Annotated in this window: 48 protein-coding genes, 1 other RNA gene and 2 pseudogenes (1 of these 51 running past the window's edge); 30 read left to right on the top strand and 21 right to left on the bottom strand. The window is 73.9% G+C overall.

From position 1 onward, the window contains the following. On the bottom strand, window positions 1–222 hold the start of the coding sequence (locus ACZ7KF_RS10110; RefSeq protein ID WP_471071127.1) for a TetR family transcriptional regulator. Its footprint begins 399 nt before the window's first position; the window shows 222 of its 621 coding nt (coding positions 1–222); its start codon is at window positions 220–222; its stop codon lies off the left edge, out of view. A gap of 220 nt (window positions 223–442) precedes the next feature. Here ACZ7KF_RS10110 and ACZ7KF_RS10105 point away from each other — a divergent pair, with 220 nt between their 5' ends. The 3 genes from ACZ7KF_RS10105 to ACZ7KF_RS10095 are packed head-to-tail and all read left to right on the top strand — an operon-like array spanning window position 443 to window position 3,680. Further along, entirely contained in the window at window positions 443–1,873 is a 1,431-nt protein-coding gene (locus ACZ7KF_RS10105) for a glycosyltransferase family 4 protein (RefSeq protein ID WP_471071124.1), read from the top strand. Further along, a complete protein-coding gene (locus ACZ7KF_RS10100; RefSeq protein WP_471071121.1) occupies window positions 1,867–2,613 on the top strand; it encodes a class I SAM-dependent methyltransferase in 747 nt (248 codons plus the stop codon). Before ACZ7KF_RS10105 ends, ACZ7KF_RS10100 begins: the two co-directional genes overlap by 7 nt. Next, entirely contained in the window at window positions 2,610–3,680 is a 1,071-nt protein-coding gene (locus ACZ7KF_RS10095; RefSeq protein ID WP_471071118.1) for a prenyltransferase/squalene oxidase repeat-containing protein, read from the top strand. Before ACZ7KF_RS10100 ends, ACZ7KF_RS10095 begins: the two co-directional genes overlap by 4 nt. 67 nt (window positions 3,681–3,747) lie before the next feature. On the opposite strand, the gene ACZ7KF_RS10090 is transcribed toward ACZ7KF_RS10095, so the two are convergent. Then, window positions 3,748–4,038, bottom strand: coding sequence for a hypothetical protein (locus tag ACZ7KF_RS10090; RefSeq protein WP_471071115.1), 291 nt, complete (start codon window positions 4,036–4,038; stop codon window positions 3,748–3,750). 140 nt (window positions 4,039–4,178) lie between these two features. On the opposite strand from ACZ7KF_RS10090, the gene ACZ7KF_RS10085 reads away from it, so the two are divergent. Continuing rightward, complete coding sequence (locus ACZ7KF_RS10085) at window positions 4,179–4,754, top strand: hypothetical protein (RefSeq protein WP_471071113.1); 576 nt, start codon at window positions 4,179–4,181, stop codon at window positions 4,752–4,754. Between the two features lie 77 nt (window positions 4,755–4,831). Here ACZ7KF_RS10085 and ACZ7KF_RS10080 read toward each other — a convergent pair whose 3' ends face one another. From ACZ7KF_RS10080 to ACZ7KF_RS10060, 5 genes are all read right to left on the bottom strand, one after another. Then, window positions 4,832–5,842, bottom strand: coding sequence for an LLM class F420-dependent oxidoreductase (locus ACZ7KF_RS10080; protein ID WP_471071110.1), 1,011 nt, complete (start codon window positions 5,840–5,842; stop codon window positions 4,832–4,834). 104 nt (window positions 5,843–5,946) lie between these two features. Next, window positions 5,947–6,810: a DUF5336 domain-containing protein gene (locus ACZ7KF_RS10075; RefSeq protein WP_471071107.1), complete on the bottom strand. Its 864-nt coding sequence runs from the start codon at window positions 6,808–6,810 to the stop codon at window positions 5,947–5,949. An 82-nt stretch (window positions 6,811–6,892) separates the two neighbouring features. Beyond that, window positions 6,893–7,861 carry an N-acetylmuramoyl-L-alanine amidase gene (locus ACZ7KF_RS10070; protein ID WP_471071104.1) on the bottom strand — a complete coding sequence of 323 codons (969 nt, stop codon included), beginning with the start codon at window positions 7,859–7,861 and terminating at the stop codon, window positions 6,893–6,895. A 22-nt stretch (window positions 7,862–7,883) separates the two neighbouring features. Beyond that, the gene (locus ACZ7KF_RS10065) at window positions 7,884–8,537 is read right to left on the bottom strand and encodes a class I SAM-dependent methyltransferase (RefSeq protein WP_471071101.1); all 654 of its coding nucleotides are present in this window, start codon (window positions 8,535–8,537) and stop codon (window positions 7,884–7,886) included. A gap of 274 nt (window positions 8,538–8,811) precedes the next feature. Beyond that, entirely contained in the window at window positions 8,812–10,554 is a 1,743-nt protein-coding gene (locus ACZ7KF_RS10060; protein WP_471071098.1) for an MFS transporter, read from the bottom strand. A gap of 163 nt (window positions 10,555–10,717) precedes the next feature. Between ACZ7KF_RS10060 and ACZ7KF_RS10055 the strand changes: the two genes are divergently transcribed. From ACZ7KF_RS10055 to ACZ7KF_RS10045, 3 genes are all read left to right on the top strand, one after another. After that, window positions 10,718–11,905: a thiolase C-terminal domain-containing protein gene (locus ACZ7KF_RS10055; protein WP_471071094.1), complete on the top strand. Its 1,188-nt coding sequence runs from the start codon at window positions 10,718–10,720 to the stop codon at window positions 11,903–11,905. Between the two features lie 107 nt (window positions 11,906–12,012). Next, window positions 12,013–12,552, top strand: a complete 540-nt coding sequence (locus ACZ7KF_RS10050) for a SigE family RNA polymerase sigma factor (RefSeq protein WP_471071091.1) — start codon at window positions 12,013–12,015, stop codon at window positions 12,550–12,552. Then, complete coding sequence (locus ACZ7KF_RS10045; RefSeq protein ID WP_471071089.1) at window positions 12,549–13,373, top strand: hypothetical protein; 825 nt, start codon at window positions 12,549–12,551, stop codon at window positions 13,371–13,373. The genes ACZ7KF_RS10050 and ACZ7KF_RS10045 overlap by 4 nt, the downstream gene beginning before the upstream one ends. Before the next feature lie 22 nt (window positions 13,374–13,395). On the opposite strand, the gene ACZ7KF_RS10040 is transcribed toward ACZ7KF_RS10045, so the two are convergent. Continuing rightward, window positions 13,396–14,037: a response regulator gene (locus ACZ7KF_RS10040; protein ID WP_471071086.1), complete on the bottom strand. Its 642-nt coding sequence runs from the start codon at window positions 14,035–14,037 to the stop codon at window positions 13,396–13,398. Window positions 14,038–14,349: 312 nt separating this feature from the next. Here ACZ7KF_RS10040 and ACZ7KF_RS10035 point away from each other — a divergent pair, with 312 nt between their 5' ends. Further along, window positions 14,350–15,894, top strand: coding sequence for an alpha-L-arabinofuranosidase B (locus ACZ7KF_RS10035; protein ID WP_471071084.1), 1,545 nt, complete (start codon window positions 14,350–14,352; stop codon window positions 15,892–15,894). A 57-nt stretch (window positions 15,895–15,951) separates the two neighbouring features. Here the strand turns inward: ACZ7KF_RS10035 and ACZ7KF_RS10030 are convergent, their stop codons facing one another. Then, the gene (locus ACZ7KF_RS10030; RefSeq protein WP_471071081.1) at window positions 15,952–17,244 is read right to left on the bottom strand and encodes a sensor histidine kinase; all 1,293 of its coding nucleotides are present in this window, start codon (window positions 17,242–17,244) and stop codon (window positions 15,952–15,954) included. Between the two features lie 307 nt (window positions 17,245–17,551). On the opposite strand from ACZ7KF_RS10030, the gene ACZ7KF_RS10025 reads away from it, so the two are divergent. From ACZ7KF_RS10025 to ACZ7KF_RS10015, 3 genes are read left to right on the top strand one after another with little or no spacing between them, the layout of a single operon-like run. Next, window positions 17,552–18,427, top strand: a complete 876-nt coding sequence (locus ACZ7KF_RS10025) for a MaoC/PaaZ C-terminal domain-containing protein (protein WP_471071078.1) — start codon at window positions 17,552–17,554, stop codon at window positions 18,425–18,427. Between the two features lie 26 nt (window positions 18,428–18,453). Further along, window positions 18,454–19,530 (top strand): Zn-dependent alcohol dehydrogenase, encoded by a 1,077-nt coding sequence (locus ACZ7KF_RS10020; protein ID WP_471071075.1) that lies wholly within the window; start codon window positions 18,454–18,456, stop codon window positions 19,528–19,530. A gap of 20 nt (window positions 19,531–19,550) precedes the next feature. Then, the gene (locus ACZ7KF_RS10015) at window positions 19,551–20,489 is read left to right on the top strand and encodes a 3-oxoacyl-ACP reductase (RefSeq protein ID WP_471071072.1); all 939 of its coding nucleotides are present in this window, start codon (window positions 19,551–19,553) and stop codon (window positions 20,487–20,489) included. A 57-nt stretch (window positions 20,490–20,546) separates the two neighbouring features. On the opposite strand, the gene ACZ7KF_RS10010 is transcribed toward ACZ7KF_RS10015, so the two are convergent. Further along, window positions 20,547–20,705, bottom strand: a complete 159-nt coding sequence (locus tag ACZ7KF_RS10010) for a hypothetical protein (protein WP_471071069.1) — start codon at window positions 20,703–20,705, stop codon at window positions 20,547–20,549. 96 nt (window positions 20,706–20,801) lie between these two features. Then, window positions 20,802–22,019, bottom strand: a complete 1,218-nt coding sequence (locus tag ACZ7KF_RS10005) for a hypothetical protein (protein ID WP_471071067.1) — start codon at window positions 22,017–22,019, stop codon at window positions 20,802–20,804. A 186-nt stretch (window positions 22,020–22,205) separates the two neighbouring features. Between ACZ7KF_RS10005 and ACZ7KF_RS10000 the strand changes: the two genes are divergently transcribed. The 3 genes from ACZ7KF_RS10000 to ACZ7KF_RS09990 are packed head-to-tail and all read left to right on the top strand — an operon-like array spanning window position 22,206 to window position 25,180. Next, window positions 22,206–23,042 (top strand): Nif3-like dinuclear metal center hexameric protein, encoded by an 837-nt coding sequence (locus ACZ7KF_RS10000; RefSeq protein ID WP_471071064.1) that lies wholly within the window; start codon window positions 22,206–22,208, stop codon window positions 23,040–23,042. Window positions 23,043–23,059: 17 nt separating this feature from the next. Next, entirely contained in the window at window positions 23,060–23,803 is a 744-nt protein-coding gene (locus tag ACZ7KF_RS09995; protein WP_471072204.1) for a zinc ribbon domain-containing protein, read from the top strand. 27 nt (window positions 23,804–23,830) lie between these two features. Continuing rightward, window positions 23,831–25,180, top strand: coding sequence for a bifunctional RNase H/acid phosphatase (locus ACZ7KF_RS09990; RefSeq protein WP_471071061.1), 1,350 nt, complete (start codon window positions 23,831–23,833; stop codon window positions 25,178–25,180). Here the strand turns inward: ACZ7KF_RS09990 and eda are convergent. After that, the gene (eda, locus tag ACZ7KF_RS09985) at window positions 25,152–25,814 is read right to left on the bottom strand and encodes a bifunctional 4-hydroxy-2-oxoglutarate aldolase/2-dehydro-3-deoxy-phosphogluconate aldolase (protein WP_471071059.1); all 663 of its coding nucleotides are present in this window, start codon (window positions 25,812–25,814) and stop codon (window positions 25,152–25,154) included. The genes ACZ7KF_RS09990 and eda overlap by 29 nt on opposite strands. A 72-nt stretch (window positions 25,815–25,886) precedes the next feature. Further along, complete coding sequence (gene yaaA / locus ACZ7KF_RS09980) at window positions 25,887–26,669, bottom strand: peroxide stress protein YaaA (RefSeq protein WP_471072201.1); 783 nt, start codon at window positions 26,667–26,669, stop codon at window positions 25,887–25,889. A 74-nt stretch (window positions 26,670–26,743) separates the two neighbouring features. Here yaaA and ACZ7KF_RS09975 point away from each other — a divergent pair, with 74 nt between their 5' ends. After that, window positions 26,744–28,177 (top strand): RNB domain-containing ribonuclease, encoded by a 1,434-nt coding sequence (locus ACZ7KF_RS09975; protein ID WP_471071056.1) that lies wholly within the window; start codon window positions 26,744–26,746, stop codon window positions 28,175–28,177. Here ACZ7KF_RS09975 and ACZ7KF_RS09970 read toward each other — a convergent pair. The 3 genes from ACZ7KF_RS09970 to ACZ7KF_RS09960 are packed head-to-tail and all read right to left on the bottom strand — an operon-like array spanning window position 28,164 to window position 31,051. Beyond that, the gene (locus tag ACZ7KF_RS09970; protein ID WP_471071053.1) at window positions 28,164–28,730 is read right to left on the bottom strand and encodes a hypothetical protein; all 567 of its coding nucleotides are present in this window, start codon (window positions 28,728–28,730) and stop codon (window positions 28,164–28,166) included. The two genes, ACZ7KF_RS09975 and ACZ7KF_RS09970, sit on opposite strands and share 14 nt — an antisense overlap. Then, window positions 28,727–29,473, bottom strand: a complete 747-nt coding sequence (locus tag ACZ7KF_RS09965; protein ID WP_471071050.1) for a MerR family transcriptional regulator — start codon at window positions 29,471–29,473, stop codon at window positions 28,727–28,729. The genes ACZ7KF_RS09970 and ACZ7KF_RS09965 overlap by 4 nt, the downstream gene beginning before the upstream one ends. A gap of 33 nt (window positions 29,474–29,506) precedes the next feature. Continuing rightward, window positions 29,507–31,051 (bottom strand): FAD-dependent monooxygenase, encoded by a 1,545-nt coding sequence (locus tag ACZ7KF_RS09960; protein ID WP_471071047.1) that lies wholly within the window; start codon window positions 31,049–31,051, stop codon window positions 29,507–29,509. A 47-nt stretch (window positions 31,052–31,098) separates the two neighbouring features. On the opposite strand from ACZ7KF_RS09960, the gene ACZ7KF_RS09955 reads away from it, so the two are divergent. From ACZ7KF_RS09955 to rnpB, 6 genes and pseudogenes are all read left to right on the top strand, one after another. Then, window positions 31,099–31,779, top strand: coding sequence for a TetR/AcrR family transcriptional regulator (locus ACZ7KF_RS09955; RefSeq protein ID WP_471071044.1), 681 nt, complete (start codon window positions 31,099–31,101; stop codon window positions 31,777–31,779). A 312-nt stretch (window positions 31,780–32,091) separates the two neighbouring features. Beyond that, the gene (locus ACZ7KF_RS09950) at window positions 32,092–32,505 is read left to right on the top strand and encodes a DUF4260 family protein (protein ID WP_471071041.1); all 414 of its coding nucleotides are present in this window, start codon (window positions 32,092–32,094) and stop codon (window positions 32,503–32,505) included. After that, complete coding sequence (locus ACZ7KF_RS09945) at window positions 32,498–33,019, top strand: TetR/AcrR family transcriptional regulator (protein WP_471071038.1); 522 nt, start codon at window positions 32,498–32,500, stop codon at window positions 33,017–33,019. Before ACZ7KF_RS09950 ends, ACZ7KF_RS09945 begins: the two co-directional genes overlap by 8 nt. A 26-nt stretch (window positions 33,020–33,045) precedes the next feature. Next, on the top strand, window positions 33,046–33,894 hold the full coding sequence (locus ACZ7KF_RS09940; RefSeq protein WP_471071035.1) for an AraC family transcriptional regulator: 849 nt from the start codon (window positions 33,046–33,048) through the stop codon (window positions 33,892–33,894). Continuing rightward, window positions 33,891–34,718, top strand: a pseudogene (locus ACZ7KF_RS09935) (DMT family transporter); the annotation flags it as partial. The gene ACZ7KF_RS09940 and the pseudogene ACZ7KF_RS09935, both read left to right, overlap by 4 nt. A gap of 67 nt (window positions 34,719–34,785) precedes the next feature. Continuing rightward, window positions 34,786–35,187, top strand: an RNA gene (rnpB, locus tag ACZ7KF_RS09930) — RNase P RNA component class A. A gap of 172 nt (window positions 35,188–35,359) precedes the next feature. Here the strand turns inward: rnpB and ACZ7KF_RS09925 are convergent. From ACZ7KF_RS09925 to ACZ7KF_RS09910, 4 genes are all read right to left on the bottom strand, one after another. Then, on the bottom strand, window positions 35,360–35,650 hold the full coding sequence (locus tag ACZ7KF_RS09925; protein ID WP_471071032.1) for a DUF6087 family protein: 291 nt from the start codon (window positions 35,648–35,650) through the stop codon (window positions 35,360–35,362). Window positions 35,651–35,667: 17 nt separating this feature from the next. Further along, window positions 35,668–35,823, bottom strand: coding sequence for a hypothetical protein (locus ACZ7KF_RS09920; protein WP_471071030.1), 156 nt, complete (start codon window positions 35,821–35,823; stop codon window positions 35,668–35,670). Between the two features lie 317 nt (window positions 35,824–36,140). Continuing rightward, window positions 36,141–37,616 (bottom strand): MFS transporter, encoded by a 1,476-nt coding sequence (locus ACZ7KF_RS09915; RefSeq protein ID WP_471071027.1) that lies wholly within the window; start codon window positions 37,614–37,616, stop codon window positions 36,141–36,143. 7 nt (window positions 37,617–37,623) lie between these two features. Next, a complete protein-coding gene (locus ACZ7KF_RS09910; RefSeq protein WP_471071024.1) occupies window positions 37,624–38,898 on the bottom strand; it encodes a helix-turn-helix transcriptional regulator in 1,275 nt (424 codons plus the stop codon). 262 nt (window positions 38,899–39,160) lie between these two features. Here ACZ7KF_RS09910 and ACZ7KF_RS09905 point away from each other — a divergent pair, with 262 nt between their 5' ends. From ACZ7KF_RS09905 to ACZ7KF_RS09865, 9 genes are read left to right on the top strand one after another with little or no spacing between them, the layout of a single operon-like run. Then, the gene (locus ACZ7KF_RS09905) at window positions 39,161–46,570 is read left to right on the top strand and encodes an amino acid adenylation domain-containing protein (RefSeq protein ID WP_471071021.1); all 7,410 of its coding nucleotides are present in this window, start codon (window positions 39,161–39,163) and stop codon (window positions 46,568–46,570) included. Between the two features lie 5 nt (window positions 46,571–46,575). Next, complete coding sequence (locus ACZ7KF_RS09900) at window positions 46,576–48,279, top strand: thioester reductase domain-containing protein (RefSeq protein ID WP_471071018.1); 1,704 nt, start codon at window positions 46,576–46,578, stop codon at window positions 48,277–48,279. Further along, the gene (locus tag ACZ7KF_RS09895; protein ID WP_471071015.1) at window positions 48,276–50,042 is read left to right on the top strand and encodes a fatty acyl-AMP ligase; all 1,767 of its coding nucleotides are present in this window, start codon (window positions 48,276–48,278) and stop codon (window positions 50,040–50,042) included. The genes ACZ7KF_RS09900 and ACZ7KF_RS09895 overlap by 4 nt, the downstream gene beginning before the upstream one ends. Then, a complete protein-coding gene (locus ACZ7KF_RS09890; RefSeq protein ID WP_471071012.1) occupies window positions 50,039–51,727 on the top strand; it encodes an acyl-CoA dehydrogenase family protein in 1,689 nt (562 codons plus the stop codon). Before ACZ7KF_RS09895 ends, ACZ7KF_RS09890 begins: the two co-directional genes overlap by 4 nt. Then, complete coding sequence (locus ACZ7KF_RS09885) at window positions 51,724–53,475, top strand: acyl-CoA dehydrogenase family protein (RefSeq protein ID WP_471071009.1); 1,752 nt, start codon at window positions 51,724–51,726, stop codon at window positions 53,473–53,475. The genes ACZ7KF_RS09890 and ACZ7KF_RS09885 overlap by 4 nt, the downstream gene beginning before the upstream one ends. A gap of 16 nt (window positions 53,476–53,491) precedes the next feature. After that, window positions 53,492–53,767 (top strand): acyl carrier protein, encoded by a 276-nt coding sequence (locus ACZ7KF_RS09880; protein WP_471071006.1) that lies wholly within the window; start codon window positions 53,492–53,494, stop codon window positions 53,765–53,767. A 53-nt stretch (window positions 53,768–53,820) separates the two neighbouring features. Next, window positions 53,821–55,014, top strand: a complete 1,194-nt coding sequence (locus ACZ7KF_RS09875) for a cytochrome P450 (protein ID WP_471071003.1) — start codon at window positions 53,821–53,823, stop codon at window positions 55,012–55,014. A gap of 41 nt (window positions 55,015–55,055) precedes the next feature. Then, window positions 55,056–56,291 carry a cytochrome P450 family protein gene (locus ACZ7KF_RS09870; RefSeq protein WP_471071000.1) on the top strand — a complete coding sequence of 412 codons (1,236 nt, stop codon included), beginning with the start codon at window positions 55,056–55,058 and terminating at the stop codon, window positions 56,289–56,291. 5 nt (window positions 56,292–56,296) lie between these two features. Then, window positions 56,297–56,854 carry an NADPH-dependent FMN reductase gene (locus ACZ7KF_RS09865; RefSeq protein WP_471070997.1) on the top strand — a complete coding sequence of 186 codons (558 nt, stop codon included), beginning with the start codon at window positions 56,297–56,299 and terminating at the stop codon, window positions 56,852–56,854. 76 nt (window positions 56,855–56,930) lie between these two features. Here ACZ7KF_RS09865 and ACZ7KF_RS09860 read toward each other — a convergent pair. Next, window positions 56,931–57,056, bottom strand: a pseudogene (locus tag ACZ7KF_RS09860) (ribonucleotide-diphosphate reductase subunit beta); the annotation flags it as partial.

The raw sequence follows: 57,056 nt of genomic DNA, 5'->3' as shown, positions 1-57,056 counted from the left end.
CTGCATGGTGGCGACCAGCAGGTGCACCTTGGACGGGAAGTAGCGGTAGAGGGTGCCCAGGGCCACCTGGGAGGATTCCGCCACCTCGCGCATCTGCACGGCGTCGAACCCGCCCCTGCTGGCCAGCTGGGCGCTGGCGTGCAGGATCCGGCGGCGACGGGCCTCCTGCCGCTCGGTGAGGGGCGGCGAGGCCGGCCGCGACGTACTGGCTTCCGCAGGCATGGGTCCCGTTCCGTGACAGTCGGTGAGGGCGGCTGTAGGGCTCGTGATCAACGAGCAGGGCGGGGCCGCGCGCCGTGGCGTGAATCACCTGATCCACTGCTCACAGCGCCCCTACCTGCCGGTAGATTCAGAGCCTCTTGGACGATCAAGTCTGTAACTTGTTCTAGATTAGCGTCCCGGCGTAGTCTCGCGGGACAGTGCAGGCAGAAGGGGGCACGGAGTGACCGCTGAGGCCCGGGAAGCGGGTGCCCAGGAGGACCCCGCGTCCGACGGCGAGCGACCGCTCGACATCGCGCTCCTCACCTACAAAGGGAACCCGTTCTGCGGGGGACAGGGCGTCTACGTACGGCACCTCTCGCGCGAGCTGGCCCGCCTCGGCCACCGGGTCGAGGTCATCGGATCGCAGCCGTATCCCGTCCTCGACGAGGGTGTGGACTACGCCGGCCGGCTGAAGCTGACCGAACTGCCCAGCCTCGACCTCTACCGTCAGCCCGACCCCTTCCGCACCCCGAAGCGGGACGAGTACCGGGACTGGATCGACGCCCTGGAAGTCGGCACCATGTGGACCGGCGGCTTCCCCGAGCCGCTGACCTTCTCCCTCCGCGCCCGCCACCATCTGCGCGCCCGGCGCGGCGAGTTCGACGTCGTCCACGACAACCAGACCCTGGGCTACGGGCTGCTGGGCGACATCGGCGCCCCCCTGGTCACCACGATCCATCACCCCATCACCGTGGACCGGCAGTTGGAGCTGGACGCCGCCGACACCTGGCAGCGCCGCTACGCGGTGCGCCGCTGGTACGCCTTCACCCGCATGCAGAAGCGCGTCGCCCGCCGTCTGCCCTCGGTCCTCACCGTCTCCGGCAGCTCCCGCCAGGAGATCGAGGACCACCTCGGTGTCCGGAACGACCGGATTCACGTCGTCCACATCGGCGCCGACACCGACCTGTTCGCGCCGAATCCCGCCGTGCCCGAGGTGCCGGGCCGGATCGTCACCACCTCCAGCGCGGACGTGCCCCTCAAGGGGCTGGTGTTCCTCGTGGAGGCGCTCGCCAAGGTGCGCACCGAGCACCCGGCCGCCCACCTCGTCGTCGTCGGCAAGCGCCCGCAGGAGGGGCCGGTCGCGCAGGCGATCGAGCGGTACGGCCTCGAAGGCGCCGTGGACTTCGTCAAGGGCATCTCCGACGCCGAACTGGTCGACCTGATCCGTTCCGCGCAGGTCGCCTGCGTGCCCTCCCTCTACGAGGGCTTCTCGCTGCCCGCCGCCGAGGCCATGGCCACCGGCACCCCCCTGGTCGCCACCACCGGCGGCGCGATCCCCGAGGTCGCGGGCCGCGACGGCGAGACCTGCCTGGCCGTGCCGCCCGGCGACGCGGGCGCGCTGGCCGCCGCGCTGGGCCGGCTGCTCGGCGATGCGGAGCTGCGGGAGCGGCTCGGCCACGCCGGCCGCGAGCGGGTGCTCGACCGCTTCACCTGGGCCCGAGCCGCCGAGGGGACCGTGGCCCACTACCGCGAGGCCGTCGCCCGCTCCGCGGGCCGGCCCCCGAGCCGCTCCGCCGCGGCCCCCGGCCGCTCCGCGGCCCAGACCCCCGGGCGCTCCGCGGCCCCGGTAAGTGTTGCAGGCGTCTCCTCCGAAAGCAGGGCCACGTGCTGACCGTCGACTTCTCCCGGTTCCCGCTCGCCCCGGGCGACCGAGTCCTGGACCTCGGCTGCGGGGCCGGCCGGCACGCCTTCGAGTGCTACCGGCGCGGCGCCCAGGTCGTGGCCCTGGACCAGAACGGTGAGGAGATCCGCGAGGTCGCCAAGTGGTTCGCGGCGATGAAGGAGGCGGGGGAGGCCCCCGAGGGCGCCACCGCCACCGCGATGGAGGGCGACGCCCTGGCCCTGCCCTTCCCCGACGACTCCTTCGACGTCGTCATCATCTCCGAGGTGATGGAGCACATCCCCGACGACAAGGGTGTCCTCGCGGAGATGGTGCGCGTGCTCAAGCCCGGCGGGCGCATCGCGATCACCGTGCCGCGCTACGGCCCCGAGAAGGTCTGCTGGGCACTGTCCGACGCCTACCACGAGGTCGAGGGCGGCCACATCCGCATCTACAAGGCCGACGAGCTGGTCGCCAAGGTCCGCGAGGCGGGCCTGAAGCCGTACGGCAGCCACCACGCGCACGCCCTGCACGCGCCGTACTGGTGGCTGAAGTGCGCGTTCGGCGTCGACAACGACAAGGCGCTGCCGGTGCGGGCGTACCACAAGCTGCTGGTCTGGGACATCATGAAGAAGCCGCTCGCCACGCGGGTCGCCGAGCAGGCGCTGAACCCGCTGATAGGCAAGAGCTTCGTGGTCTACGCGACCAAGCCGCACCTGCCGCGGCTGGCCGAAGAGGCGGCCGCCCGGTGACCACCCCCCGGACAGAACACCTCGTCCTGCCCGGGGTCCTCACCGCCGAGCAGGCTGCCGCGACCGTCGCCGGCATCCTCGGCGTGCAGCGGGAGGACGGCGCCCTTCCGTGGTTCCGCGGGCACCACCTGGACCCCTGGGACCACACCGAGGCCGCCATGGCCCTGGACGCGGCCGGCGAGCACGAGGCCGCGGAGCGGGCGTACGACTGGCTGGCCCGGCACCAGAACGAGGACGGCTCCTGGTACGCCGCCTACGCCGACGGCGCCCACGACGACGTCACCGACCGCTCCCGCGAGTCCAACTTCGTCGCCTACATAGCCGTCGGGGTCTGGCACCACTACCTCTCCACGGGCGACGACACGTTCCTGGACCGGCTGTGGCCGACCGTCTACGCGGCCGTCGAATGGGTACTGCGGCTCCAGCAGCCCGGCGGCCAGATCGGCTGGCGGCGCGAGGACGACGGCACGCCCACGGCGGACGCCCTGCTCACCGGCAGCTCCTCCGTCCACCACGCGCTGCGCTGCGCGCTCGCCATCGCCGAGCAGCGCGAAGAGCCGCAGCCGGACTGGGAGCTGGCGGCCGGAGCACTGCGCCACGCCATCCGCCGGCACCCCGAGCGCTTCCTCGACAAGGACCGCTACTCGATGGACTGGTACTACCCGGTCCTCGGCGGCGCGCTCACCGGAGCGGAGGCCAAGGCCCGCATCGAGGAGTCCTGGGACCGCTTCGTCGTCCCCGGCCTGGGCGTGCGCTGCGTGATCCCCAACCCCTGGGTGACCGGCGGCGAGTCCAGCGAACTCGCCCTGGCCCTGTGGGCGGTGGGCGAGTCCGACCGGGCCCTGGAGATCCTCCAGTCCATCCAGCACCTGCGGGATCCCGAGAGCGGCCTGTACTGGACGGGCTACGTCTTCGAGGACGACGCGATCTGGCCCCGCGAGCTGACCACCTGGACGGCGGGCTCCCTGCTGCTGGCCGTCGCCGCGCTGGGCGGCCACGAGGCCACGTGCGCGGTGTTCGGCGGCGAACACCTGCCGGCCGGCCTGGACCCGGACTGCTGCGCCTGACCCGCACCGCCACCGGCGCCCGCACCCGCTTCGCCGCCGGCCCCTGCCGACGGCGAAGCGGGTGTCGTCAGTGCCGCTGCATCCGGTTGGCGATGGCGTGGCCGATGAACAGGTAGACCACGGCGGCGAGGCCGTATCCGGCGACCACCCGGGCCCAGGCCTCGTCGAACGTGAAGAGGTCGTGGGACCAGCCGGCCAGCCAGGCGGCGGTGTCGTGCACGAACTGGACCAGGCTGTTGGCCCGGTTCGCGTCCAGCAGGTACATCAGAATCCACAGGCCGAGTATGAAGGCCATGACGTCGGCGACGATCGCTATGACCGTCCCGGCCTGATTCGCGCCGGTGCGATATCGAGACATGCCCTTCGGATTGCCGCTTCCCCAGCGGTGAAACGCATCCGGTCACCCGGACGGTGTCCCCCGAGTGGCGCATTCGGCCGCCTCGGGTGAGGCTGCCGGAGGAAGCAGACCGCTCGGGGAGGACACGTCGGGAGGACCCCGTGCCCGTGCCGATACGGCGCCTCTTCGTGGCGCTCACCCTGTGCTGCGCCCTGGTGGCCGGAGCCACCGCCTGCGGCGGCAGCGAGAAGAGCAGTACGAAGGACCGTGCGGCGGTACAAGCCGTGCCCGCCGCCGACAGCCCCAGTCCCAGCCCCTCCGCGTCCGTCGAACGCCAGAAGCTCGCCAAGACCCGGTTCGTGGCGAACGCGGGCCTCGCCGCCGGCGCGGTCTACCAGTGGATCGTGAAGCCCTGGAAGGCCGGCAAGTTCAAGAAGGGCGCCAAGGGCCGCAGGACGGCGCTGATCAAGGCCGGTCTCGCCGGCGCCTTCGCCTACAACCGGCTCAAGGCGGCCCAGCGCAACGCCCAGGGCGATCCGACGCTCGCCAAGGCCATCGCGCCGCTCGGCGCCGGCATCGACGCCCTGAAGAACCTGGCGTCCAAGCTCCGCAAGGGCGACGAGGGCGCGGCGGGTTCCTTCGGCAGCATCATCGACCAGATCAAGGACGCGGGGCAGAGCGCCGGCGCGCCGGTGAAGAACCAGGTGCCCACGGCCTCCCAGATGGCCAAGGGCTAGGGTCTTTCGTTTGGATCAGGCCGGATCAGGGAGCGGTGCCAGACCCCGCGAGCCCGGCATGATCCAAACGAGAGGTCCTAGGCGTTCAGCTCCGCGAGCACCCGCAGCGTGTGCGGGTCCGGTGACAGGGCCAGCAGGTCCGTCACCGGGCCCGCGCGCCACAACTCCAGCCGCTCGGCGATGCGTTCACGCGGGCCGACCAGCGAGATCTCGTCGGCGAAGGCGTCCGGCACGGCCAGCACGGCCTCCTCCCGGCGTCCGGCGAGGAACAGTTCCCGGATCCGCCGGGCCTCCTCCTCGTACCCCATGCGCGCCATGAGTTCGGCGTGGAAGTTGCGGGCCGCGTGCCCCATCCCGCCGATGTAGAACCCGAGCATGGCCTTGACGGGCAGCAACCCCTCCGACACGTCGTCGCAGACCTTCACCCGGGCCATCGGGGCCACCAGGAACCCCTCGGGCAACTCCCGCACCACGTCCCCGTACACCTCGGGCCGGCTGGGCGCCCAGTACAGCGGCAGCCAGCCGTCGGCGATCCGGGCGGTCTGGGCGACGTTCCGGGGCCCCTCGGCGCCGAGCAGCACGGGCAGGTCGCGGCGGAGGGGATGGGTGATCGGCTTCAGTGGCCTGCCGAGCCCCGTGCCGTCCGTCCCCCGGTACGGCAGCGGGTGGAACCGCCCGTCCACCGTCACCGGCGCCTCCCGGCGCAGCACCTGCCGTACGACGTCCACGTACTCCCGGGTCGCGGTGAGCGGCGACTTGGGGAACGGGCGGCCGTACCAGCCCTCCACCACCTGCGGCCCGGACAGGCCGAGCCCGAGCAGCACGCGTCCGCCGGAGAGGTGGTCCAGGGTGAGCGCGTGCATCGCGGTGGCGGCCGGCGACCGCGCGGCCATCTGGGCAACCGCCGTGCCCAGCCTGATCGTCGAGGTCCGCGCGGCGATCCAGGTGAGCGGGGTGAAGGCGTCCGACCCCCAGGACTCCGCCGTCCACACGGAGTCGTAGCCGAGCCGTTCCGCCTCCCGGGCCAGCGGCACATGACCGGTGTCCGGACCGCGCCCCCAGTAGCCGAGTGCCAGACCGAGCCGCATGCGTCCGCCTCCTGACGTACCGTCAGATGTCAGCCGGAGGCGACTGTACGACAACGGCCCCCCGCCCGGAAGGGCGAGGGGCCGGTGCGGTACGGCGGTGGGGCTCAGCCGCGCTGGATGCCGGAGGTGTCCTGCAGCACGCCGCGGCGGCCGTCCTGGGTCTGCGCGACCAGCGTGGCACCACGCTGCTCGACGGCCAGGTACCAGGTGCCCGGGGCCAGTTCGGCGATCGGGTTCGGCGAGCCGTCCTCCGCGAACAGCGGACGGGTCACCGGCACGGCGAACCAGAACGGCGAGAAGTCCCCGGCCGGAGGCTGCGCGGCCGGAGCGCCCGGCGCCGGAGCACCCGCCGGGGCACCCGGGGCCGGAGCACCCTGCGGCTGCGGCTGCCCGAACGGCTGGCCCGGCTGCGGCTGGGCGCCGTACGGCTGCTGCGGCTGGGCACCCGGGTAGCCGTAACCACCGGGCGGCTGGGCGCCGTAGGGCTGCGGGGCGGCCGGCTTGGCGGCCGGGACCAGCCCGGCCTGGAGGGCCGGCGCCAGCGGGGTGGCGATGGCGGCGGCGGCCATGACCAGGGTGGCGATGAGGGCGAGGATCAGGCCCGTACCGGCGCTCGGGCCGTCGCTCGACCCACCGCCGATGTTGTTCGCGCCTCCGGACGGGTCGATGACGTTCCCGAGGGCGCTCCACGCGGCGAACACGGCGAAAGCGGCGCCAAATTGGCCGAGGTCCAGGCCGGCCACCTTGCGCGGCTGCGGCAGGGCCCGGGAGACGACGAGGAGCGCGGCGCCGATGAGCCCCGCCAGGACGACGCTCAACAGGACCGGTCCGCTTGCCCAGAGATTCGGGAGATCGTAGTCGTCCGGTGCGCCGTCGACGGAGTAGTTGTCGAGGAACGACGCGATGAACAGCAACACCGCTGCTCCGATCACCACGCCGTCGCCTCTAGTGAGGGAGCGGATATTCACTTCAGGTCCTTCGTAGGTCGTCTCGTCGTCGTAGACACTATCGCCCGCAAGATCCGGCTGTCCGGCCGGTTCCGCCCGCCGGTCACGACTCGCGCAGGAAACTCACGATTCCCTCAGAGATCCCTTGCGCCGCCTGTTGCCGCCAGGCGCCGCTGGTCAGCAGTGCCGCGTCCTTGCTATCGCGCATGTTGCCGCACTCGACGAAGACCTTGGGAACCGTTGACAGATTGAGACCGCCCAGATCCGTACGCGTGACGAGACCGGTACCTTCGCCAAGGTAGTTGGAGGGGGGCTCACCGGTCTCGCGGAGGAAGTTGCCCGCGACGCGCACCCCGAGGTCGTGGGACGGGCCGACGATGCCGCGGGTGTCCGCGGCGCCCGCGTGCACGGACCCCGGCAGGATGACGTGGAAGCCGCGATCGCCCTCGGCGGAGCCGTCGGCGTGCACGGAGACCGCCGCGTCCGCGTGCGCCTCGTTGCCGATCCGGGCCCGCTCGTCCACGCACGGTCCCCAGGCCGGGCTGTCGCCGTCACGGGTCATCTTCACCGTGACGCCCTGCCGCTCCAGCAGGGTCCGCAGCCGGTGTGCCACGTCGAGCGTGAACTGCGCTTCGGTGTAACCGTCGTTGGTGGACGTACCGGTGGTGTCGCACTCCTTGCGGTTCGTGCCGATGTCCACCTGGCGGTTGATCTCCGCCGTGTGCCGGAAGTTGCCCGGGTTGTGCCCCGGGTCGATGACGACGACCTTGCCCTTGAGCGGGCCGGTGGCGTCCGGCCGGGCGGAGGGCGAGGCGGACACCTTGCCGTCGTCGTCCGAGGAGGCGCCCGGAGCCGCCGGGCGAGAGGGCGCCGGGGACGTCCGCGGGACCGGCGTGGAGGACGCGGAGGACGCCGCGCGGTCCGCACCGCCCGAAGCGCCGCCACCCGCCGCCTCGTACACCACCCAGCCGAGCAACGCACCGGGCACCAGCGCGGCGAGCGCCACGGTCAGCGGGCCCCGCCGGGGCCGGCGGGGCTGCGGGGGATCGAAGTCGGGGCCTGCGTAGGACACGTCTGCGACTCTAACCGGGGGCTCAGATCCCCGCTCCCGTTCGCCGCAGGACTCGCAGCGAGCCGGCCGCCGAAACCTCGGTGAACGCCCCCGATCCGAGGGCCCGCAGGTAGACCCGGTACGGCGCCTGGCCCGTGAACTCGTCCTCCGGGTGCGGGAAGACGTCGTGGATGACGAGCAGCCCGCCTTCGGCCACATGGGTGGCCCAGCCCTCGTAGTCGGCGCCGGCGTGCTCGTCGGTGTGGCCGCCGTCGATGAACACGAGACCGAGCGGGGAGTTCCAGAGCGCGGCGATCTGCGGCGAGCGGCCCACCAGCGCCACCACGTGCTCCTCCAGGCCGGCCGTGAACAGCGTGCGCCGGAAGGCCGGGAGCGTGTCCATCAGCCCGACCTCCGGGTCGACCGTCTCCGGGTCGTGGTAGTCCCAGCCGGGCTGCTGCTCCTCGCTGCCGCGGTGGTGGTCGACGGTGAGCGCGGTGACCCCGGCCGCGCGGGCGGCGTCGGCGAGCAGGATCGTGGAGCGACCGCAGTACGTACCGATCTCCATCAGCGGCAGCCCCAGCCGCCCGGCCTCCACCGCCGCGGCGTACAGCGCCAGCCCTTCGTCCACGGGCATGAACCCCTTGGCAGCCTCGAACGCGGCCAGGATCTCGGGCTTGGGGGCGTGCGCGGGCATGGCGGGCCTTTCCTCGTACGACTGTCCGAACGCCCATGCTGCCGCACCCCCCGGCCGCGCGGGCGACGGGGGGTGCGGGAGGCGCCCCGAAAGGGGGCGCGCACCGTGGCGGACGCGATGGGCCGCGACGGTGTGGCAGGCACGGCGGTGCGCCGGGCCGCTACGGGGTGAGAGGTCACGGTGGTGCGCCGGGCCGCGACGGGGTGAGAGGTCACGGCGGTGCGCCGGGCCACGGCGTTGCGACGGCCGCCGGACGGCACGTCGGGCCGCGCCCCTAGGCGTCGACCGTCTCCCCGGGCAGCAGGAGGTCCAGATCCACGGCCCGCTCCGCACCGGAGTGGGTCGCGGACGAGGCGAGCGGCCCATGGCCGGCGGCCTTGGCGGCCAGCACGTACGCCCCCTCGGCCGGCACCGCCAGCACATAGCTGCCGTCCGCCGCGGAGAGCGTCGCCCCCGCCTGCCGCCCCCGCCGGTCGATCAGCGTCACCTTGGCCCGGGCGACCGGCGAGCCGTCCGCACCGAACACCCGGCCGCGGAAGCCCCGCAGCACCTCCTCGGCCCGCTCCAGCGCCGTGTCCTCCTCGCTGCTCGCCCGCAGCTGCGTGTGCTGCGCCGGGCGGCCGGCCTTCGGCAGGAACAGCGCCAGCAGCAGGCCCACCGCGACGGCGGCGGTGGCGATCAGGAAGGAGACCCGGAAGCCGTGCATGGTCGGGATCGCGACGCCGCCCACGTTGTTCGCGGTGTTGGCCAGCACCATGCCGATGACGGCGCTCGACACCGACGTGCCGATGGACCGCATCAGGGTGTTCAGGCCGTTGGCCGCGCCGGTCTCCGAGGCGGGGACCGCGCCGACGATCAGCGCGGGCAGCGAGGAGTAGGCGAGGCCGATGCCGGCGCCGAGGACGACCGACGTGACGACCGTCTGCCAGGCCGCGTCCATCAGGCCGAGGCCGCCGCCGTAGCCGAGCGCGATGATCAGCAGGCCGATGATCAGCGTGGTCTTCGGGCCGTACTTGGCGGACAGGCGGGCGTAGACCGGTGCCGTGAACATCATCGTCAGGCCCAGCGGGGCGACGCACAGGCCCGCGACGACCATGGACTGGCCGAGGCCGTAGCCCGTGGCCGCGGGCAGCTGGAGCAGCTGGGGCAGGACCAGCGAGACGACGTAGAACGCCACGCCGACCATGATCGACGCGAGGTTGGTGAAGAGGACCGCCGGACGGGCGGTGGTGCGCAGGTCGACCAGGGGCGCCTGGACGCGCAGCTCGTACAGGCCCCACAGCAGGAGCACGACGACGGAGGCGGCGAACAGGCCGAGCGTGGTGCCCGAGGACCAGCCCCAGTCGCTGCCCTTGGTGATGGGCAGCAGGAGCAGCACCAGGCCGGTGGACAGGCCGAGCGCGCCGAGCAGGTCGAAGGTGCCCTCGGCGCGCATCGGGGACTCGGGTACGACGAGGAGGGTGAGGACGATGGCGAGCACGCCGAGGCCGGCCGCGCCGTAGAACAGGGCGTGCCAGTTGGCGTGCTGGGCGACGAGAGCCGCGGCGGGCAGCGCGAGGCCGCCGCCGACGCCGATCGAGGAACTCATCAGGGCCATGGCCGAGCCGAGCTTCTCGCGCGGCAGCATGTCGCGCATCAGGCCGATGCCGAGCGGTATCGCGCCCATGGCGAAGCCCTGCAGGGTGCGGCCCGCGATCATGATGAGCAGCTGGCTGGTGAGCGCGCTGACCAGGGCGCCGACCACCATCACGGCGAGGCTGAGGACGAGCATGCGGCGCTTGCCGTACAGGTCGCCGAGCCGGCCCATGATCGGGGTGGCGACGGCGCCGGACAGCAGTGTCGAGGTGAGGACCCAGGTGGCGTTGCTCGGGGCGGTGTCCAGCAGCTGCGGCAGATCCTTGATGACCGGCACGAGCAGCGTCTGCATCACCGCGACCACGATGCCCGCGAAGGCGAGCACCGGCACCACGGCGCCACCCGCTCTCCGGGTGGGCTGGCTGGTCGTCGCGTCTGTCATGGGGTGAGGCCTTCCGCGTGTCATAAGTCCCCGGTAAACCTCGTATGCACAGGCAACTATTCCGTTGCTTCGGGCCTCTAATGAAATCTTGACCGTCCCATGGGTATCTGACGCGGCGTCACAAGGCTGGCCACTTGTTGGAACACGTTCTAGTCTGCGCGGCATGAAGGCCTATGTCGCCGGGGTCGGGATGACCAGGTTCGAGAAGCCCGAGACCCGAGAATGGCAGTACTGGGACATGGTGCGCGAGGCGGGCGGGGCGGCGCTCGCGGACGCCGGCATCGCCTACGAAGACGTGGGACACGTCCCCATCGGCTACTGCTTCCAGCCCTCCACCGCCGGCCAGCGGGCCGTCTACGAACTCGGCCTGACCGGCGTCCCCGTCTACAACGTCAGCAACAACTGCGCGACCGGCGCCACCGCGCTCATGCTGGCCCGGCAGCTGGTCGAGGGCGGGGCCGGCGACTGCGTGCTGGCGCTGGGCTTCGAGAAGATGCGGAAGGGGGCGCTCGGCGTGGGGGCCGACGGGGGTGACTTCGCCGCGTCCCCGGTCGCCCGGCACTACGGGATCATGGCCGCCCGGCACGGCTTCGCGGCGGCCCCGCCGACCGCGCAGATCTTCGCCGCCGCCGCCCGCGAGCACATGGAGAGGTACGGCACGACCGGGGAACAGCTCGCCGCGGTCGCCGCCAAGAACCACCGGCACTCCGCCCACAACCCCTACGCCCAGTTCCGGGACGTCTACGAGGTCGAGGACGTCCTCGCCGCGCGCCCGGTGCATCCGCCGCTCACCAGGCTCCAGTGCTCACCGACCTCGGACGGCGCGGCGGCGGCCGTGGTGGTGTCGGAGCGGTTCGCCGAGCAGCGCTCCCTGACCGGCCTGGTCGAAGTCGTCGCCCAGGCCATGACCACCGACACCGCGGAGTCCTTCGCGTCGGGCTCGTGCATCGACGTGGTCGGGCAGCCGGTGTCCCGGGAGGCGGCACGCCGGGTGTACGACCGCTCGGGGCTCGGCATCGAGGACGTGGACGTGATCGAGCTGCACGACTGCTTCTCCGTCAACGAACTGCTGACGTACGAGGCGCTCGGCATGTGCGCGCCGGGGGAGTCGGGCGCGCTGGTGGAGTCGGGGGCGACGACCTACGGCGGCCGATGGGTGGTGAACCCGTCCGGCGGGCTCATCTCCAAGGGCCACCCGCTGGGCGCGACCGGTCTGGCGCAGACGGCCGAGCTGGTGTGGCAGCTGCGCGGCGCCGCGGGCGGGCGGCAGGTACCGGGGGCGCGGGTGGGGCTCGCGCACAACATCGGGCTGGGCGGCGCGGCGGTGGTGACGGTGCTGCGGGCGGTGTAGGGCGAGGCGGGTGCAGGGCGGGGCGCGGGAGAAAGTCTTCGAGTTCCGCGGACCGGGGCAACGGTCCGGGCGGCCCATGGCCTCCTTTGTATATCTAGGAGGTGCCCATGGGGGACGGGAAGCAGACTCGGAACGAGGAGTTCCAGAGCTTCGTGGTCGGCCGCTGGCCGCGGTTGATGCGTACGGCATTTCTCCTCACGGGGGAGCAGCACGCCGCCGAGGACCTGGTCCAGTCGACGCTCGAACAGGTCTTCGTGGCCTGGCGCAGGGTCGGCGCGGCCGACGATCCGGAGGCGTACGTACGGCGCGTGATGATCAACGCGCACGCGCGCAGACACCGCAGGAAACTCAGGGAGTTCCTGGCGCCGAAGGACGACTCCGGCCTGGTGCGCGAGGTGGCCGACGCGGGCGACCGGATCGCCCAGGCCGATGACCGCAGCGCCCTGCTGAAGGCGCTCGCGCAACTGCCGCCGCGCCAGCGGGCGGCGGTCGTCCTGCGCTACTGGGAGGACCTGACGGAGACACAGGTGGCGGAGGCCATGGGCTGCTCGGTCGGCACGGTGAAGAGCAACGCCGCCAAGGGGATCGCGAAACTCCGTGCCATACCGGCACTGGCGGAGACGGTGACGCACGGAGGGCGGAAGTGATGAGCGCGGACCGGGAGAACCACGACATGACGCAGACGGACATCGCCCTCCTGCTCGCGGACGCGGCGGACGAGGTCGAGATCGGCATAGCCCCGGTCCAGGCCGTCATCCGCGGCGGCCGGCGCCGGCGGGCGCGGCGCTGGGCGGTGGCGGCGGCCACGACCCTGGTGCTGGCGGGGTCGACGGGGGCGACGCTGGCCTTCGCCGGGCTGCCCGGGGAGCACGGGGACCGGGGGGCGCCGACGGCGTCCGGGCCGGCGTCCGCCGAGCAGCGGCATGTGTACGACCCGCAGCAGACGGAGCTGGCGCGGGGGACCGAGCACGGCAAGGAGTGGCGGGTCTGGGTCCAGGTGTGGGGCGCGCCGCGTGACGCGCGGGAGGCGGACCGGCAGTTCGACGCCATGCGGCAGAGGGGTCTGCGGCCGGCGGCGGACAAGGCCGCCGAGCTGGTGGGCAAGACGTCGTACTTCTCCGTCCGGTCCTACGGCGACGACCCCTCCGTGGTGGTCATGTTCGACACGGTCGAGCGGATCGACCGGCTCTCGGGCACCGACCTCCAGGCAGCCGCCGTCAACCTTGAGGGGATCGCCCCCCAGGGCCCCTTCCGGCTGGTGGTCGGTCATGTGGCGAAGTCCGCCCGGGAGGTCACCTGCCACTGGAAGGACGGCGGCTCCACCGCGGCCCACCTGGAGGGCCCCGTCCCCGCCGCCCATGACGCCTCCTCGCTGATCCGGCCGGTGGCCGGCTATCCGGGAGGGAACTGGTTCGTGTGCGTCGCCCCGGAGGGGACGGCCCTGAAGGAGGCCGACGTGACGAAGTGACCCGCCCCGGGGGCGGCCCCGCTCACAGCCATCCCTGCTGCCGCGCCTCCCGGACCGCTTCCGCCCGGTTGCGGGTGCCGGTCTTGCCGATCGCCGAGGAGAGGTAGTTGCGGACGGTGGACTCGGACAGCCGGAGCCGCACGGCGATGTCGGCGACGGTCGCCCCGTCCACCGACGCGTTCAGCACCTCGCACTCGCGGGCGGTCAGCGGACTGGGCCCGGCGCTGAGCGCGGCGGCGGCCAGCGCCGGATCCACCACGGTCTCCCCGGTGAGCACGCGCCGGATCGCCGCGGCCAGCTCCTCCACCGGCCCGTCCTTGACGAGGAAGCCGGCCGCGCCGGCCTCCATGGCCCGGCGCAGATAGCCGGGCCGGCCGAAGGTGGTGAGGATCAGCACCCGGCAGTCGGGCGCCTGCTCCCGCAGCTCGGCCGCCGCGTCCAGCCCGCTCCTGCCCGGCAGTTCGATGTCGAGCAGGGCCACGTCCGGCCGGTGGGCCAGCACGGCGTCCACGATGCCGTCGCCCGCGGCCAGCTGGGCCACGACCTCGATGTCCTCCTCCATGCCGAGCAGCAGGGCGAGCGCGCCGCGCATCATGCCCTGGTCCTCGGCGAGCAGTACCCGGATGCACTTGGCGGGCCGGCGGCCCCGGGGCATCTCGTCCATGGGGCCAGAGTACGGCGGCGCCCCCGGCCCGGTGGGCGCGCCGGGTATGCCGTGCCGCCCCTGCCGGAGGAGACGGATTTCTCACCGCCGTCGTCCGCCGCCCCGGCCCCCCGCCGGTCAAAGACTCTCCCCTTTCGGCTGCCGCGGGGGTTGACGGTTCCCGAGGAGGCTAAAACAATCGCCCCTGCATTTCCCGGAATCCCCGGCAATTCCACGGATGGAAAGGTTCGGTATTTCGATCGAACACCGTTCGGTATATCGGACGCAAGGAGACGACGACCCGCACCGCCCACGACGAACCCGAGGTGCACCGTGCTTGCGAGAACCCCCCGCGCCCTCCTCTCCGCCCTCGCCGTCTGCGCCGCGCTCGCCGCGCTGCTGCTCGGCACCGGCGCGCCCCCGGCCGCCGCCGCGAGTGCGCTGCCCTGCGACCTCTACGCCGCCGCCGGCACCCCCTGCGTCGCCGCGCACAGCATGGTCCGGGCGCTGTACGCGTCGTACGACGGCCCGCTGTACCAGGTGCAGCGGGCCTCGGACCGGGCCACCGCGAACATCGGTCCCCTGGCCGCCGGCGGGTACGCCGACGCCGCCGCCCAGGACTCCTTCTGCTCCGGCACGACCTGCATCGTCACCGAGATCCACGACCAGTCCCCGCGCCACAACGACCTCACGATCGAGGGTGCGGGCGGGGCCGGGGCCGCCGATGTCGGGGCGCCCGCGGACGCCCTGCCGGTGACCGTCGGCGGCCACCAGGTCTACGGCCTGGAGATCTCCGCCGGCATGGGCTACCGGGACAACTCCACCTCGGGCGTGGCCGTGAACGGGCAGGCCGAGGGGATGTACATGGTCACCTCGGGCACGCACGTCAACAACCGCTGCTGCTTCGACTACGGCAACGCCGAGACCAACAACATGGACACCGGCAACGGCCACATGGACGCCATCAACTTCGGCACCGAGTGCTGGTTCGCGCCCTGCCACGGCCAGGGCCCGTGGGTGCAGGCCGACCTGGAGAACGGGCTGTTCCAGTCCGACGCCGGCTACAGCAAGAACACCGCGAACACCGGCACCGGGCCGCTGCCGTTCGTGACCGCGTTGCTGAAGAACAACGGCCGGGACCATTTCGCGCTGAAGTACGGAAATGCTCAGTCGGGCGGGCTGACCACCACCTATTCCGGGGGTGAGCCGACCGCCGGCGGATACGCGCCGATGCATCAGGAAGGCGCCATCGTCCTCGGTACCGGCGGGGACAACAGCAACGGCTCCATCGGGTCCTTCTTCGAGGGCGTGATGACCTCGGGCATCCCCACCGACGCCGCCGACAACGCCGTCCAGGCGAACATCGTCTCCGCCGGCTACGGCGGCCCGACCGGCAGCACCGGCACGCTGAGCCCCGGCTCGGAGATCTCGCTGCGCGCCACGACCTCCTGCTGCACGAACGGCTACGTCCGCCACCAGAACGACGCGGGCGTCCTCTCCACCGTGACGTCGAGCAGCTCGCCCCTCGACAGGAACGACGCCACCTGGATCGTCCGCCGGGGTCTCGCGAACGGCTCCTGCGTCTCCTTCGAGTCGCGGAACTACCCCGGTGACTTCCTGCGCCACTACGACTACCGGCTCCTCCGGCAGCCCATGGACGGCACCGGCCAGTTCCGGGCCGACGCCACCTTCTGCGCACAGACCGGCAAGAGCGGCACCGGTACCTCGTTCGCCTCGTACAACTACCCGACGAGATACCTGCGCCACTACAACCACAACCTGTACATAGCGAGCAACGGCGGATCCCACGACTTCGACAGTGGGACGTCCTGGACGGACGACGTCAGCTGGGCCGTCGGCTCGCCCTGGGCACCCTAGGGCCTCTCGTTTGGATCATGCCGAGCTCGCGGGCCGGCCTGATCCAAACGAAAGACCCTAGTCGCCCGCGGCCGCCGCGCCCGCGGCCGCCGCGGCCGCGGCGGCCGTCCGCTCGTCGGCGCCGACCGGAAGGTCCGCGGTGACCGTGAAGCCGCCGCGCGGCGCCGGGCCGGCCGTGAGGGAGCCGCCCGCCGCCGCGAGGCGCTCGGTCAGCCCCTTCAGTCCCGTGCCGCCGATACCCGCGCAGGCGCCCGCCGCGGCCGGGGCGCCCGTGCCGTCGTCCGCGACCGTCAGCCGGACCCGCTCGGCGGCTCCCTCCACGGTGATCTCGCAGCGGCTCGCCCTGCTGTGCCGGACCACGTTGGTGACCGCCTCGCGCACCACCCAGCCGAGCAGCGCCTCGGTCTGCGGGTCGAGCGGCGTCCCGGACTGGCGGACCACCGGCTGCACGCTCGCCGCGGACAGCGCCGAGCGGGCCCGGGACAGCTCGGTGGCCAGGCTGCCCTCGCGGTAGCCGGTCACCGCCTCGCGGATCTCGGTGAGCGCCTGCCGGCCCACCGACTCGATGTCGGTGATCTGCCCCAGCGCCGCGTCCATGTCGCGCGGCGCCAGCCGGCGGGCCGCCTCCGACTTCACCACGATCACCGACAGGGTGTGCCCGAGCAGATCGTGCAGATCGCGGGAGAACCGCAGTCGCTCCTTCTCCACCGCGCGCCGGGCCAGCTCCTCACGGGCGTCCCGCAGTTCCCGCACGGCCTCCGACAGACTGAGGATCGCGGCGGTCACCATGCTGGAGATGAAGGTGGCGTACCCGATGCCCGACGCGTCCCCCCAGCCGCCGCGCACGTAGGAGACGACACCGGCGTACACCGCGAGCAGCAGTCCGGTGCGGCCCAGCCACGGGCCGCGCAGGGCGGCGCCCGTCGCCAGCCCCAGCAGCGGGAAGAACGTCAGCCACTCACCGCCGTAGCCGAGCGCCAGACCTGTGGTCAGCAGGCCCATCAGCCCCAGTGCCACCCGGGTGGACGCCGCCTCCCGCTTGGCCCGGTCGAAGGAGCGGAAGGTGACGTAGACGTACAGGGAGTTGAAGGCGAGCAGGCCCAGGCCGCCGACCCACGGGTCCGGGGTCTTGCCCTGGAGCACATTGGAGAGGGACCCCAGGCCCATCAGCAGCCAGGGCAGCAGGGCGAAGCCGCTCGGGGGCGGGCCCGGATGGTCGACGTCGGGAGATCCCCGCTTCCCGTCGGTGGCCCGCCGTGCGGCCCGGAGACGCTCGTGCTCCGCCTTCCACTCGCCGTGTGCCGTCCGCCAGGCCCGTACCCGGCACCGCACTCTTCGTCGCGATGTCATTTCTCTGTTTCCCCCGATCAGCCGGTCGCCGCCCTTCGGCGATGCGACAGCACAGCGTACGAATCGAACACTACGAAGTCGGACACCCACTCCGGCAGAGGCACATGTACGGACTCCGGCGGTACAAATGTCACGGGTGCCCGCCGAGCTGACGCGGCGTCAGGAGCCTTCACAACTGCGGAGTGCTGGGCTATACAGAGGGCGCCGGACTGGAACGCGTTCTAGATCGGCCCGCAGCGACCCCGGTGCGGCCGACGGTGCGGACGTCCGCGCCGGGGTCTTTCGCCGCCACTGTCTCAGGAGCCCCATGCCCATCGACGCAGCGAAGGCCCTCGCGGCCGAACCCCGGACCGGCGAGATCACCTGGGACCACAGGGACGTCCAGCTCTACCACCTCGGCATCGGCGCCGGCACCGACCCGGACAAGGCCCACCCCGCCACCGACCCGGACGAGCTGCGCTACACCCTGGAGTCCCGGCTGCACGTCCTGCCGAGCTTCGCCACCGTCGCGGGCGCCGGCTCACCCGGCGTGATCAGCGGACTGTCCATGCCGGGCATCGACGTCGACCTGACCCGGGTCCTGCACGGCGGCCAGAGCCTGACCCTCCACCGGCCCATCCCGGCCGCGGGCACCGCCACCGCCACCGGCCGGATCGCCGCCGTGTACGACAAGGGCAAGGCCGCGGTCCTGGTCATGCGCACCGACGTCGCCGACACCGCAGGCCCGCTGTGGACCAACGACGCGCAGATCTTCGTCCGCGGCGAGGGCGGCTTCGGCGGCGACCGCGGCCCCTCCGTCACCCTCGACCCGCCCGCCGGCGACCCCGACCGGACCGTCGACCGGCCCGTCCGTCCCGACCAGGCCCTCCTCTACCGGCTCTCCGGCGACTACAACCCCCTGCACGCCGACCCCGAGTTCGCCAAGCTCGCCGGCTTCGACAAACCGATCCTGCACGGGCTGTGCACCTACGGCATCACGCTCAAGGCGGTCGTGGACACGCTGCTCGGCGGCGACGTGACCCGGGTGCGCGGCTACCGCACCCGGTTCGCCGGGGTCGTGTTCCCGGGGGAGACCCTGCGCATCCGCATGTGGCGCGAGGAGGGGCGGGTGCGGATCACCGTGGGGGCGCTCGAACGACAGGACGCGCCGGTCCTCGCGGACACCGTCGTGGACCACTGCTGAAACCAGTATCCGAGGGGAGCCGCACCATGCGCGCAGCCGTACTGCACGAGATCGGCCAGGAGAAGCTGGAGGTCCTCGACGACGTCGAAGCGGTGGGCTTCGGCCCCGGCAAGGTCAGGGTCCGGGTGCGCGCCACCGGGCTGTGCCACTCGGACCTGTCCGCGATGAGCGGAGTGCTGCCCCAGCCGGCCCCCTTCGTGCCCGGCCACGAGGGCGCCGGCGAGATCCTCGACGTGGGGGAGGGAGTACGGCACCTCAAGCCCGGCGACCGGGTCGTCCTGTGCTGGCTGCCCGCCTGCGGCGCCTGTCCGGCCTGCGGGCGGGGGCAGACCCAGCTCTGCCTGGCCGGGTTCATGAACGCCGGCACCCCCAACTTCCGCCGCCCCGGCGGCGACCTCTTCGGTTTCGCGGGCACCGGCACCTTCGCCGAGGAGGTCGTGGTCGACGCCGGCTGCGCCGTGCCCCTCCCGCAGGACGTGCCCTTCGACATCGCCGCCCTGATCGGCTGCGGGGTGACGACCGGTCTCGGCGCCGCCCTCAACACCGCCGACGTCGCGGCCGGCTCGTCGGTCGCCGTCATCGGCTGCGGAGGCGTCGGCATCTCGGCGGTGCAGGGGGCCCGGCTGAAGGGGGCCGCGGAGATCGTCGCTGTCGACCCGGTCGCCTCCCGGCGCGAGGCGGCCCTCGGGTTCGGCGCCACCAGGGCCGTCGCCCCCGACGAACTGGCCGACGCCAAGCAGCAGGTCACCGGCGGGGAGGGCTTCGACTACGTCTTCGAGGTCGTCGGCCGGTCCGCCACCGCCCGCACCGCCTACGAGAACACCCGGCGCGGCGGCACCCTCGTCGTGGTCGGCGCCGGCGCCATGGACGACTTCCTCCAGCTCAACATGTTCGAGCTGTTCTTCGACGAGAAGCGCATCCTGCCGTCCCTGTACGGCGGCGGCGACGTCCTGCGCTCCTACGAGCGCACGATCGCCCTGTGGCGGGCCGGCCGCGTCGACCTGGCGGGCCTGATCACCCACCGGGTGCCGCTCGCGGAGATCAACGAGGCACTGGACCAGATGCGCACCGGGGCCGCCCTGCGTACCTGCATCGAGATCTGAGAGAGCCGAGGACTCCCGGAATGTCACAGCCACTGGAGGGACTGTCCGCGATCGTCACCGGCGGCGGACGCGGGCTCGGCCGGGCCGAGGCCCTGGAACTGGCCCGGCTCGGCGCGGCCGTCGTCGTCAACGACCTCGGCCGGCCCGGCAGGGACGGTACCGGCGCGGTGTCGGCGGGGCCCGCCGAGCAGGTCGCGGCGGAGATCCGCGCGGCCGGCGGCCGGGCCCTCGCGCACACCGGGGACATCGCCGACTTCGGGCAGGCCGGCGAACTCGTCCGGACGGCGATCGCCGAGTTCGGCAAGCTGGACATCCTCGTCAACAACGCCGGCATCCTGCGCGACCGCATGGTCTTCTCGATGACCGAGGACGACTGGGACCCGGTGATCCGCGTCCACCTCAAGGGACACTTCAACACCACCCACTTCGCCGCCGCGCACTGGCGGGAGCGGTCCAAGGCGGCCGGGGCGGCGGTGTACGGGCGGATCGTGAACACCTCCTCGGAGGCGTTCCTGGCCGGATCCGCGGGCCAGCCCAACTACGCGGCGGCGAAGGGCGGGATCGTCGGCCTGACCACCTCCACCGCACTCGCCCTCGCCAAGTACGGCGTCACGGCCAACGCCATCTGCCCGCGCGCCCGCACCCGGATGACCGAGGACGTCTTCGCGGGCTTCGGGACACCGGACGAGGGCATGGACCCGCTCGCTCCCGAGCACGTCGCCCCGCTCGTCGGCTATCTCGCCGCACCGGCCGCCGCCCGGGTCAACGGCCAGCTGCTCGTCGTCCACGGCGGGATGGTCGCCGTGATCGAACGTCCGCGGGTGCAGGCGAAGTTCGACAGCAAGCAGGACACCTTCACGTACGACGAACTCGACACCCTGCTCACCCCGTACTACGCGGACCGGCCGGCGGAGGAGACCTTCGCGGCGGCGGAGGTGCTGGGACTCAAGCGGGGCTGAAGCACGGGAAGACACAGAGGGGGCACCCGACGGGTGCCCCCTCTGTACTCACTGCCGTCAGGCAGCCACCTCGGCCGCTTCCTGGGCCGGCTTGCGGTGCCGGCCGTGCGGATCCGTCTCGCTCTCCTGGGCCGCGATCGGGCCCCTGTGCCGGCCGTGGCCGGCGGTCTCGTAAGAGTCGGCAGACAGCTGCTCAGTGGTGCTGGTGTCGCTCATCGGACGTATTCACCCCGTCAACATGATCTTTCGTACAGCCGAGCGAGTCTAACCGGCGCACCACCGGCCGAATCCAGGCGCACACGCCGACCGGCACTAGTTCGTTACAAGACGTCCCAGAGGGGCCTGTTGCAACGGCACCGGTGTCACCGCCGGTGCCGGGGACGCCGGTTCCTGCTCCCGGGTTACGGGCACCACCTCGGGCGGCCCGTACTCCTCCAGGGGCGCCGGCAGCTCCGCCACACCGCACGGCGTGCCGTCCGTGGCGTAGGGCAGCCGGAGCACCCCGTCCCGGGTCCACAGACCGGCCCCCGCCAGCCAGCCCTCGGGCGCCGCGAGGTGCCGGACCTGCCGTGCGGCCGGACGCCAGGTGCCCACCCAGGTGCCGAACGCCCCGTCGAAGCGCAGCGCCACCGCACAGCTCTCCGGCGTCAGCATCTGCCCCGGCTGGATCGCGAACGGCGTCACCGCGCAGTCCGGCAGCCGCAGGCACTCCGGGAACCGCACCGGCAGGGTGCTGCCGAGCACGCCCCAGCCCACTCGTTCCCGCCCCGGGCTGGGGGCGTCGGAGGAGATCAGCAGCAGTCCGCTGTCGAGGTCGGCGAGCAGCAGCCGGTCGTCGCTGCCGTCCGCGATCTGGAGCAGCGGCGAGACCTCGCCGTCGCGCTCCAGGTCCACCACCACCGTCTTGGTGCGTCCGTCCAGTTCCCGGTCGAGCGCCAGCAGCCGTCCGGCACCGTCCAGCCAGACCCCGCCCGTACAGCGCCCCGGCACCTCGGCGAGCCGTTCAGGACCGAACGCCCCGCCCGCCACCAGCCACACCGCGCTGGAGTCCGCTCCCACGGCGAGGGCGTACGCCCGCACGCCCCCGGGGGCCGGCGGCAGCAGGGTGAGCCGGGCGGCGGGCCCGGGGCACTCCACCGCGCCCAGCGGCAGCTCGCCGGTGCCGGGCCCGGTCGGATACAGCAGCGAGAAGGCGTGCCGCCCGGCCACCAGCCGGTGGATCAGCACCCGTCCGTCGCCCATCGGCTGCACCTCGGTGCCGGGCTCCTCCGGCTGGTTGCCGGGCAGCGGCACGGCGTACGGCTCCGGGCCGTCCAGGGTCCAGCGCTCCGGGAACCAGCAGTCACCGGCCGGGGCCAGCCGGGCGGCGTACGCGCCGTCCGCCGTGATCGCGCATCCCGCCTCCGGCGCGCCGTCCGCGGTGATCGCGCGCCCTGCTCCCGGCGCGCCGTCCGCGGTGATCGCGCGCTCCGCCTCCGGCGCGCCGTCGGCCCCGTCCGTGGGCGGGGTTTCGATCGCACAGGCCGTCATCGTTCGGTCACCTCCGGCGACGAAGCTAGTTTTCGCACGACAGGCGGGGGACCGGCCCACTTCGGCTTCACACATAAGGGTGGCGCAGAAGCGATTCACCTGAGGAAAGCGGGGCGAGTGTGCTGAGCGGGGACAGAGCGGGCGCATGCGGTACGGCCCCGCCGAACGGCCAGGTAGCCTTGGCCCGTGCCCCGTCTGTCTGAAGTCATCGCCGCACTGGAGAACCTGTGGCCCGCCGAGCGGGCCGAGTCCTGGGACGCGGTCGGAACGGTCGTGGGCGACCCCGACCAGGAGGTCACCCGGGTCCTGTTCGCCGTCGACCCCGTGCAGGAGATCGTCGACGAGGCGGTGAAGCTCGGCGCCGACCTGCTGGTCACCCACCACCCGCTCTACCTGCGGGGGACGACCACGGTCGCGGCCACGCACTTCAAGGGCCGGGTCGTGCACACGCTGATCAAGAACGACATCGCGCTGCACGTCGCCCACACCAACGCCGACAGCGCCGACCCCGGTGTCTCCGACGCCCTCGCCGGCGCCCTCGACCTGCGCGTCGTACGCCCCCTCGTGCCCGACCCCACCGACCCGCACGGGTGCCGGGGCCTCGGCCGCGTCTGCGAACTCGACCACCCCCTCACCGTCCGCGAACTGGCCGCCCGCGCGGCCGAGCGGCTGCCCGCCACCGCGCAGGGCATCCGGGTGGCCGGCGACCCCGAGGCCGTCGTCCGTACGGTGGCCGTCAGCGGCGGCTCCGGCGACAGCCTCTTCGACCAGGTCCGCGCGGCCGGTGTCGACGCCTTCCTCACCGCCGACCTGCGCCACCACCCCGCGTCCGAGGCGGTGGCCCACGGTCCCCTCGCGCTGATCGACGCGGCGCACTGGGCCACCGAGTGGCCCTGGTGCGAGCTGGCCGCGAGCCAGCTCGACGAGATCTCCGACCGTCACGGCTGGGACCTGCGCGTCCACGTCTCCAAGACGGTCACCGACCCCTGGACCGCCCACGCGGCGTCCATCACCACCCTCTAGCCCATGGGAGCCCCCAACTGAACGCCGCGCCCGCCGACCAGATCCGACTCCTCGACGTCCAGGCCCTCGACGTCCGCCTCCAGCAGCTCGCGCACAAGCGGAAGTCCCTGCCCGAGCACGCCGAGATCGAGTCGCTGACGAAGGACCTCACGCAGCTGCGCGACCTGCTCGTGGCCGCGCAGACGGAGGAGAGCGACTGCGCCCGCGAGCAGACCAAGGCCGAGCAGGACGTCGACCAGGTGCGTCAGCGTTCCGTCCGCGACCAGCAGCGCCTGGACTCCGGCGCGGTCACCTCGCCGAAGGACCTGTCCAACCTCCAGCACGAGATCGCCTCGCTCGCCAAGCGGCAGGGCGACCTGGAGGACGTGGTCCTGGAGGTCATGGAGCGCCGTGAGGCCGCGCAGGAGCGGGTGACCGAGCTGACCGAGCGGGTGGGCTCGGTGCAGTCGAAGATCGACGACGCGACCGGCCGCCGGGACGCCGCGTTCGAGGAGATCGACGGCGAGGCCGCCTCCGTCACCAAGGAGCGCGAGGTCGTGGCGGCGTCCGTCCCGGCCGACCTCCTCAAGCTGTACGACAAGCTGCGCCAGCAGCAGGGCGGCATCGGCGCCGCCAAGCTCTACGCCCGTACCTGCCAGGGCTGCCGGCAGGAGCTGGCCATCACCGAGCTGAACGAGATCCGCGGGGCGGCGCCGGACACGGTGGTCCGCTGCGAGAACTGCCGGCGCATCCTGGTGCGTACGGCGGAGTCGGGTCTGTAGGAGACACAGGGACAAGGGGCTTCAGGGGTGCGGGAGTTCATCGTCGAGGCCGACGGCGGGTCACGGGGCAACCCCGGGCCCGCCGGTTACGGCGCCGTGGTCTGCGACGCGGCGACGGGGGAGACGCTGACGGAGACGGCGGAGTACATCGGCGTCGCGACGAACAACGTCGCCGAGTACCGGGGCCTGGTGGCCGGCCTGCGCGCCGCCCGCGCCCTCGACCCCTCCGCGCCGGTGCACGTCCGCATGGACTCCAAGCTCGTCATCGAGCAGATGTCGGGCCGCTGGAAGATCAAGCACCCCGACATGAAGCCGCTGGCGGCCCAGGCGCGGTCCGTCCTTCCGCCGGGCCAGGTCACCTACGAGTGGATCCCCCGCGACCGCAACAAGCACGCGGACCGCCTGGCCAACGAGGCGATGGACGCGGGAGCCAAGGGCGGCCAGTGGTCCCCGTCCGGCTCCCGGGCGGCCTTGGACACCCCGCCCGCCGTCCCCGAGCCCTCCGGACCGCCCGGCGACGCGGTCGCGGGCGCGGCGAAGGCCCGGGCGGCGCTGGCGGCCGCCGCGGCCCGGCCGGTGGCGGCTCCGGCCGAGGACGACGTCGAGGCGGAGGCGGTGCGCGAGGCGTCGGCCGTGCGCGAGGTGTCGGCGGTGCGCGAGGCCGAGGCGGCACGTCCCGGCGAGCGGCGCCCGGCCTCCCCCGGCGAGGAGCGCCGCACGGCTCCGGGCTGGAGCGCCGCCCCCGACCTCGGCGCCCCCGCCACCCTCGTCCTCCTCCGCCACGGCGAAACCCCCCTCACCCCGCAGAAGCGCTTCTCCGGCAGCGGCGGCAGCGACCCCTCCCTCTCGGACGCGGGGCGTGAGCAGGCCCGGCGGGTGGCGGAGGCGCTCGCGCGGCGCGGCACCATCGAGGCGATCGTCGCCTCCCCGCTCGCCCGTACCCGCGAGACGGCCGGGATCGTCGCCGCCCGCCTCGACCTGGGCGTCACGATCGAGGACGGTCTGCGGGAGACGGACTTCGGCGCCTGGGAGGGCCTGACCTTCGGCGAGGTCCGCGAACGCCACCCGGACGACCTGAACACCTGGCTCGCCGACCCGGAGGCCCACCCCACCGGCGGCGGCGAGAGCTTCGCGGAGACCGCCACGCGGCTGGAGGCCACCCGGGAGAAGCTGGTCTCGGCCTACGCGGGCCGTACCGTCCTGCTGGTCACGCACGTCACGCCGATCAAGACCCTCGTCCGCCTCGCCCTCGGCGCCCCGCCCGCGTCGCTGTTCCGGATGGAGCTCTCGGCGGCCTCCCTGTCGGCGGTGGCGTACTACGCGGACGGCAACGCGAGCGTACGGCTGTTCAACGACACGTCCCACCTGCGGCCCTGAGCCCGGCCGCGGCCCGCGCCAGCTCCTCGATCCGGCCCCAGTCCCCGGCGGCCACCGCGTCCGCCGGGACCATCCAACTGCCGCCCACACAGCCGACGTTGGGCAGGGACAGATACTCCGGCGCGGTCGCCGGGCCGATCCCGCCGGTCGGGCAGAAGCGGGCCTCGGGCAACGGCCCGGCCAGCGACTCCAGATAGGCCGTACCGCCCGCCGCCTGCGCCGGGAAGAACTTCATCTCCCGCACCCCGCGCTCCAGCAGCGCCACGACCTCCGAGGCGGTCGACACACCGGGCAGGAACGGCACCCCGGACTCCCGCATCGCCGTCAGCAGCGCCTGCGTCCAGCCGGGGCTGACCAGGAACCGGGCTCCGGCCGCCGTGCACGCCGCCACCTGTCCGGGCGTGAGGACCGTGCCCGCCCCGACCACGGCCCCCGGGACCCCGGCGGCGATCGCCCGGATCGCGTCCAGCGCGGCCGGGGTCCGCAGGGTCACCTCGATCGCGGGCAGCCCGCCCGCCACCAGCGCCCGCGCCAGCGGCACGGCGTCGGCGGCGTCGGCGAGCACCACGACGGGCACGACGGGCGCGAGATCCAGCACGGAGGCAGCCGGAAGGGAGGGCAGCGGCGAGGTCATGCCCTCATCGTGCCCAGTGACTGCACCTCATGCAATGAGCGTTGCGCATGACGCAACGCCCTGCTGTGGGGGTCAGTGGATCTCGTCCACCAGCACGTCCAGCGCCCATGCCTTGCCCGCCTTCCCGGGCGCCTCCGCCTCCACGACGTACCCCAGCTCCCGCAGCGCCGTCACCAGCTCGGCGGGATCCCCCGGCGCCACGGCGCCGGTCAGCAGGCTGCGGACGATCCGGCCCTTCGTCGCCTTGTTGAAGTGGCTGACGACCTTCCGGGTCGGGGCGTGCAGCACCCGCACCGTCGCCGTGCGCCCGGCCACCTCCCCCTTCGGCTTCCAGGCCGTCGCATAGGCCGAGGACCGCAGATCCAGCACCAGCCCCTCCCCGGCCGCCTCCGGCATGACCTCCGCCATCGGCGCCCGCCAGTGCCCGGCCAGCGCGCCGAGCCCCGGCAGCTTCACCCCCATCGAGCAGCGGTAGGAGGGGATCCGGTCCGTCACCCGCACGGCGCCCCACAGCCCCGAGAAGACCAGCAGCGAGTCCGCCGCGCGCCGCCTCGCCGCCGCGTCCAGCGTGGCCAGGCCGAGGGCGTCGTAGAGGACACCGGTGTAGATCTCCCCGGCGGGGCGGGCGCCGGCCGTGCGCAGTCCGGCGTTCTTCGCGACCTCGCCCCGCAGCCCCTCGCTCAGCCCGAGCACCTCGCGGGCCTTCTCCTCGTCGCCGGCGCACAGCTCGACCAACTCCGCGAGCACGGCCTCCCGCGCGGCGGTCAGCCCCGGCAGGGACAGCGACCCGAGCTCCAGCGGGGCACCCTCGCCCGAGTTCGCCTTGCCTTCGGAGGGCGGCAGCAGGACCAGCAACACGTACTCCTTACGTAGACCTCCGCGCCAGGGTACGGCGTGCCCCCGCTCCGGCCCCGCCCTACGCTCGCTGTATGCCCCGCCGCAAGATCCGCGTCACCGGCGCCCCCGAGGCCCCGCTCCGGGCCGCGCTCGCCGCACTCCGGGCCGAGCTGGGCATCCCCGAGGACTTCCCGCCGGAGGCCCGGGCGGAGGCCGAGCGCGCGGCGAAGGCGCCTCTGCCACCGTCGTACGACGCCACGGACATCCCCTTCTTCACCCTCGATCCGCCCGCCGCCACGGATCTCGACCAGGCCACCCACCTGTCCCGGCGGGGCACCGGCTACCGCGTCCGGTACGCCATCGCCGACGTCGCCGCCTTCGTCGCACCCGGCGGGCCGCTGGACGCGGCGGCGCACCGGCGCGTGACCACCCTGTACTTCCCCGACGGGAAGGTCCCGCTGCACCCCGCCGTGCTGAGCGAGGACGCGGCCAGCCTGCTGCCGGACCGGACCCGGCCGGCCGCGCTGTGGACCATCGACCTGGACGCCGACGGCCGCACCCTCGCCGCCGACGTGCGCCGTGCCCTCGTCCGCAGCCGCGCCAAGCTCGACTACGCGGGCGTGCAGCGGGACATCGACGCCGGGACGGCCGAGGAACCCGTCGCACTGCTCAAGGAGATCGGCGAGGCGAGGCAGCGGCTGGAGGCCGAGCGCGGCGGGATCTCCCTGAACCTGCCCGAGCAGGAGATCATCGAGCACCACCACGCCTACGAGCTGCGCTATCGCGCCCCGCTGCCCGCCGACGGCTGGAACGCCCAGCTCTCCCTGCTCACCGGCATGGCCGCCGCCGACCTGATGCTCGCCCACGGCACCGGCATCCTGCGCACCCTCCCGGCCGCCCCGGACGGTGCCGTGGGGCGGCTGCGCCGTACCGCCACCGCCCTGCGCATCGACTGGCCGCACCATGTGTCGTACGCGGCGCTGCTGCGCACCCTCGACCCGGACGACCCGCGCCACGCGGCCTTCCTCCAGGAGTGCACCACCCTGCTGCGCGGCGCCGGTTACACCGTCTTCCGGGACGGCGCGCTGCCCGCGCTCACCACGCACGCGGCCGTCGCCGCGCCCTACGCCCACTGCACGGCCCCGCTGCGCCGCCTCGCCGACCGCTACTCCTCCGAGATCTCTCTCGCCGCCTGCGCCGGGCAGGCCCCGCCCGACTGGGTGCTCGCCGCGCTGGAGGCGCTGCCGCGGCGGATGGCCGACGGGTCCCGGCTGGCGGGCACGGTCGAGCGGGAGTGCGTCGACATCGTGGAGGCGGCCCTGCTCAAGGACCGGGTCGGAGAGATCTTCGACGCCTGCCTGGTGGACGTGGACGAGCACCGGCCGACCGTGGGAACCGTGCAGGTGCTGTCCCCGGCGGTCGTCGGGCGCATCGAGGGCGAGCACCTGCCGCTCGGCGAACGCCTGCGGGTACGGCTCGACCGGGCCGACCCGGGCACGACGAAGCTCCTGTTCACCGCGGTGTGAGGGCGTGGACGAGGGCGCCGGGGTCGTCCGCGTGCAGCCGCACGACGCGCACCCGCCTGCGGCGGCCGAACAGGTTCGTGTGGACGACCGGCTCGGCGAGTTCGAGCGTCACCGTGGTCCGGGAGCCGATGGCGAGGTCGAGGGTGTCCGCCGTGTGCTCGTGCGTGGTCCGCGTCTCCCGGCGGACGGCGGCGATCGAGGCCAGCGGGATCCGCAGGTCCACACGGGCCCCGTGGCGCACCCTCAGCTCCCGTGGGGTCAGCACGTGCGGGCGGACCGCGCAGGCCGCGTGCAGGCCGACCACGAACAGCACCGTGTAGGCGTCCAGCACCAGCATCACCGCGTGCGCGACGGGCATGCCGCGCAGCAAGACGGCCATGCCGGCCGTCTCGACCAGGCACACGAAGGCCAGCCCCAGCATCGTCGCGCCCTGCCCGCGCGCGTACCCGAACGCCCGCCCGCCGGCGGTGCCCTCGGTGCGCCGGGCCACCCACAGCGCCAGCCCGGCCAGGAGCCGCAGCTCGTGCCGGGCCAGCCGGTACACCGTCGTCATGTGCCCTCCCCGTCAAGGAGCTTCAGCGCCCGGCGGATCACCTCTGCCCGGGCGGGGCCGAAATCGGCGTACAGGGCGCGCAGGAACGCGTGGTCCGGGTCGGCCGGACCGGCCGGCAGGAGAGCGGCCGGCATGCAGTCGACCAGCATGCGCGCCGCCCGTTCCACGCGCGGGTCGTCGGGGGAGGCGTCCGCCAGCGCGTCCAGCAGGGCGTACGCCTCCCGGGTGCGCGCCACCGTGTCCGGGTCGTCCAGCGCGTCGCGCAGCGCGGTGAGCAGCCGCTGCCGCTCCTCCGGCGACGCCGCGGTGTCCACCAGGGCGAGGACCTCGCGGTCCTTGGCGGCCATGGGGGAGTCGACGTGCGGCAACGCGGCCAGCAGCCCGGCCAGTTCGGGCGAGACGGGCCCCTCGGCGGGCAGCTCCCCGGCCTCCAGCAGCGCCCGCAGCCGCTGCCGGCGTCCGCGGATCTCCGTCTCCTGCCGGGCCAGATCCTCGTCGAGTTCGGTGAGCACGTCGGTGAGGTCCTTGCCGGCGTCGTCGGCGAGGACGTCCCGCACCTCGGTGAGGCCGAGCCCCAGCTCGGTCAGGCGCCGGATCCGGGCGAGCACGACGGCATGCCGCAGGGTGTAGTGCCGGTAGCCGTTGGACAGCCGCTCCGGCTCCGGCAGCAGGCCCACGTGGTGGTAGTGCCGCACCGTGCGCGTGGTGACGCCCACGGCGGCGGCGAGTTCTCCGATCCGCATGGGATCAGTACAGACGTTGACGCAGCGGAGGGGTCAAGCGGCGGCCACGGGCGTGCCGAGCCAGCGTTCCAGGGCCTCCGGCAGCCCGTCGCCGCCCGGCGCGTCGGCGGCCCACGCCACGAAGCCGTCCGGCCGTACGAACAGCGCCCGCAGTCCTGGCCGGTCCGGGCAGGCGGCCGTGACCACGTTGAGCCGGTCCCCGTGTCCCCCGGCGCGGGCCCGTAGCCCGGCGTCGTCGGCGAGGTCGAGCAGCAGGGCGCGGCCGTCGTGCAGCAGGCCGCCGAGCCGGGTGCCGTCGGACAGCTCCAGATCGGGGGCGCCGGCGCCGGTCAGCGGGTGGTCGCCGGGCAGGTCGTAGCGCTGCCAGAGACCGGAGATCCTCGTGACGAGGTAGGTCGTGCCCGTGCCGGTCAGCGCCAGGTCGGTCACCACCCGGCGCAGGGCACGGGCGTGCCGGTCCGGGCGCATCAGGGCGATCTGGGCACGGGTCCAGTCCAGCACCCAGGCGCCGATCGGGTGCCGCTCGGCGGTGTAGGTGTCCAGCAGGGACTCGGGTGCCGTGCCGCGGACGACGGCGGCCAGCTTCCAGCCCAGGTTCATCGCGTCCCCGATGCCCAGGTTCAGTCCCTGTCCGCCGAACGGCGAGTGCACGTGGGCCGCGTCGCCCGCGAGCAGCACCCGGCCCTTGCGGTACTCGGTGGCCTGACGGGCGTGGTCGGTGAACCGGGTCGCGGAGACCACCTTGTCCACGGTGACCTCGGGCACCCCGGACACCCGGCGCAGGCTGGCCTGCAGTTCCGCCGCGGTGACGGGCGCCGACCGGTCGGCCGGGGGGCCGTCGAACTCCACGCTGAGCACCCGGCCGGGAAACGGCCCGTGCGCGTACGTCCCCGTGTCCGTGGTGTTCCAGCCCACGCCCAGCCGCTCGTGACCGGTCAGCTCCACGACCGCCTGGTAGCCGGTGATCTCCGGGTCCGTGCCGGGGAAGTCGAACCCGGCGAGCTTGCGGACGGTGCTGCGGCCACCGTCGCAGCCGACGAGCCAGCCGGCCCGGACCGTGCCCTCGCCGGTGTGGACGGCGACCCCGTCCTCGTCCGTGTCGAAGCCGGTCAGCTCCACGCCCCGGCGCACCTCCGCCCCGAGCCGTGCGGCCCGCCGGGCCAGGATCCGCTCCAGCTCGGCCTGGGGCACCCCGAGTCCGCTCTCGGCGGCGGGGCCGACGTCGGCCCAGGCGGGGTCGGAGCCGTCGAAGAGATCGGGGTCCATCATGATCCCGGCGAAGTGCCCGGCGAACTTGGGCGGGACCTTGAACGCGCCCGTGGTCCTGCCGCTGTCCATGAAGGCGCGGATCCGCTCCCGCGCCGCCTCCCACACCGCCGTCAGCTCGGGCAGCAGGCCCCGCCGGTAGAAGGCGAGCGCGCTCGGGATGTTGATCGAGCCCGCCTTGATCGTCTCGTCCACCTCGGCCAGCCGCTCCACGACCAGCACCCGCGCTCCGCCCAGCCGCAGCTCGCAGGCGAGGAAGAGTCCCACGGGGCCGGCGCCGGCCACCACCACGTCGTAGTCCGTCGTCGTCATGGACTTAACTGTAGTCACTAAAAGTTTTGAGCGGCTATAGTTTTTCCATGAACATCAGGGACGACTCCACGGACGACGGCCCCACCGGCGAACTCGCGAACGGGGACCGCCTCGCGGAGGGGGACCTCTCCTTGCGGGAGCGCAAGAAGCGGGAGACCCGGCAGCGCATCTCGGACATCGCGACGCTGCTGATCGGGGAGCGCGGCTTCGACGCGGTGACGGTCGCCGAGATCGCCCGTGCGGCGGGCGTCTCGCCGATGACGGTCTTCAACTACTTCCCGCGCAAGGAGGACCTGTTCCTCGACCGCATCCCGCAGGCCGCCGCCCTCTTCGCCGCGGCCGTCCGCGACCGGGCCCCCGGTGAGCCCCCGCTCGCCGCCCTGCGCGGCCTGGCTCTCCGGCTCCTGGACGAGCGGCACCCGCTGGGCGGGGTGGGGGAGGGGTTCGCCGATTTCTGGCGGATCGTCGTCGGCTCGCCGGCGTTGCGCGCCCGGGCCCGCGAAGGCGTGGAGGAGGTCGAAGGGGCGCTCGCCGCCGCGCTGGGCGAGGCGGGCGTGGCGGACCCGCGGCTCGTGGCGGCGCTGGCCCTGGCCGCGTACCGGACGGTCTTCGTCGCGTCCCTGCGCCGGCTGGTGGCCGGCGATCCGGTCGACGAGGTGGCACGGGCGCACCGGGTACGGCTGGAGGCGGCGTTCGGGGCGCTGGAGCGGACGGGGCTCGACGGGTGACGCCGTGGGGGTGGTGAGGCGGGGCGGGCGGGGTCCGGCGGTCGGGGGCGTCGGCTGTCCGTGAGGGGGCTTGACGGTCGACGCCGCTGGTCGTCCGCGGCCGGGCCATGGTGGCCGACGCGGTCGGCTGTCCGTGGGCGGGGTCCGGCGGTCGAGCGCTGTTCGTGGGCGGGGTCCGGCGGTCGAGCGGTCGGCTGACCGTGGGCGGGTCTTGACGGCTAACGCTGTTAGCCGTACGGTCGTGGCTAACGACGTTAGCTCGACGTCGGCACCCGATGACGCAGGCCGGTCCGCAACGACCCGGAGGCAGCCATGACCGCGACAGCCGGCACCACCCCGCGCACCACGCCCACCGTCCTGCGTCGCGCCGCCTGGCTGGCCTTCGCCCTGTTCTGGACGGCCTTCGCGGTGGTGGAGTCCGTGAACCACGGCTGGCCGGCCGTGACCCTCGCCCTGGTCTTCCTCGTCCTGCCCGACCTGACCTTCCTGGTCGCCCTGGACGAGGCGCCCCGCATGGCCAAGGGGCAACTGCCGCCGCGCGCGGTGCCGTACTACAACGCACTGCACCGCGCCCTGGTCCCGTGCACGCTCGCCGTCGCCTACACCGTGCTCCCGGTGGACTGGCCGCCCGCCTTCGCCGCGCTGTGCGGCTGGCTCGCCCACATCTCGTACGATCGCGCCCTCGGCTACGGACCGCGTACGAAGGAGGGATTCCAGCGTGGCTGACCGGCTCACCCCGCGGGCACGGGAGATCGTGACGGCGGCCCGGGACCTCCTGGAGGAGGCCGGGCCCGACCGGCTCACCATGCGCACCCTCGCCGACCGCCTCGGCATCAAGGCCCCCTCCCTCTACAAGCACTTCCCCGACAAGCACGCCGTCGAGGTGGAGCTGGTCGCCCAGCTGCTCACGGAGACCGCCGAGGTGCTGGAGGCCGTCGAGGCCCGCACCCCCGGCTCGCTGTCCGCGCTCGCCGGGGCGTACCGCAGCCACGCCCTCGCCCACCCCCACCTGTACTGCCTCGCCACCGAACGCCCCCTGCCCCGCGAGTCGCTCCCGGCCGGACTGGAGGACCGGGCCGCCCTGCCACTGCTGCGCGCCTGCGCCGGCGACCTCGACCTGGCCCGCGCCGTCTGGTCCTTCGCCCACGGCATGGTCGTCCTGGAGATCCACGGCCGCTTCCCGCCCGACGCCGGACTGGACGCGGCATGGAAGCGGGGCCTCGCGGCGTTCCACCCCTAGCGAGCGGCACGGCGAAGGGGAGACCGATGGGGGAACAGGCACGCTGGACACGGGCCCGGCTCGGCCGGTGCGGGCCGCCGCTCGACCTGCTCACCGCGAGCTTCCGCCGGCACGTGTACGCCCCGCACGCCCACGACGAGTACACGATCGGCGTCTGCGTGGGCGGCACCGAGATCATCGACTACCGGGGCGGCCACATCAGCACCGGCCCCGGCACGATCGTCGTCCTCGAACCCGGCGAGATGCACACCGGCGGCCCCGGCAACCCCACCGACGGCTACGCCTACCGCGCCCTGTACGCCGAACCGTCCCTGCTCGCCGACGGCACCCTCGGCCGGCTGCCGCACTTCCGCCAACCCCTCATCCACGACTCCGCGCTCGCCACGGCCCTGCGCACCGCCCACACCGAACTGAGCGCCCGCCCCGACCCGCTGGAGGCCGAGTCCGTCCTGCCCTGGCTGCTGACCGCGCTCGCCCGGCGGCACTCCGGGGCACGGCCGGCCACCGACCGCGTCCCCGGCGCCGCCGCCATAGCCCGCACGGTCCGCGACCGCCTCGCCGACGAACTCACCGACCCGCCGTCCCTCGCCCTGCTCGCCACCGACCTCGGCCTGTCCCGCTACCAGCTCCTGCGCGCCTTCCGCACGACGATGGGCATCCCCCCGTACGCCTGGCTCGCCCAGCACCGGGTCGCCAAGGCGCGTGCCCTGCTGGAGGGCGGCCTGCGCCCGGCCGAGGCGGCCGCCCTCGTGGGCTTCGCCGACCAGGCCCATCTGACCCGCTGGTTCCGCCGGGTGCTCGGGGTGACCCCGGCCGTCTACCGCAACAGCGTTCAAGACGGGCGGGGGCCGGGCGGCCGAGACTCGGCCGCATGACTGCACGCGGCTGGCTCCTGTTCTCCCTGATGGGAGTGGTCTGGGGCATCCCCTATCTGATGATCAAGGTGGCGGTGGACGCGGTGTCCCCGCCGGTCGTGGTGTTCACACGCTGCGCCCTCGGCGCGGCCCTGCTGCTCCCGTTCGCCCTGCGCCAAGGCGGCTTCGGCACCTCGATACGGGCCCACTGGCGCCCCGTGCTGGCCTTCGCGGCCCTGGAGATCATGGGGCCCTGGTACACACTCACCGACGCCGAACGGCACCTGTCCAGCTCGACGGCGGGCCTGCTCATCGCCGGGGTGCCGATCGTCGGCGTGGTGCTGGCCCGGCTCCTCGGCGACACGGAACACCTCGGCGTCCGCCGGGTCGCGGGCCTGTCCCTCGGTCTCGCGGGCGTGGCGGTCCTCACCCTCCCGCACCTCACCGGCGGTGACGCCCGCTCGCTGCTGGAGGTCCTGCTGACGGTCCTGGGCTACGCCACCGCCCCGCTGATCGCGGCCCGCCGCCTCAAGGAGGTCCCGTCCCTCCACCTGACGGCCGCCTGCCTGACCCTGGCCGCCCTGGTCTACGCCCCCGCCGCCGCCCTCACCCGCCCGGCCTCCGTCCCCTCCGCCCCGGTCCTGGCCGCGCTGGCCGGACTGGGCGTGATCTGCACCGCGGTGGCCTTCGTCGCGTTCCTGGAGCTGATCAAGGAGGCCGGGCCCACCCGGGCCACGGTGATCACCTACGTCAACCCGGCGGTGGCGGTGGCGGCGGGCGCCCTGTTCCTGGACGAGCCGCTGACCCGCACGGTGCTGGCCGCGTTCGGACTCATCCTGGCCGGTTCGGTCCTGGCGACGGCCGCCGGTCCGCGGCGCGGCAACCGCCCGGTACCATGGTCGGCACGGCAGACGAGCCGGGCGGACGGCCGCGTGGAGTCCCTTACGGGGCTCCCCGAGGAACGTCCGGGCTCCACAAGGCAGGGTGGTGGCTAACGGCCACCCGGGGTGACCCGCGGGACAGTGCCACAGAAAGCAGACCGCCGGAGACTTCGGTCCCCGGTAAGGGTGAAACGGTGGTGTAAGAGACCACCAGTGCCCAGGGTGACCTGGGCAGCTAGGTAAACCCCACCCGGAGCAAGGTCAAGAGGGAGCACCTCGGTGCTCCTGCGCGGACGTTCGAGGGCTGCCCGCCCGAGTCCGCGGGTAGACCGCACGAGGCCGGCGGCAACGCCGGCCCTAGATGGATGGCCGTCGCCCCGGCGCCCGCGAGGGCACCGGGGAACAGAACCCGGCGTACAGCCCGACTCGTCTGCCCCTCAGGCACCTGACCCGCGATATCGCAGGTCAGGGCCTTTTCTTGTGGAACCGTCGGCGTAGCCCACCCCGTTCCGTACCGGTGCTCATCGGACCTCGCCGCTACGAAGGCAGCCATGAAGGTAGCCACGCCGGGGGGCTTGGCGTGGGCCGGCACTCCAGCAGAGGTATCAGGGCGGCGGCTTCCGGTGTCTGCCGGTCCCGGGGCCCAGCTTCGGTGCTGCCTCAGGGGCGGGGGCGGCCCCGGCGTGGGGAAACAGGATGCGCCTCGCTTCCGCGAGGTTCGCCGCGAAGCCGTGCGGTTCCCACAGATGGCCGTTCCACCGTTGGATCGCCCGGGGCGCATCAGGGTTCAGGTGCGATGCCCTCGGGCCGTCGCCGGTCACCAGAGGTACGGCGCGGAGCTGCCCGATCCTCGCGTCGCGACGCTCGGCCCACTGGGAGAGCGGTTCGTCGTCCATGTCCGGAGCGTAGTGGGTCAGGGGATCCGGTGTTCCCAGCGCAGGGAGGGTGCCTGGTCGATCCAGTACTGGTGGGACGCGGGCGTCACGCGGAGCCGTACGGAGTCGATCTCCGGCGCCCCGGCGTCCTGCCGAGGGACGAGAGAACGTTCCACGACGTCCCACAGGGCCACCGGGCCGCCTTGGCGGACGATCCAGCTCTCGCCGTCGGCGAGGAAGCCCCCTACGCAGCCACCAAAGCACCCTCCCTGTGCGTTTATGCTTCCGACCGGCGACTCCGGCGCACCAAGCGGCGCGCCGGAGATCGAGTGCGCGGCGTCGTGGGTCTCGGGCGAGACGGTGAGACGGGGAGATCGTCGAGGATCTCCCCGCGGGCCGATGCGGCCGCCGAGATGCGACCAGCGGTCCGTGGACTGCTGGACTGCTGGACCGCTGGACGGCGACGGGTGAGAGGTCCGCCCCCGTGGCCTTGATGCCTCGTCGTGGCCGGTCAGGCGGTCGTTGCCGCTGCCGCGGCCTTGCGCAGTGGTGGTACGAAGGCCAGGGCGATCAGGGACAGGACCAGGTTGAGGACCAGTGTCACCGTGAACGCGTGCGTGTAGGCGTGCCGTGAGCCCGCGTCGCCGAGGGTGCTGAAGTAGAGCAGGCCGACGAGGGTGATGCCGACGGACATGCCCAGCTGGCCCACGGTCTCCAGCATGCCGGCCGCGCTGCCGGCCTCCTGCGGCGGAGCCCCGGTGAGCGCGGCGCCGAGCAGCGGGCTGACGCCCAGGCCCTGGCCCACGCCGATGACGACGAGCGCGGGGACGAGCACCGGGCCGGACAGGGAGTCGCCCGCGCCCAGCGCGGTGAGCAGCAGCAGGAGGTAGCCGAGCGCGTTGAGCCCGTACCCGGCGGTCAGGACGTGCAGGCCGAGCCGCGGCATGATCTTCGGCAGGGCCAGCGAGGTGCCGGTGAACGCGATGCCGAGCGGGGCGAACAGCAGACCGGACTCCAGGGCCGAGTAGCCGAGCCCGCTCTGGAGCTGGACGGCGAGCACGAAGAACAGGCCGGCGTTGCAGGCGAAGAACGCCAGGAACAGCGCGTTGCCCGAGCGGTAGGCGCCCAGCCGCAGCAGCGGCGGGTTGACCAGGGGCTGCCCGCCGGTGGCGGCCAGCCGGCGCTGCCACCAGCCGAACGCCACGAAACACGGCACGGACAGCACCATCATCACGAAGCACCACACCGGCCAGCCGGCCGTACGGCCCTCCGCCAGGGGGAACGACAGCAGCAGCAGGGCGAGGGTGAGCAGGGCGACGCCGGGCAGGTCGAGGCGGGGGCGCTGGGTGCCCCGGAACCCGGGCATGGTCAGCGCGGCGCCCACGATGGCGGCCAGCCCCAGCGGCAGGTTGACCAGGAAGATCGGGCGCCAGCCCCAGCCGAACAGGTCCAGATGGACCAGGACGCCGCCGATCAGCTGGCCGCTGATGGCGGCGAGGCCGATGGTGACGCCGAACAGCGCCAGGGCCTTGTCGCGCCGGGCGCCCTCGAACGAGGTCTGGATGATGGACAGGATCTGCGGGAAGAACAGCGCCGCCGCCAGGCCCTGGACACAGCGGAAGACGATCAGTGCCGCGGGTCCGGGCGCCACGCCGCAGGCCAGCGAGGCGACCGTGAACAGCCCGAGGCCGGTGAGGAACATCCGCTTGTAGCCGACGATGTCGCCGAGCCGGCCGCCGGTGACCAGGAAGAGGCCGTACACCAGGATGTACCCGCCGACCGTCATCTCGGCGGCGGAGACGGACGCGCCGAGGTCGCTCCGGATGGACGGGATGGCGACGTTGACGATGTAGGAGTCCATCATCGCCATGAACGTCGCGGCCATCGCGACCAGGACCATCGCCTTGACCCGGGCGGGCGGCAGCGGCGGCGGGCCGGCGCCGGGCGGGGCGGCGTCCGTCGTCTCGTCCGGGTCGGTGAGGGACACGGACCGGTCATCCTGCATGTGCGGGCCTGCTCTCGTGGGTGGGGGGCGTCAGGTCGGCGTCGAACTCGGGACCGAGCAGGTGGAGGCGGGTCCCCACCAGTTCGACCCGTGAGCACACGCCGAGCTTCTGGAAGATCTTCCGGAGGTGGAAGTTGACGGTGTGGGGGGAGAGGTTGACGCGCGAGGCGATCTGACGGTTGGTCAGCCCGGCGGCGACGAGACGCGTGATGGTCTGTTCGGTGGGGCTGAGCACACCGCTCTCCGCGTCGTCGGCGGGCGGCTCGTGCCGCAGCAGGGCCGCGGCCTCGTACAGCAACGGGTGGCGGAAACGTAGCCGGTCGCCGTCCAGGACGAGCACCCCGGCCTCCGTCGCCTCGCGTACGGCGCCCAGTACGGACACCGCCCGGCCGTCGGGCAACCGCATCAGCTCGCTCATCCGCGGCGGCAACTGCCGTGCCGCGACGGCCTGAAGCAGCTCCCGGGTGCGGGCCGACAGCCGCGGGTCCGCGCTCAGCAGCGTGGCCACCACCTGCGGCGGCGGCGTCGCCGACACGAGGCTCGCGACACCGCCGCACACCCGGTACCCGCCCCCCTCGGTCAGCGCCTCCAGCACGGCAGTCAGCAGACCGGGATGGCCCCCGCAGGCCGTGAGCAGGCGCTCCACCGAGGTGTCCGGCGAGCCGCCGAGCCGGTCCGCGGCCATCCGCAGCGCGTCCCGGCGGCGCAGCGGGCCGAGGGTCAGCTCGACCGTGTCCGGGTGCCGGCACACCGCGTGCGAGGCCGGTCCGCCGGTGCCGGACAGCAGCCACACCACTCGGCGGGCCGACCGCGCCGAGGGCAGTGCCCGCAGCGCGGCCGGCACGTCGGGATCCTCCCAGGCGACGTCGTCGAGCGCGACGAGGACGGGCCGGGCCGCCGCGTCGCGCGGGGCCGGCCGTGCGGAGCCCGGAACACCGACGGCACCCAGAGCACCGAGAACGTCGTCGAGCAGATCCGGCCCGTGGTGCGGGACGTTCTCTCCGGCCAGGCCGGAAAATGGCTGGAAACCGGTGGCGCCGGCCATAAGGGAAGCGGCCAGCAGCAACCTCTTGTGCTGCGCGGCGGAACCTCCTATGACGTCGAATCCGACCTGTCGGGCGGTGTCCGAAATGCGGTTGACCAAAGTGGTCTTTCCGTAACCCTTCGGGCCCTGGAGAAGAATCAGATTGCTATGTCCGTGGCGTATCCGTTGTAAGCGCTGTCGTATTAGCCATTGCTCATGGATACGGCCGTACAGCTTCATTCACATCCCCCGTGTGTGCCTGTTACAGCAGTCGGCGCTGCACGCGCTCACTTGGCACGATGCCATGCATGCCGCGCCGGACATTAACCGACCAGGGTAAAGAAAAGCCCATGGTTCATGGGCCATACCCCACCCTTCGTGAAGGAGTCAACTACTCGAACAAGTAGTGGCTGATTTCCAGAGGGTTTGACAGCTTTGAACGGTCCGCGGAAGAGGTGCCGTCGGGCCTCGAAGCGATCTCTACGGGGAGAGTCACATCGACATGCCAGACGCCGACCGGGGCATTCGTCTGCCGTTGACCGCCGCACAGGAAGGCGTCTGGGCCGCGCAGCGGCTGAATCCGGCGAATCCGCGCTACAACTGCGCCAGCTACCTGGAGATCCACGGCCCGGTCGACGCCGGGCTGCTCGACCGCGCGGTGCAGATCGCGCTGGCCGAGGCGGAGGCGCTGCGGGTACGGCTGGACGACGACGGCCGACCGGGCCAGACCGTACTGCCGGTGGCCGAAACAAGCCCCCTCGACGTGCTCGACCTGTCGTCCGCCGCCTCCCCCCGGGCCGCCGCCGAGGAGTGGATGCGCGCCGACCTGTCCCGGCCGGTCGAACCGGCCGGCGGACCGCTCGTCCGGCACGTGCTCGTCAAGGAGTCCGCGAACTCCTGGCTGCTGTACCTGCGCTACCACCACGTGGTCATGGACGGCCTCGGCCACACGGTCCACGTCCGCCGCGTCGCCGCCGTGTACACCGCGCTGGCGGCCGGCGCCGAACCCCCCGCCGTACGGACGCTGCCACTGCGCCGCCTGGTCGAGGAGGACACCGCCTACTCCGGCTCGGCCGGTCACGCCCGCGACCGCGCCTACTGGCTCGGCCGCTTCGCCGACCGCCCCGCCCCGGTGAGCCTGGGCGACCGGCACACCCGGGCCGCGGGCGGGCTGCTGCGCCGCACCACCGACCTCACCGAAGCCGACACCACCCTGCTCAGGGACACCGCCCGGCAGCTCGCGGCCCGCCCCTCCACCCTGCTCGTCGCCGCCGTGGCCGTCTACCAGAGCAGGCTCACCGGCAGCGACGAGACCCTGCTGCGGGTGCCCCTGCCCGCCCGCCCGTCCAGCGCGGCCATCGGCACCCCGGCCATGTTCGCCAACGAACTCCCCGTACGCATCGCCGCCCCCCGCACCGCCTCCTTCGCCGAGGTCGCCGCGGAAGTGGCCCGGGAACTCGGCGACACCCTGCGCCACCAGCGCTTCCGCGGCGAGCAGCTGCACCGTGAGCTGTTCCCCGAAGGGCGCCGCGAACCCCTCGCCGGCACCACCGTCAACGTGGTCACCTTCGACGCCGACGTGTCCTTCGCCGGCCTGCCGAGCACCGCGCACCACCTGTCCTCCGGCCCCGTCGACGACCTGCGCTTCGACTTCTTCTCCGACGCCCGCGGCAGCCGGGTACGGCTGCACACCGACGCCAACCCCGAACGGCACTCGGCCGGCGCCCCCGCCGCCCACACCCGCCGGCTGCTCACCCTGCTGCGCGCGGCCCTCACCGACCCCGGACGGACCGTCGGCACCCTGCCGTTGCTGGACGACACCGAGCGCCGGGCGGTCCTCGCCGCGGGCGCGCCCGAGCGGCGCGACTACGACCTGGCCACCCCCCTGCACGACCTGGTCACGGCCCAGGCCGCCCGCACCCCCGACGCCGTGGCCGCCACCGACGACACCACGTCCCTCACCTACCGCGAACTCACCGACCGGGCCCGTCGCCTCGCCCGCCACCTCGGCGAACAGGGCGTGACCCCGGGCGCGGTCGTCGGTGTGTGCCAGGAACGCTCGGTGCATCTGCCCGTCTCGCTGCTCGCCGTCCTCATGGCCGGCGCCGCCTACCTGCCGCTGGACCCCGAACTGCCCGACCGGCGCCTGGCGTTCCAGATCCAGGACGCGGCCGTCGGCACCGTCCTGGCCACCGCACGGACCGCCGGCCGCCTCGCCGCGGCCGGGGTGCGGGTCGTCGCCGTGGACGAGGCGCTGCCCGCCCTGCCCGCCGCCGACGGCCCGCTGCCCGCCACCGGCCCCGCCGACATCGCCTACGTCATCTACACCTCGGGCTCCACCGGAACGCCCAAGGGCGTCGCCGTACCGCACCGGGGCGTGGTCAACCGACTGCTGTGGATGCAGGAGGAGTACGCCCTCGAACCCGGCGAGTGCGTCCTGCAGAAGACACCGTTCACCTTCGACGTGTCGGTGTGGGAGTTCTTCTGGCCGCTGCTCGCCGGCGCCCGGCTGCACCTCCTCACGCCCGGCGCCCACCGCGACCCGCGGGCCGTCGCCGCCGCCGTCCGCGCCCACGGCGTGACCACCCTGCACTTCGTGCCGCCCATGCTCGACCTGTTCCTCGGCGAGCCCGACGCGGCCCGCCTGCCCACCCTGCGCCGGGTGGTGTGCAGCGGCGAGGCGCTGCGCCCGGAGACCGTGGCCCGGTTCTTCGCCGTCCACGGCCCCCGCGCCGACGCCCCCGGCCTGTACAACCTCTACGGGCCGACCGAGGCCGCCATCGACGTCACCCACCTGCGCTGCACCGAGGAGCACGGCACGGGGCCGGTGCCGATCGGCCGGGCCGTCGCCAACACCAGCCTGTACGTGCTCGACCCCGGCGGCGAACCGCTGCCCTTCGGAGTGCCCGGCGAACTCCACATCGGCGGTGTACAGGTCGCCGCCGGCTATCTGGGCCGGCCCGAGCAGACCGCGGAACGCTTCGTCACCGACCCGTACACCCCCGGCGGCACCGTGCTCTACCGCACCGGCGACCTCGCCGTGCTGCGGGAGGACGGCGTCATCGAGTACCGCGGCCGGCTCGACCACCAGCTGAAGATCCGCGGCTTCCGCGTCGAACCGGGCGAGATCGAGTCGGCGCTGCTCGCCCTGCCCGGTGTCGGGCAGGCCGTCGTCACCGCACCCCGGCAGGCCGACGGACAGCACCGGCTGCTCGCCCACGCCGTCGCCCCCGGCACCACCCCGGAGGCCCTGACGGCCGCGCTGGCCGAGCGGCTGCCCGCGTACATGGTGCCGTCCGCCGTCGTCCTGCTCGACGCCCTGCCGCTGTCGCCCAACGGCAAGGTCGACCGGCGCGCCCTGCCCGAGCCCCAGGACCCCGCCACCGCACGGGCCACCCCCGACGGCGACCCGCTGGACGAGGACGAACAGCGGATCCACGACGCCTTCGCCGCCGTACTCGGCGCCGAACGGGTCGACGCCGACACCTCCTTCTTCGCCCTGGGCGGCGACTCCCTGCTCAGCATCCGGCTGCGCACCGCCCTGGAGCACACCGGCATCACCTTCGACCTGCCCGACCTGTACGAGGCGCCCAGCGTCCGCGCCCTGGCCCGCCGCACCCGGCCGTACGTCCCCGCCGGACCGCACACCCGGCCCTTCTCGCTGCTGTCCGCCGCCGACCGCGACCTGCTGCCCGACGGCCTGGACGACGCCCATCCGCTCAGCAGCATGCAGTCCGGCATGGTGTTCCACGCCGAGTACGAGGAGAACTCCTCCGTCTACCGGGTGGTCACCAGCATCCGCGTCCGGCTGCCCTTCGCCGAGGAGCCGCTGCGCGCCGCCCTCGCCGGCACCGTCCGGCGCCACCCGGCGCTGCGCAGCTCCTTCCACCTGACCGGCTTCGGCGAACCGCTCCAACTGGTCCACCGCGACGTCACCGTCCCCCTCGCGATCGACGAGGAGCTGCGCGGGGCCGCACCCGAGGTCCGCGACGCCCGCCTCGACGCGTGGGCCGAGGCGGCCAAGCACCACGTCTTCGACCTCACCGCGGCCCCGCTGCTGGCCTTCACGGCCCACCCGCTGGACGCGGAATCGTTCCAGCTGAGCGTCGTCGAACACCATGTGGTGCTGGACGGCTGGAGCGACGCGGCCATGCTGGACGAGATCGTCACCCGCTACCGGGCCGCGCTCTTCGGCGAGGACCTCTTCCTGCCCGAGATCCCCAGCACCTTCCGCGAGTTCGTCGCCGCCGAACGGCGGGCCGCGGACCAGCCGGAACACCGCGCGTTCTGGGCCGGGGAACTGGCCGGCGCCGAGCCGGCCCCCCTGCCGTCCCGCACCACGGGCCGCCCGGCCGGCGCCCGGCACCGGCGGTTCGACGTACCGCTGGACCAGACCACCGGGACCCGAATCGCCGCCGCGGCCCGCGCCGCCGGACTGCCCCCGAAGTCCCTGCTGGCCGCGGCCCACGCCGTCGTCCTGCACACCGTGGCACCCGGCGACGAGGTGCTCACCGGCGTCGTCACCCACGGCCGGCTCGCGGACGAAGGCGGCGACCAGGCGATCGGCGTGTTCCTCAACACGCTGCCGCTCCGGCTGTCCGTGACCGACGGCTCCTGGCTGGACCTCGCCCACCGGGTGCGCGCCCACGAGCAGCGCACCCTGCCCCACCGCCGCTACCCGTTCGCCCGCGTCCTGCGCGACCACCCCGGCCTCGCGCTGGACTCCTACGTCAACTTCATGGACTTCCACCGGCAGTGGGGCTCCGACGCCGCGATCCAGGACGGCTTCGGCATCGCCGAGACCAACTTCCCGCTCGCCGCGAACTTCCTGGTCGACCCGGCGGGCGGCCGGCTGCGGCTGTGGCTGGACTGCGACACCTCGCTGCTCGACCCCGAGTTCTGCGAACGGCTGACCGGCTACTACGGCCGCGCCCTCGCCGCGCTCGCCGCCGACCCCGCCGCCGCCCCGCCGGACGAGCTGCGCGGCCCCGCCGAACGGGCCCTCCTCGACGGCTGGAACGACACCGCGGTGCCCTACGACACCGGCGCGACCGTCGCCGGACTGATCGACCGGCAGATCGCCGCCACCCCCGAGGCCCCCGCGCTCGTCGACGGCCGCGAACGCCTGAGCTACGCCGAACTCGACGAGCGGGCCGCCCGCCTGGCCCACCATCTGCGCGCGCACGGTGCCGGCCGCGGGCGCCGGGTCGGCGTGAGCGTACGGCGCTCGGCCGACCTCGTCGTGACCCTGCTCGCCGTGGCCCGCACCGGCGCCGCCTACGTCCCGATGGACCCCGGCTTCCCCGCCGACCGGCTCGCCTACATCGCCACCGACGCCGCCCTGGACTGCCTGGTCACGGGCCCCGGCGGCCCCGAGGACCTGCCCGCCGGGGCGGTCGTACGGCTCGACCGGGACGCGGCGCGGATCGCCGCCCGGCCCACCGGCCCGCTGGACGGTCCGGGCGCCGACGACCCGGTGTACGTCATCTACACCTCCGGCTCCACCGGGCGCCCCAAGGGCACGGTGCTGCTGCACCGCAACGTCGTCAACTTCTTCGCCGGCATGGACCTGCGGATCGGACTGGCCGCCGACGACGTCGTCCTCGCCCTCACCAGCGTCTCGTTCGACATCTCCGTCCTCGAACTGCTGTGGCCGCTCACCCGCGGGGCCACGGTCGTCGTGGCCGGCGAGCGGATGATCGAGCGGCTCATCCCCGCCGACGGCGACGACTCCCTCCGGGAACTCCTCGTCCGCCACCACGCCACCCTGCTCCAGGCGACCCCGTCGTTCCTCGCGGCGGTCGCGGCCCAGCCGGAGGCACTGGACGCGCTGCGCCCGCTGCGCGCCCTGCTGGTCGGCGGCGAGGCGTTCCCCTCCGGGCTCGCCCGGCGGCTGCTGACCGCGCTTCCGGCGGTGCGGGTCCACAACATGTACGGCCCCACCGAGACCACCATCTGGTCCACGGTCCACGAACTCGACCGGGAGCGGGACGCGGACGCCGCCGCCCTTCCGATCGGCAGCCCCATCGCCAACACGACCGTCCGGGTGGTCGCCGGGGACGGCCGCGAGACCCCCGTGGGTGTCGCCGGTGAGCTGTGGATCGGCGGCGACGGGGTCGCCCGCGGATACCTGGACCGGCCGGAGCTGACCGCCGAGCGGTTCGTCACGGCGGCCGGGGTCCGCTGGTACCGCACCGGGGACCGGGTGCGGTGGCGGGCCGACGGGGTGCTGGAGTTCCTCGGGCGCATCGACCGCCAGGTGAAGATCCTCGGGCACCGGGTCGAGCCCGACGAGGTGGAGAGCGTCCTGTCCCGCCACCCCGAGGCCGCCTCGGTCGCCGTCGTCGCCGCACAGCGCGCGGGCGGCGGAGCCGAACTCGTCGCCTACGTCGCCCCGGCCGCGCGGGCCTGGAACGCCGACGGGGAACGCAGCCACGTGGACCGCTGGCGTGAGGTGTGGGAAGGGGCGTACAGCCCCGGCGGGGGCGTGGACGACGCGGGCGCCGCCGGGGAGACCACGGCGCCGGTGGGTTCGCCGGGTTCGCCGGCTTCGGCGGGGTCTACGGCTCCTGCGGGTTCGGTGAGTCCGGCGGGGTCTACGGCTCCCGTGGGTTCGGTGAGTTCGGCGAGTTCGGTACATTCCGACGACGAGCGGGACTTCGCCGGATGGCTCAGCAGCTACACCAAGCGGCCGATCCCCGCGCACGAGATGCGGGACTGGCTGGAGCGGACCGTGCGCCGGATCCGCCGGACCGGCGGCGCCCGGATCGTGGACGTCGGCGTCGGCGTCGGCCTGTACCTGCGCCGGCTCGCCCCGGACGCCGATTCCTATCTGGGGCTCGACCTCTCCCCGGCCGCCCTGGCCACGGCCGCCGCGGCGGTCTCCGGCGACGGCCCCCTGCCCGGTCACATCACGCTGCGCCAGGCCGAGGCCACGGCACTGGCCGAGCTGCCCGGCGCAGCCGCCGACCTGGTGCTGTTCAACTCCGTCGTGCAGTACTTCCCCGGCCCGGACTATCTGCGCCGGGTGCTCACCGAGGCGGTCCGGGTCGCCGGACCCCGGGGCGCCGTGTTCGTCGGCGACGTCCGGGACCTGACGCTGCTGCCCGCCTTCCACGCGGACACCCAGCTGCGCCGGGCCCCCGCGCTCGGCCCGGCCCGGGAGGTGTCCGCCGCCGCGGCCCGCGCCCTCGCCGAGGAACGCGAGCTGTGTCTGACCCCGGCGTTCTTCGAGGAGTTCGCCGAGGCCGCGGGGCTCGGCCTGCGCATCGAGCTGAAGCGGGGCCGGCACGCCAACGAGCTGACCCGGTTCCGCTGGGACGTCACCCTGTACGGCCCCGGCCGCGCCCCGGCCGCCGACGCCGACGGCAAGCGGCTGTCCTGGGCCGACGTGACCGGCTTCGACGCCCTGGCCGAGCTGCTGGCGGGCACCGCGCCCGAGCGGGCCCTGACCGTCACCGGTCTGCCCGACCGGCGACTGGTCCGTCCGCTCGCCGCACTCGCCCTGCTGCGGGGCGAGCCGGGGCCCGGGCAGACCGCGTGGGAGCTGGAGCGGGCGCTCTGGGAGGCCTCGGCCGACCAGGGGATCGACCCCGAGGACATCGCGGAACTGGGCGAACGGCACGGCCGGACCGTCCGCCTGCTGCCCCCGGCCCCCGGCCGCACGGGCGAGTTCGACGTCGTCTTCGAACCGTGCGCCGCCGCCCCCGAAGCCGCCGCCCGGGAAACTGCCGCCCCCCTAGCCGCCGTCCCGGCAACGCACGTACCGACCACCGTCACCCCGGCGACCACCGCTCCCGAAGCTCCCGCCCCGGCAGCGCACGCCCCGGCGACCGCCGCCCCGCAAGCCGCCGCCCCGGCAGTCGGCGTCCCGGAATCCGAGCAGGCGGCCCGGCCGCCGAGGAAGCAGTGAGGACCGTGAACGCATCCACCCCGCCCCTGGCCAACGATCCGCTGGCCCAGACGGCCTGGGCCGCCTTCCGTACCCGGCTGCGCGACTTCGCCGCCGAACAGCTGCCGGAGGCGATGGTCCCGTCCCGGTTCGTCGTCCTGCCCGAGCTGCCCAAGCTGCCCAACGGCAAGGTGGACCGCGGCCGGCTGCCGGCGGTGCCGGACGGCGAGAGCGGCGGCACCGCCTACGTGGCCCCGGGGACCCCCCTGGAGATCCGGCTCGCCGAGATCTGGGCCGACCTGCTCGGCGTCGGCCGGGTCGGCCTGAAGGACAACTTCTTCGAGCTGGGCGGCGACTCCCTCGCCGCGGCCCAGATGGCGGCCCGGCTGCGCGCGGCGACCGGCCTCCAGGTGAGCCTGCGCGGCCTGTTCGACCACCCCACCCTGGAGCGACTCGTCCGCCACCTCGACGCCCAGGACGGTACGGCGGCCACCGGCGACCCCGGCCGGCACCCGCGGTCCATCGCCGGCGCGGACCTGGCCGCCGAGGCCGTCCTGCCCGCCGACCTCACCCCCGCCGCGGACGCCCTGCCGCCGGCCCCGACGCCGTACCGCACCGTGCTGCTCACCGGCGGCACCGGGTACACCGGCGCCTTCCTGATGCGCGAGCTGCTCGACCGGTCCGACGCCCGCCTGTACGTCCTGGTCCGCGCCGACACCCCCGGGCAGGCGGCGGACCGGGTGCGGGCCGCGATGGAGCGGTACGGGGTGTGGCACGAGGGCGACGAGAAACGATTCACCGGAGTGCCCGGCGACCTGGCCCGGCCCTACTTCGGCCTCGGCCACGACACCTGGGCGCGGCTCGCCCGGGACGTCGAGATGATCGTCCACAACGGCGCCTGGTCCAGCTACGCGCTGCCGTACCGCAGGCTCAAGCCCGTCAACGTGCTCGGCACCCAGGAGGTCCTGCGGCTCGCCGCCCGCCACCGGATCAAGCCGGTGCACTACATCTCCTCCCTCGCCGTCTACCCCGGCAGGCCCGGCGAGCACCGGTGGGCGGAGGACGCGGCCACCGACCCCGAGGGCGTGGTCGGCGGCTACCGGCAGACCAAGTGGGTCGGCGACCGCATGATGGCCCAGGCCCACGAACGCGGCCTGCCCACCTGCGTCTACCGGCCCGGCCAGATCACCGGCGCCCAGACCACCGGCGCCTGCGCCGAGGACACCTTCCTCAACGCCACCCTCAAGGGCTGCGTCCAGCTCGGCGCGGCCCTGGAGTTCGACGTGTTCCTGGAGATGACCCCCGTCGACTTCTGCGCCGCCGCCGTCGCCCACATCGCCCTGAGCGGCCGCCGGCACGGCACCTCCTTCAACCTGCCCGGCGGCCGTCCGCTCGCCTGGGACCGGCTCGTCGAACTGCTGGCCGAATGCGGCTACCCGCTGCGCCGGCTGTCGTACGCCGACTGGTACGCCGAGCTGACCGAGGCCATGGAACGCGGCGAGGAGAACGAACTCGCCCGGTTCCTGCCGCTGTTCGGCACCGACCAGCCCGCCGAGGACCTCGGCTACCGGGGCAGCCGCCCCGTCTTCGACACCACCCACCTGCGGGCCGCGCTGGCCGGTTCGGACATCACCTGCCTGCCACCCGGGCGTGAGCTGGTCGGCCGCTACCTGGACCACTTCGAAGCCACCGGCTTCCTGCCCGCGCGCGCCGAGAGGACAGCCCCGTGACCCAGCCCTCCCTCCTGGACGAGCCCAGCGCCCTGCACCTGCTGCGCCGGCACGCGGCCGAGCGGCCCGCCCGCGCCGCGGTCACCTTCGTCCACGACCACGACGCGGCCGACGGCGCCCGCACCCTCGACTACGCGGCCCTGGACGCCGAGGCCCGCCGCGTCGCCTCCTGGCTCCAGGAGCGCTGCGCGCCCGGCGACCGCGTCCTGCTGCTGCACCCGCCGGGCCTGCCCTTCGTCACCGCCTTCCTCGGCTGCCTGTACGCCGGGACGGTCGCCGTGCCCTCGCCGATGCCCGGCCAGTTCCAGTACCAGCAGCGCCGGGTCACCGGCATCGCGCTGGACGCCGGGGTGAGCGTCGCGCTCACCGACAGCGGACAGCTGGCGGAGGCCCGCCGCTGGATCGACGCCGAGGGACTGGACTTCGCCGTCGCGGCCAGCGACACCCCGGGCTTCGGCGACGCCGACCGCTGGCGCGACCCGGGAGCCGGCGCCGGCGACCTGGTCCTGCTCCAGTACACCTCCGGCTCGACCGGCGACCCCAAGGGCGTCATGGTCGACCACCGCAACCTGCTGCACAACGCCGACAGCCTGCGCCGCGCCCTCGGGCTGACGGCCGGCACCAACTTCGGCGGCTGGATCCCGCTCTACCACGACATGGGCCTGATGGGGCAGCTGCTGCCCAGCCTCTTCCTCGGCAGCAGCTGCGCCCTGATGTCCCCGATGGCGTTCCTCAAGCGCCCGCACCAGTGGCTCAGCCTCATCGACCGCTACGACGTGGGCTACTCGGCCGCCCCCAACTTCGCCTACGAGCTGTGCGTACGCCGGGTCACCGACGCCCAGCTCGCCCTGCTGGACCTGTCCCGCTGGCGTTTCGCGGCCAACGGCTCCGAGCCCATCCAGGCGTCCACGCTGCGCGACTTCGCCGAGCGTTTCGGCGCCGCCGGGTTCAGCGCGGAGGCCCTCGCCCCCTGCTACGGCATGGCCGAGGCCACCGTGTTCGTCTCCGGCCTGGCCGGCCGGCCGCCCCGGATCGAGCCCGTCGACGCCGACGCCCTGGAGAAGCACGTCCTCCAGGCCCCGCTGCCCGACGGCCCGGTCCGCGAGCTGGTGGGCTGCGGGAACGTACCGGACTTCGACGTACGCGTCGTGGACCCGGCCGACGGGACGGTGCTGTCCGACGGCAGCACGGGCGAGATCTGGCTGCGCGGCCCCAGTGTGGCCGCCGGCTACTGGGGGCGCCCGGACGCCACCGAGGAGACCTTCGGCGCGCGCACCGCCGACGGCGAGGGACCGTTCCTGCGCACCGGCGACCTGGGCGCCCTCGTGGACGGCGAGATCTATGTGACCGGCCGCAGCAAGGACCTGCTGATCGTGCACGGCCGCAACCTCTACCCCCAGGACATCGAGCACGAACTGCGCCACCGTCACCCCGAGCTGGCCACGCTCGCCGGCACCGCGTTCACCGTGCCCGTGCCGCAGGAGGAGGTGGTGGTCCTGCACGAGATCCGCGGCCGGTTCACCGACGAGCAGTACGCCGACCTGTCCCGGGCCATGCGGACCACCGTCTACCAGGAGTTCGGGGTGCGCACGGCCGGACTGGTGCTGCTGCGGCCCGGATCCGTCCGCAAGACCACCAGCGGCAAGGTCCAGCGCTCCGAGATGCGACGGCTCTTCCTCGACGGCGCGCTCACCCCGCTCCACACCCACCTGGAGCCCGCGGTGCGCGCGCTGGTGAACCCGGCGAACGGGTTCCCCGCGTGAGCGGCGGCGCGGCCCGCTGGCCCGCCGGGCTGCCCGGCGTCCTGGACGGCGCGATCGAGGCCGCCGCGGCGCCGGGCGGCCCGTTCCACCCGGTGACCGGCGCCCGGCTCGACGCCCGCGAGGAGTTCCCCGCCGACGCCTGCGCCGTCCTGGACGAGCACGGCATGGCCCGCGCCTACGTGCCGGCCGAGCTGGGCGGCGTCCCCGGCGGGCTGCCGGAGTTGGTCGCCGCGCTGCGCACGGTGGCCCGCCGGGACGTCACCGTCGCCGTCGCGCACGGCAAGACGTTCCTCGGCTCGGTGCCGACCTGGGTGGCGGGCACCGGCGAGCAGCGGCGGGCCCTCGCCCGCCGGGTGCTGGACGGCGCGGTGGTCTCCTGGGGCCTGACCGAACCGGGCCACGGCAGCGACCTGCTGGCCGGCGAGCTGACCGCCGCACCCACGGCGGACGGCGGACGGCGGCTCGACGGCACCAAGTGGCCCATCAACAACGCCACCCGCGGCGACCTGATCTCGGTGCTGGCCCGGACCGCACCCGAGGGCGGCCCGCGCGGCTTCGGCCTGCTCCTGGTCGACAAGGCAACCCTGGCCCCCGGCAGTTGGAGCCCGCTGCCCAAGGAGCCGACCCACGGCATCCGGGGCGCCGACATCAGCGGCATCCGCTTCACCGGCGCCGAGGTCCCCGCCGACGCCCTGACCGGCGGGGCCGGCGACGGACTGGACGTCGTCCTGCGCTCCCTCCAGCTGACCCGGACCGTGTGCACGTCCCTGTCGCTCGGCGCCGGGGAGCACGCCCTGCGGCTGGCCCACGCCTTCGCCGCCGGGCGCGCCCTGTACGGCACCACCCTGCTGCGGCTGCCGCTGGCCCGCCGGGTGCTCGGGCGGGCCGCGGCCTCGCTCGCCCTCGCCGACGCCGCCTCGCTGCTGGCGGCCCGCGCCGCGCACTGCCTGACCGGGGAGATGAGCGTGGTCTCGGCGGTCGTCAAGGCCGGCGTACCGGAGATCGTCCAGCTCGCCGTCGACGACCTCGCCGAACTCCTCGGCGCCCGGGGGTTCCTGACCGGACACCACGAGCACGGCGCCTTCCAGAAGCTGGAGCGCGACCATCGCATCGTCGCCGTCTTCGACGGCAGCACGGCGGTCAACCGGGCCTCGCTGATCAACCAGTTCCCGGCGCTGGCCCGGCTGCACCGCAAAGGCACCCGCGACACCGAGGGCCTCGCCGCCGCCGTCGCCGCCGGACCCCTCCCACCCGTCGACTTCGGGGCGCTGCGCCTGTTCAGCCGTACCGGATGCAGCGTGGTGCAGGCCCTGCCCGACGCCGCCGACCGGCTCGCCGCGCTCGCCGCCGCCGGGGACGTGCCGCCCCGCGTCCCGGAGCTGGTCCGCGCACTGGCCACGGAGGCGACGGCGGTCGCCGACGCCATGGCGGCATCGCGCCCGGCCGGCCGCGGCACACCGCCCGAGGACTTCGAGACCGCCCGCCGCTACGAGCGCTGCTTCGCCGGTGCCGCGGCCGCCCTGCTGCTCCTCGCCGACCCGGGCGACCAGCCGCGCGTCCCCGCGCTCACGGCCGCGCTGGAACGGGCCCTGGAACTCCTCAGGCCGGGCCACCAGGCACCCGAGGAGGCGTACGAACCCATGCTGGAGACGCGCGCGGAACCGGCCGAGGAGCTGATCGCATGACCCCGCCGAGCCCCGCGAGGACGGCACCCCGCCCCGCGACCGAACCGGCCGGCGGCACGGCCGCGGACCACCTGGAGGAGCTGTTCGGCGACGCCGGGGACCCGGCCAACCCGGTGGGCCGCGCCGCCGTCCTCGCCGCCGACGACCGCTCCGAGATGCTCGCGGCCGGCGAGGACCTGCTGACCGGCTTCGGGCTGAACGCCCACTTCGTCCCCCGGGACCTGGGCGGCCGGTTCGCGCGGCTGGACGACCTGATCCGGGTCATGCGGACCGTGTACCGCCGCGACCCCTGCCTCGGCCTCGGCCACGGCGCCGGGTCCTTCATGGCCGCCGTCAACGTCTGGACGGCCGGCAGTGCCGAGCAGCGGCACCGGCTGGCCCGGCGGCTGCTGTCCGGCGGCCGGGCGGCCTGCGCCTACCACGAGCTGGACCACGGCAACGACTTCACCCGGGCCGGCCTCACCGCCCTGCCCGGCCCCGACGGCCGGCTCCGCCTGAACGGCCGCAAGGAGGTCGTCGCCAACCTGCGGCGCGCCGAGACCGTGGTCCTCTTCGCCCGCACCGACCCGGCCCACGGCAGCCGCAGCCACTCCCAGCTGCTGTTCGACACCGCCGGCCTGCCCGCGGCGGCGGTACGGCATCTGGACCGGTTCCCCACCGTCGGCATGCGCGGAGTCCCGCTCGGCGGGATCGAGTTCACCGACTGCCCGGTACCCGAGGACAGCGTGGTGGGCCGCCCCGGCCAGGGCGTCGAGACCGCCCTGCGCTCGTTCCAGCTGACCCGCATCGCCCTGCCCGGCATGACGATCGGCCTGCTCGACACCGCCCTGCGCACCGCCGTACGCGGCGCCCGCGGACGCACCCTGTACGGCGGCCGGGCCGCGGACCTGCCGCTGTCCCGGTCGATCCTCGCCGAGACCTTCGCCGACCTGCTGCTGGCGGACACCTTCACCACGGTCGCCGCCCGCGCCGCACACACCGCGCCGGCCCGCGCCGGCGTCTACGCGAGCGCGGTCAAGTCCTTCGTCCCGACCGTCCTGATCCGCGCCGTCCAGCGGCTGTCCGAACTGCTCGGCTCCCAGTTCTACCTGCGCGCCGGAGAACAGCCGCTGTTCCAGAAGCTGCTGCGGGACGTGCAGCCCTCCGCGTTCGGCCACGCCTCCCGGGTCTCCTGCCAGTCCGCGCTGCTGCCGCAGCTGCCGCTCACCGCCCGCCGCGGCTGGCGCGACGACACGGCCGACCCGCTGCCCGCCGAGACCTTCCGCCCCGGCGACCCGCTGCCGCCGCTGAGCTTCTGCGACCTCACCGTCTCGGCCGGCGGACGCGACCCGCTGGCCCGCTCCCTCGTCGTCGCCACCGCCTCGGCCGCCGACGGCGACCCGCTCGTCACGGCCGGCCGCGCCTGGTGCGCGGAGCTGGCGGCGCTCACCGCCGACGCGACCGGCCTGCCCCCCACCCTCATCGGCCCCGACGCACCCCCGTACGCCTTCGGCCTGACCGCCCGCTGGACCGGTGTCCTGGCCGCCTCGGCCTGCCTGAACACCTGGTGGAACCGCCCCGGCGAGGCCACCGGGAGCAGCGCGGACCCGGCCGTCGCCCTCGCCCTCCTGCACCGGCTCGGCACCCATCTCGACCACCACCGAGAGCCGCTGCCGCCCCACCTCGCCGAGCCGCTGGGCGCCGAACTCGACCGGCGCTTCGACGCCGGACTCACCTTCGACCTCGACCACCGCCCCACCGGGGCCTGACGCGCCAGGAGCACCCATGTCCGAACCGACCACCCAGACCGCCGAGCCGACCGCCGCCGAACTGGTCGACTGGCTGCGCGAGCGCGTCGCCGCCCAGACCGGCCGCCCCGCCGCCGAGATCGACGCCCACGTCCCGCTCAACGACTACGGCCTGGACTCGGTGTACGTGTTCGGCCTGTGCGCCGAGATAGAGGACCAGTACGGCATCGAGGTGGAGCCCACCGTCATGTGGGACAACACCTCCCTCGCCCCGCTCGCCGACGCCCTGCTCGGACTGATCACCGCGCGCTGAACCGCCTGCCGCAGCCCCCGTACCGCCGTCCGCCCTCTCCCGGAGCCGCCGCGATGACCGCCCTCCTGCCCGAGTTCCCGATGCCCCGCGAGCACCCCCTCGACCCGCCGCCCCAGTACCGCGCGCTCAGCGCCGAACGCCCGGTGTTCCAGGTGCGCACGCCCCGCGGCGACAGCGCCTGGGTCGTCACCCGCCACGAGGACGTCCGGGCCGTGCTCACCCACCGCGCCTTCAGCTCCGACCCGCGCACCCCCGGCTTCCCCACCTACGTCACCGGTGACGTACCCCCGCCCGCGGGCTTCTTCATGCAGGCCGACCCGCCGGACCACGGACGGCTGCGCCGCACCGTCACCCGGGAGTTCCTCATCAACCAGATGGAGGCGCTCAGGCCCACCATGCGCCGCATCCTGGACGGCCTGGTCGACCGGATGACCGCGGACGGCCGCCGCTCCGCCGACCTGGTCCGCGAGTTCGCGCTGCCCATGGCCGCCATGACCATCTGCGAGATCCTCGGCGTCCCCTTCGAGGACCACGTGCTGTTCGTACGGCTCACCGACACCGTCCTGGACCGCTCCAGCACCCCCGAACAGGCCGTCCAGGCGGCCACCGAGCTGATGGGCTACTTCGACCGGCTGGTCACCGCCAAGGAGCAGAAGCCCTCCGAGGACCTGTTCGGCCGCATGGTCGCCCGCTCCGCCGAGGGCGGCCTCGACCACGGGGAACTCGTCGGCATGGCCGCCCTGCTGCTGCTCGCCGGCTACGACACGATGGCGCAGATGATCGGCATCGGCACCGTCACCCTCTTCGAACACCCCGAGCAGCTCGACGAGGTGAAGCGGGACGGCGCCCTGCTGCCGGGCGCGGTCGAGGAACTGCTGCGCTACCTGTCCATCAACCACGCCGGACTGCCGCGCGCCGCCACCGAGGACGTCGTCGTCGGCGGCCAGCAGATCCGCGCCGGCGACGGCGTCCTGGTGATGCTGAACGCCGCCAACCGCGACGAGGCGGTCTTCGAGAACGCCGACACCTTCGACATCCACCGCGAGAACACCGGCAGGCACCTCGCGTTCGGCCACGGCTTCCACAAGTGCGTCGGCGCCACCCTCGCCCGGGTCGAACTCACCGAGGTCTTCGGCGGCCTGTTCCGCCGCCTGCCCGGCCTGCGCCCCGCGAAGACCGTCGGGGAACTGCCCTTCCGCCACGACATGGTGCTCTACGGCGTCCGCGAACTCCCCGTCACCTGGTGACCCAGGACCCGCCGACCCCCCACCACCCGAAGGAACCCCCAGTGACCGCATGCCCCCACGCCGCCGGCGCCCTGTTCACCCCGGCGTTCGTCGCCGACCCCCACCCCGTGTACGCCGCACTGCGCGAGGAGGGCCGGGCGCACCGCATCACCCTGCCCGGCGGAGTCGAGGCGTGGCTGCTCACCGGTTACGAGGACTGCCGCCGTGCCTTCCTCGACAACGACTCCTACTCCAAGGACATGGCGGCCACCTGGACCGCCTTCCGGGAGCAGCGGGTCCCGGTCACGGGTGACGTGGTCATCGGGATGGGCGACTCCATGCTGGTGTCGGACCCGCCCCGGCACACCCGGCTGCGGTCGCTGGTCTCCAAGGGGTTCACCCCCCGCCGCATCGAGGCCCTCGCACCGAGCATCGAGGCCACCGCGAACCGGCTGCTCGACGACCTCCTGCGGCGCGGCGGCGAGCAGGCCGGCCGCGCCGACCTGACCACCGAGTTCGCGGCCCTGCTGCCGATGGAGGTCGTCCGGCACCTGCTGGACGTGCCCGCCGAGGACGGGGAGCGGCTGCGGCGCGCGGTCGAGGCCGTGATGAGCAACGACGAGGACAGCCGGGACGCCGCGATGGCCGCCTTCCAGGAGGTCCACGACCACCTGCGCGCCCTTGTCGCCCGCAAGCGCACCGAGGGCGGCGACGACCTCACCTCGGCACTCATCGTCGCCCGCGACGAGGACGACCGGCTCAGCGAGGACGAACTCGTCTCCATGCTGGCGCTGCTGCTGTCCGCCGGACACGAGACCACCGTGAACCTGCTCGGCAGCGCCGTCCTCGCCCTGCTCCGCCACCCCGGCCAGCTCGCGCTGCTGCGGAAGGAACCCGAGCGCTGGCCGGACGCCGTGGAGGAGGTGCTGCGCTGGGACGGCCCGATCCAGAACGCCATCTGGCGCTTCACCCGCAAGCCGGTCACCGTCGGCGACGTCACCATCCCGGCGGGCGAGGCCGTGGCGCTGAGCGTGGCCGCCGCCGACCGCGACCCGGAACGCTTCCCCGGCGGCGCAGAGTTCGACGTCACCCGCGGCGAGCGGGCGCACCTCGCCTTCGGCCACGGCATCCACCACTGCCTGGGCGCGCCGCTGGCCCGTCTGGAGGCGCGGATCGCGGTACCGCTGGTGTTCGCGAAGCTGCCCGGCCTGGCCCTGGCCGGAGAGCCCGCCTACCGCTCCTCCACCGTCTCCCGGGCCCTTTCCTCCCTGCCGGTGACCTTCGGGAACGTAGGCTGATCGGCATGAAGATCCTCGGTCTGTGCGGAAGCCTGCGATCCGGGTCGCTCAACGCGGCCGTGCTGCGCTCGGCGGCGGAACTGACCCTGCCGCCCAGGGAATTCACCGTCGACCCGGGCCTGGACCGGCTGCCCTTCTTCAACGCCGACCTCGAGCAGACCGCGCTGCCCGAGGTCGCCGCCGGCCTGCGGGCCGCGGTCGGCGCGGCGGACGGCCTGCTGATCGTGACCCCGGAGTACGCCCACGGCACCTCGGGCGTGCTGAAGAACGCCCTGGAGTGGCTGGTCGGCGGCGGCGAGATCGCCGACAAGCCGGTGGCCCTGGCGAGCGCGTCCCCCGCGGTGACCGGCGGCGACCGGGCCCGCGCCTGGCTGGCCGAGACGCTCGCCGTGATGGGCGCCCGCGTGCTCCCGCAGGACCTGCGCATCCCGCAGGCCACCCTGAAGATCGCGGACGGCCGGGTCACCGACGAGCCGACCCGCACGGCCCTGTCCGGCCTCCTGGACGACCTCGCCCGAGCCGCCGCCGAGGCCCGCGAGAACGACGGCACCTTCGCGTCCTGACGCCGACCGGCAGGGGGCCCGTCCCCGGAGCGCGCGCTCCGGGGACGGGCCCCCTGTGCTCCGGTACGGGACCGGCTCAGAACTCGTCGTCGAACGACACCGAGCCCTCCACGGCGACCTGGTAGGCGGAGGGGCGGCGTTCGAAGAAGTTGGTGAGTTCCTGGACGCCCTGGAGTTCCATGAAGGAGAAGGGGTTCTCGGA

The organism is Streptomyces sp. NPDC038200 (assembly GCF_055600785.1).
Note: the sequence above shows the minus strand (reverse complement) of the source record. Positions and strands in the feature narration are given on the sequence as shown.

Bases quoted from the DNA above. Each gene is read 5' to 3' on its own strand.
- ACZ7KF_RS09970 (WP_471071053.1), bottom strand. From the start codon at position 28,730: ATGACGACGGTGTACCGGCTGGCCCGGCACGAGCTGCGGCTCCTGGCC.
- eda (WP_471071059.1), bottom strand. From the start codon at position 25,814: ATGACCTCGCCGCTGCCCTCCCTTCCGGCTGCCTCCGTGCTGGATCTC.
- ACZ7KF_RS09885 (WP_471071009.1), top strand. From the start codon at position 51,724: ATGACCCCGCCGAGCCCCGCGAGGACGGCACCCCGCCCCGCGACCGAA.
- ACZ7KF_RS10005 (WP_471071067.1), bottom strand. From the start codon at position 22,019: ATGACGGCCTGTGCGATCGAAACCCCGCCCACGGACGGGGCCGACGGC.
- ACZ7KF_RS10040 (WP_471071086.1), bottom strand. From the start codon at position 14,037: ATGGACGAGATGCCCCGGGGCCGCCGGCCCGCCAAGTGCATCCGGGTA.
- ACZ7KF_RS10090 (WP_471071115.1), bottom strand. From the start codon at position 4,038: ATGTCTCGATATCGCACCGGCGCGAATCAGGCCGGGACGGTCATAGCG.
- ACZ7KF_RS09880 (WP_471071006.1), top strand. From the start codon at position 53,492: ATGTCCGAACCGACCACCCAGACCGCCGAGCCGACCGCCGCCGAACTG.
- ACZ7KF_RS09950 (WP_471071041.1), top strand. From the start codon at position 32,092: ATGACCGCGACAGCCGGCACCACCCCGCGCACCACGCCCACCGTCCTG.
- ACZ7KF_RS10080 (WP_471071110.1), bottom strand. From the start codon at position 5,842: ATGCGGCTCGGTCTGGCACTCGGCTACTGGGGGCGCGGTCCGGACACC.
- ACZ7KF_RS10010 (WP_471071069.1), bottom strand. From the start codon at position 20,705: ATGAGCGACACCAGCACCACTGAGCAGCTGTCTGCCGACTCTTACGAG.
- ACZ7KF_RS10050 (WP_471071091.1), top strand. From the start codon at position 12,013: ATGGGGGACGGGAAGCAGACTCGGAACGAGGAGTTCCAGAGCTTCGTG.
- ACZ7KF_RS10065 (WP_471071101.1), bottom strand. From the start codon at position 8,537: ATGCCCGCGCACGCCCCCAAGCCCGAGATCCTGGCCGCGTTCGAGGCT.
- ACZ7KF_RS10020 (WP_471071075.1), top strand. From the start codon at position 18,454: ATGCGCGCAGCCGTACTGCACGAGATCGGCCAGGAGAAGCTGGAGGTC.
- ACZ7KF_RS09905 (WP_471071021.1), top strand. From the start codon at position 39,161: ATGCCAGACGCCGACCGGGGCATTCGTCTGCCGTTGACCGCCGCACAG.
- ACZ7KF_RS10025 (WP_471071078.1), top strand. From the start codon at position 17,552: ATGCCCATCGACGCAGCGAAGGCCCTCGCGGCCGAACCCCGGACCGGC.
- ACZ7KF_RS09940 (WP_471071035.1), top strand. From the start codon at position 33,046: ATGGGGGAACAGGCACGCTGGACACGGGCCCGGCTCGGCCGGTGCGGG.
- ACZ7KF_RS09865 (WP_471070997.1), top strand. From the start codon at position 56,297: ATGAAGATCCTCGGTCTGTGCGGAAGCCTGCGATCCGGGTCGCTCAAC.
- ACZ7KF_RS09910 (WP_471071024.1), bottom strand. From the start codon at position 38,898: ATGAAGCTGTACGGCCGTATCCATGAGCAATGGCTAATACGACAGCGC.
- ACZ7KF_RS09875 (WP_471071003.1), top strand. From the start codon at position 53,821: ATGACCGCCCTCCTGCCCGAGTTCCCGATGCCCCGCGAGCACCCCCTC.
- ACZ7KF_RS10055 (WP_471071094.1), top strand. From the start codon at position 10,718: ATGAAGGCCTATGTCGCCGGGGTCGGGATGACCAGGTTCGAGAAGCCC.
- ACZ7KF_RS09925 (WP_471071032.1), bottom strand. From the start codon at position 35,650: ATGGACGACGAACCGCTCTCCCAGTGGGCCGAGCGTCGCGACGCGAGG.
- ACZ7KF_RS09975 (WP_471071056.1), top strand. From the start codon at position 26,744: ATGCCCCGCCGCAAGATCCGCGTCACCGGCGCCCCCGAGGCCCCGCTC.
- ACZ7KF_RS10015 (WP_471071072.1), top strand. From the start codon at position 19,551: ATGTCACAGCCACTGGAGGGACTGTCCGCGATCGTCACCGGCGGCGGA.
- ACZ7KF_RS09955 (WP_471071044.1), top strand. From the start codon at position 31,099: ATGAACATCAGGGACGACTCCACGGACGACGGCCCCACCGGCGAACTC.
- ACZ7KF_RS10060 (WP_471071098.1), bottom strand. From the start codon at position 10,554: ATGACAGACGCGACGACCAGCCAGCCCACCCGGAGAGCGGGTGGCGCC.
- ACZ7KF_RS10030 (WP_471071081.1), bottom strand. From the start codon at position 17,244: ATGACATCGCGACGAAGAGTGCGGTGCCGGGTACGGGCCTGGCGGACG.
- ACZ7KF_RS09965 (WP_471071050.1), bottom strand. From the start codon at position 29,473: ATGCGGATCGGAGAACTCGCCGCCGCCGTGGGCGTCACCACGCGCACG.
- ACZ7KF_RS09960 (WP_471071047.1), bottom strand. From the start codon at position 31,051: ATGACGACGACGGACTACGACGTGGTGGTGGCCGGCGCCGGCCCCGTG.